The sequence below is a fragment of the Kitasatospora sp. NPDC004614 genome, assembly GCF_042873675.1.
Taxonomy (GTDB): Bacteria; Actinomycetota; Actinomycetes; order Streptomycetales; family Streptomycetaceae; genus Kitasatospora.
Genome location: NZ_JBIALR010000001.1, coordinates 1,065,248 through 1,122,573 on the forward strand (window position 1 = coordinate 1,065,248; position 57,326 = coordinate 1,122,573).

A 57,326-nucleotide genomic window follows, 5' to 3' on the forward strand; every position below is an offset into this window, starting at 1 on the left:
ACACGTCCTGACGGCCGATCAGAAGGGGCTGGACATGACAGGCCGCTGAACAGGAATACTTTTACCGGGACCCTGCAAACCGTTGACCGGACGGGCCGTCGCGCGTTCGGACGGGCCATCACGCGTTCGAACCTGCCGCCTGCCGCCTGCCGCCTGCCGTCTGCCGCTGGCGGGCCGACGTGGCCGCCGCCTGCTGCCCGTGGGTCACCGGCCGTCGGCCGCGGCCTCCAGCGCGGGGAGGTCGAGCTTGGTCATGGCGAGCATCGCGGTCATCGCCCGGTTCGCCCGCTCCGGATCGGGGTCCTCCAGCAGCTCGATCATCCGGCGCGGCACGATCTGCCAGGACAGGCCGAAGCGGTCCTTCAGCCACCCGCACTGGCCGGGCTGCCCGCCGTCCGCCGTCAGCAGCTCCCAGTAGCGGTCCACCTCGGCCTGGTCCTCGCAGTCCACCTGGAGCGAGATTGCCTCGTTGAAGGTGAACATCGGCCCGCCGTTCAGCGCCCGGTACTCCCGGCCGAACAGTTCGAACGACACCAGCATCACGCTGCCCGCCGGGCCCGGACCGGCCTCCGAGTACCGCTTCACGCCGGTCACCCGGGCATCCCGGAACACCGACACGTAGAACTCGGCCGCCTGCTCGGCCTGGTTGTCGAACCACAGGAACGTGCTGATCTTCTCCGCCATCGGGGGCGCACCTTTCGTCGCCGGCGCTTGTCGCCGGCTTTCGTCGCTGGTCAGGGCCTTGTTCACCCGACGCTAGCCCCGCAGGCGCGGCGAACCCGGGCGGCGCGCCACGGCGGGCATCGCGGGGCGGAGGCGGCACGCCGCAGCGGCGACGCGGGGCGCGAAAGCGGGACGAGCGGGCGGGCGCCGTGCCAGAGTCGGGGCCATGACGTCCTCGGATCCCGTCGCCGCCCTGCCCACCGCCGCCGAACAGGCCGTCAACGATCCGGCCCAACGCGCCCTCGCCGCACCGCTGTTGGCCGAGTTCACCGCCCGCCTGCACGCCGCGACCCCCGTCACCGCGTTGTGGGTGCACGGCTCGCTGGCGCTCGGCGACTACCGGCACGGCCGCAGCGACCTCGACCTGATCGCCGTCCTGCCGACCGCGCCGGACACCCGGCTGCGCACCGAACTGTCCTTGCTGCACGAGGAGTTGATCGCCGAGCGGCCGGGCGCGGAGAAGCTGCACTGCACCTACCTGCCGCAGGACGCGCTCGCCGACCCGGCCGCCGACCACTTCACCTTCGCCCAGGGCGAGCCGATGGACCGGCCGGTCACCGTCATCACCCGGCGTGAACTCCTGGACGGCGGGCTGCGGTTGGCCGGCGCCGCCCCGGACGTGCTGCTGCCGCCGGTCGGCGACCCGGAGCTGCACGCGCACCTCCGCGCCGACCTGCGCACCTACTGGTACCCGGTCACCGACCGCCCCGGGCCGTGGCAGCACGACATCTGGGTGGACTTCGGGCCGATCACTGCCGCCCGCGCCACCATCGCGCTGCGCGAGAGTCGCCTGGTGACCAAGCGCGAGGCGATCGCCCAACTGCCGCCCCTGGGCGCCCCGTCGGAGCTGGTCGCGGACATCGTCGCCCGGCGCTACGGCACGCCGCTGCCGATCACCGCCGACGAACGTGACCAACGCGCCGAGCAGGCCCGGCAGTTCACCCGGACGGCGATCGAACGGGCGCTGGAGTGACGGGAGTTCAGCCGAGGTCGGCGAGTGCGTGGAGCAGCGGGCGGTAGCCGTCGTCCGGGTCGGTGCGGTCGCGCAGGCAGCTCTGGACGGCGGCGGTCAGCTCCAGTCGCGGGCCGATCCGGCGGTCGATCCGGGCCACCGCCAACTGGCGGACGGTGACGGGGTCGACGTCCAGGTTCGCGCGCAGCGGGAGCCAGCGGGCGCCCCGGGCGCGGCAGCCGGTCTCGCCGAGGTACCAGAGGGCGCAGTCGAAGACCGGGTCGTCGAACAGGCGGTGCGAGTAGGGGAGCACGGTCAGTCCGTGCCGCAGCGACGCCTCCAGGACGTCCAGCCTGTCGGCCAGGCCGAGGGCGCGGATGCGCTGCCGCAGGACCTCCTCGAGTATCTCCAACGAGTGCTCGGAGAAGTCGAGTTCAGCCTCCCGGCCGGTGGCCCGCGCCCAGAGCGGGAACGCCTCCTCGCGCACCGCCAGCCAGTGGGCGAGGTCCTGGCCGGGCCGCCCGGGGTCGAGCACCCCGGGCGCGTCGGGCCGGGGCCGGCTGCCCGGATTCTGCGGGCGGTGGATGCGGGCCAGCTCCAGGGCCCGTTCGACCGCCGGTTCCCAGAACGCGTAGCCCTCCAGCGTCTCCGTCAGCGGGTAGGTCGAAGCCGGGTCGGCCACCGCGACCACCAGGTCGATCGGGGCGCAGAGCGGGAAGTCGTCCTCGCACAACTCCTCGGCCTCGGCCAGCTCTTCCGCCTCCTCCTCGTCCAGCGCCTCCCGCGGCAGTTGAACGAGCGGATGGATCTCCCTGCCCAGGAAGGGGCGCGATTCGGGCGAACACTGCCACAGCGCACCGTAGTTGCGGACGTGCACCTCGCCGAGGTACCACGCCGCCGCGGTCAGGAAGGAACCGTTCCAGTCCGCGTCCGCCTGCTCCCGGTCCGGGTACCGCTCGCGGATCACCCGCTCCAGCCGGGCCAGCGAGTCCGTGCCGAAGTCCCAGCCCCCGCCGGTGAGTTCGGCCCAGGCGGGGAACGCCTCCCGTCCGGCGGCCAGCCAGTCGTTCAACCGGGGGTTGTCGCGCCACGCGGGGTCTTCGATGGTGGTCATGGGGGTCGAGAGTAGGCGGGCCGACTGACAGTCCGTCAGGAAGCGAAAAGTGCGGTGAGTTTCGGCAGGCGGGCCGCGGTCTGCTCGGCCGTCCAGAGTTCGCCCTCCGGTTCGGCGTTCAGCGGGCTCTCGTGGCCCTGGGCGAGCAGCGACTCCTCCAGGCCGTCCTCCTCGCCCGTCAGTTCCTCCCAGGCCTGCGCGGCGCAGTAGTCGAGCGCCTCCCAGTCGGGCACGAAGCGCTCGGCCCGGGCGGCCAGGGCGCGGAACTCGGGAAGGCCGGCGAGGGCGTCCGGGTCGTGCACGGCGAGCCGGTGGGCGTCGCGGCCGAGGCCGATCAGCCAGGCGTGGAAGTACCAGAGGGTGTCGTCACTCAGGAAGCCAGGCCCGACCAGCTTCGCCAGCGCGACCGTGGCCATGGTGTCCAGCGGGGCCCGCACCTCGTCCAGGCGCAGCTGGAACTCCCGCACCTCGTCCGTCGGGAGCTGCGCCAGCCGCTCGGTCAGCTGTTCGGCGCGGTCGCACGGGGAGGTGGCCCGAGTCGACTCCACCAGTTCCCAGAAAGCGTTCACGTTCATGCCCGGCATGCTCGCACGCTGCTAGGACACTTCCGCGGGCGGCCCTTGACCTCAAGAGCGCTTGAACTTGCAGGATGGGCCCCGGCGGCCGGGACGTCCGGCCGAACGAGGAGGGGAGAGGCGATGCGGGCGGTGTGGCTGCGGGAGTTCGGCGGGCCGGAGGTCCTGGTACCGGGCGAGGCGCCCGACCCGGTGGCGGGGGAGGGGCAGGTCCTGATCGACGTCGCGCACGCCAACCTGACCTTCGTCGAGACCCAGTTCCGCGCCACCGGGTTCGGGCCGTTCACCGGCGCACTGCCGATGATCCCCGGCAACGGCGTCGGCGGCACCGTCGCCGCCGTCGGCCCCGGCGTCGACACCGCGCTGCTCGGACGCCGCGTCATCTCCACCACCGGCGGCAGCGGCGGCTACGCGGAACGCGCCGCCGTCCCCGCTGCCGGCCTGCACCTCGTCCCCGACGCGCTCAACCTGGACGACGCCACCGCGCTCCTCGCCGACGGCCGCACCGCCCGCATGCTGCTGGACACCGCCGCACCCGCCGCCCGCGCCCGCGTCCTGATACTGGCCGCCGCCGGCGGCGTCGGCACCCTGCTCGTCCAACTCGCCACCAACGCCGGCCTGCACGTCGTCGCCGCGGCCGGCGGCCCCGCCAAACTCGTCCTGGCCTCCGAACTCGGCGCCGCCGAAACCCTCGACTACCTGCGCCCCGGCTGGACCGCCGGCACCGCCCCCGTCGACCTCGTCCTCGACGGCGTCGGCGGCACCCTCGGCCGCACCGCCACCACCCTGCTCCGCCCCGGCGGCCACCTCCTCAGCTACGGTCTGTCCGGCGGCAGTTGGACCGACCTCCCGCCCGCCGAGACCGAGGCCCGCCGCCTCACCGTCCTCACCCTGCGCCCCACCCCCGACACCATCCGCGCCGCCACCACCGCCGTCCTCGCCGACGCCGCCGCGCACCGGCTGCGCCCGGTCATCGGCCGCCGCTTCCCGCTCGCCGCGGCGGCGGACGCCCACCGCGCGATCGAGTCGCGGGCCACGCTCGGCAAGACCCTGCTGGACGTGTAGGCGGGGCGCGCCCGTCCGCCCCGACTGGGATACTGGCCGCCTCATGAAGGGGTGGACGTGACCGAGCCGATTGCCGGGTGGATCCTGGCCCACAACCTGCGCGCCTTCCTGGAGTTGGTCTCCCACTATGCCGGGTACGCCTTCGACGCGACGGACTGGGAGACCGTCGAGCTCGGCGTCCGGGACACCGACGACGAGGATCCCGACGCCTGGTACTCGTATCCGCTCGTCGGCTCGGCCGCCACCCTGGACGCCGAACTCGCCCACTCCGTCGGCACCGAGGTGCTGATGGTGACCGTCTCCGGAGCCGGGGACCGCGAACTGCGGCTGCGGATCGACACCTTGCTGACCGCCGCGAGCGTCTGATCCCGGCCGGTGCCGCGTGGGTATCGTGGCGGCGTGGAGCTACGGACCTTGCGCTACTTCGTGGCGGTCGCCGAGGAACTCCACTTCGGCCGGGCCGCGACCCGACTGCACATGAGCCAGCCGCCGCTGAGCCGGGCGATCAAGCAACTGGAGGCCGAGGTCGGGGCGTTGCTGTTCACCCGCTCGCCCGCGGGGGTCGCGCTCACCCCGGTGGGCTCGGTGCTGCTCGAGGAGGCGCGGGCCCTGCTCGACCACGCCGACCGGGTCCGGGGGCGGGTGAGCGCGGCGGCCGGCGGCGCGACGCTCACCATCGGGATCCTGGGCGACGGCGCCGACCCGGGCGTGGCCAGGCTGGCCGCCGCCTACCGCCGGCGTCACCCCGGCACCGAGATCCGGGTCCGCGACACCGATCTGACCGACCCGACCTGCGGATTGCGGGCCGGGCTGGTGGACGTCGCGCTGACCCGGACGCCGTTCGACGAGACCGCGCTGACGGTGCGTGCGCTGCGGGCCGACCCGGTCGGCGTGGTCCTGCGCGCCGACGATCCCCTGGCCCGCCGCGAGGGGCTGCGGCTGGCCGAGCTGGCCGACCGCCGCTGGTTCCAGTTCCCGCCGGGCACCGACCCCCGCTGGCAGTCGTACTGGAACGGCGGCGAGCCACGCGAGGGCCCGATGGTGCGGGCCGTCCAGGAGTGCCAGCAGGCCGTGCTGTGGAACGGCACCGTCGGCCTGGCGCCGCTCGGACACGAGCTGCCCGCGGAGCTGGCCGTGGTGCCGCTGACAGACATGCCGCCGAGCCGGGTGGTGGCCGTGTGGAACGAAGGCGACACCAACCCGTTGATCCGTTCCTTCGTCGAGATCGCGACGGCCGCGTACCGTCGCTGAACTTCAGCCGGGAGGTGGGCAGTTGGGTCGAGCTTCATCGGGTGGCGTCCTCGCGGGCCGGGCGGAAATGCGGTCGTGGCGGGCCCGAGGGCTTCGCTAGCATCGCGACATGTCAGATCAGCCGATGTATGCCCCCAAGCCCCGGCCCGGTGACCGGGTCGCCGTGCTCTCGCCTTCGTTCGCCGGGCCGGGCATGTTCCCACTGCCCTACGAGCTCGGACTGCGCCGCCTGCGCGAGCAGTTCGGGCTGGAGCCGGTCGAATACCCGACCACCCGCAAGCTCGGGGCGAGCCCGCAGGAGCGGGCCGCCGATGTGCACGCGGCGTTCACCGATCCGAGTGTGACGGCGATCCTGGCCAGCATCGGCGGCGAGGACCAGATCAGCGTGATCCCGCACCTGGACGGGGAGTTGATCCGGGCGCACGCCAAGCCGTTCTTCGGGTTCAGCGACAACACCAACCTGCTGGACTTCCTGTGGCGGCACGGCGTGGTCTCCTATCACGGCGGCGCCGTGATGACCGAGTTCGGCCGGCCCGGCGCACTGGACCCGCTCACCGAGGCCTCGCTGCGCGCCGCGCTGTTCGAGCGCGGCGAGTTCGAGCTGCGCGAGGCCGAGGACGTCAGCACCGAACTCGGCCGCTGGGAGGACCCGGCCACCTTCGAACGGATGCCCGCGAGCGAGCCCGCCACCGGCACCCACTGGACCCGCTCGGACCGAGTGGTCGAAGGCGTCAGCTGGGGCGGCAACCTGGAGATCCTGCACTGGATGGCCGCCGCCGACCGCCTGCTGCCCGTCGAGGCGTACGCGGGCTGCGTGCTGGTCCTGGAGACGTCCGAGGAGATGCCCTCCGGCACCGAGGTGTTCCGGATGCTCCGCAACCTCGGTGAACGCGGCCTGCTGCGCCAGTTCCCGGCGGTGCTGTTCGGCCGCGCCATGGCCTGGTCGTTCGAGCAGCCCAACAACGCCGAGCAGCGCGCCCAGTACCGCGCCGAGCAGCGCGAAGGCGCCCTGCGCGCCCTCGACACGTACGCGCCGGACACCATGGCCGTGTTCGACGTGGATCTCGGCCACACCTCGCCGCAGCAGGTGATCCCGTACGGCGGCCTGATCCGGGTCGACGGACCGGCCCGCCGCATCACCGTCACCTACTGAAACCGCCCGCGGCCCGCGCCCGGCAAGATCGCCCGAGACCCTTGCCGACCAGCGCGGGTCGCGGCGGGTCCGACACCCTTGCCGACCAGCGCGGGTCGCGGCGGGTCCGACACCCTTGCCGACCAGCGCGGGTCGCGGCGGGTCCGGCCACCCGCCCTGGCCCGGCCACCCGCCGAGCACGTATCGTGTCCGGGATCGGAAATGTGGTGCCGGGCACCATGGCGAACGGGCACGACGTCGCGCAGGCGGCGGACGGGGGCGGTGACCTGACGGTGGCTGATGTGGCATCGACGACGGGAGACGGGCCGGCGGCAGCCGACCTGGAGGACACCTTCAAGCTGCCGACCCAGCCTGCGGGCCCGAAACAGGGCACCGAACCACCGCCCGCCAACGACCCGTTCGCCACCTCGGTCAACCTACGGGTCAACACGGCGCCCCCGGACCTCACCCCCGGCGGCAACCGGAACGGCGCGCCCACCGCGACCCCGGCCGGCGGCACGCCCGTGCCGCCGCCGCCCGCGATGCCGCCCGCGCCGGTCAGCACCGGCTGGACGAGCATGATCCCGGTGATCACCGCCGACATGCCGCCGCCCGCCGCGCCCGCCCCCGTCCAGGCGCCGGGTACCGCGTCAACTCCCGCACCCGTCACCGGCATCGGCCGCGGCCTGCGCGGCCGCATCCTGGTGATCGAGGGCGGCTACGGCGGCGGCCGCCGCTGGGGCCGCGGCGGCGCCGCGCACGCCTCCGTACTGTCCGCCGCACTGGCCGGCGTCGCCCCGCAGATCATGCTCTCCGCCGACCAGGTCGACGCCGTCCACCTGCCCGGCGCCAACGACCCGCAGACCGTCCTCGCCCACCTGCGCGCAGCCGCCCGCCACCCCGGGCCGCTGCTGATCCACCTCGGCGGCCATCTGGTCACCGACCGGCGCGGCGACCAGATGTACCTGTCGCTGCGCGAGAACAAGGCGTCCGAGAGCCTGCCGTGGAGTGCTCTCGCCACCGAACTGCGGCACCGCGTCAACGAGTTCGACACCCTGGTGATCGGCGACCTGAGCGCCGACCCGGTGCTGTGGCCGCAACTCGTCTCCGCTGCCGGCCAACAGCTCAGCGAGGGCGTGCCGTTGTGGGCCGTGGTCAACCACGACCCCGACCAGCTCGGCACCTTCACCCGCGCGCTGATCGAGACCCTGCACCGCGGCCGCCCCGGCGCCGAGCAGCTGCTCACCCCTGAGCTCGTGCGCCAGCAGGTCCACTCGGTGCTGCGCTCCGACACCGTGGTGATCACCGCGCACCCCGGCGACCGGCCGTGGTTCCGCAACACTTCCCGGCAGATCGGCCCCGCCGACCCCGCCACCACCCGGCCCACCGCGCCGCCGGCCCCGACCGCCCCGCCCGCCTCCTCCGCCGCGCGCCCTGCCGAACCGGCCCGGCCCCGGATGGCCCCCGGCTGGACGCCGCGTGTCCTGGTCTCGCTGCGCAAGGCCGGCGTCCCCGCGACGCCCGCCCGGCGTCGGATGATCGTCTCGCTGGTGCGCGGTGTGCCGATGGTTCCGGCGGACGCGCCGATGGTTCCGGCGGATACGCCGCTGGTTTCGGCGGACACGCCGCTGGTCGACCTCGGCAAGTCGGCCGGCCTGCCCGCCGCGCCCGAGCCCGTCGTCCGCCTCGGCAAGGACCTCCCCGCCGACACCGCCACCACGCCGCTGGTCAGGCTCGCCAAGTCCGAGCCCGCACCGGCCGATTCGTACGCCGTGCAGTTCGCCAAGGCCGCGCCTGCGCCTGTGCCCGCGCCCGAGCCCTCACCGGCGTCCGCGCCCGCGCCGGGGTCTGTGCCCGCGCCCGTGCTCATGCCAGTGCCGGATCTGGTGCCCGAACCGGCCGAGGACCGGCCGTGGTTCGACCCGCTGGCGTCGACCGTTCCGCTGCCCGGCGGGAGCGCGCTGGCCACCACCCTGCCGCTGCCCGACCTCGAGGCGACGGCCCCGATGGTGCCGCTGGAGAAGGCCCAACCGCCCGTCCAGCACGACCCGTTGGCGGCCACCGTGCCCCTGGAGAAGCGTCAACCGCCGCTCCAGCACGACCCGTTGGCGGCGACGGTTCCACTGGAGAAGACGGCTCCCGCCCCCGCCCCTGCCTCCGCGGTCGTGCCGGTTGCCGCAACTGCGCCCGCTGCCCGGGCCGTTGCGGTCGAGCAGGCCCCGCCGACCGACTACATGGAGGCGATCGGCCAGATCGTCCGGGCCGCCGAGGCCGGCGACCACGCCACCGCGGCGGCGCTCGCGCTCGCCCTGGAGAACAAGGCGGTCGCCGTGCACGGCAGCCTCGCCCCGGCGGTGCTCCAGGTCCGGCAGGTCCGCGCGCATGTCTCCCGGGTGGCCGGACTGCCGGTGCTGGCAGCCGAGTTGTACCGCCAGGTCGCCACCGCGATGCTCCAGACCGAGGGCCCCGAGCACCCCGAGACCCAGCGCGCCGCCACCAACGCCGAGGCGTGCTGGCGCGCCGTCAAGGACCCGGCCGAGGCGATCCGCATCGCCCCCGAGATCATCGAACTCCGCGCCCACCTGCCCGGCCCCGACGGCCGCAAGCTGCGCGCCGCCGAACGCTACCTGCAGAAGCTCGCCGATGCGAAAGCCGGTGCTGCGGCAGGCAGTTGACGGCCCATCAGCCGTCGATGGACCACGGCACGTCCGGCGGCGGAGTGCCGGTGTCCAGCAGGTGCCGGACGAGGTGCAGCGCCCGGCAGAGCGGGACGGTGTCCTCGTCCGGGTACTCGTCCTGCTGGCCGTTGGCGAGCAGGTAGCCGTCGCTCCAGCCGTCCGCGCCCGGATCGACGGCGTGCTCGCCCGGATCGCCCGGCGCGGCCAGCAGCATGACCATCGCCCGCACGCCGTTGGAGACCACCGCCAACTGCCGCCCGCGCGAACTGCGCAGCCAGTTCTCCGCCCGGCCCCCGGCGATCCGCCGCCGCAGCTCCGCGACGGCGTCCTGCCCGCAGCCCACGGCGGGCCAGTGGTCGGTGAACTCCCAGTGCTCGGTGGCCGGTTCGGTCATAGGGCGGTCTCCCTGCGGATGCGGCTGTGCTGATCGGCCCGCCCACGCTACCCGCGCCCGCCGGCGTCACTCCTCGCGGACGGGCAGCAGGCCGCGCTCGGCGAAGACCCGCTTCGCGGCGAGGGTGGCGTTGATCGCCCGGGGGAACCCGCAGTACGCGGCGGCGTGCAGCAGGGCCTCGACGATCTGCTGGGGCGTCAGGCCGACGTTCAGCGCGGCGTTCACGTGGACCTCGAGCTCGGGCTCGCAGCCGCCGAGCGCGGTGAGCATGCCGAGGGTGACGAGTTGCCGGTCGCGCGGTGCCAGGGCCGGACGGGAGTAGATCTCGGCGAACCCCCAGGCGGCGATCTGGTGCACCAGTTCGGGGGAGACGTCCGCCAGCGCCGCCACCACCCGCTCGCCCGCCTCGCCGTCGATGCGCGCGAGGACCTCCATGCCCCGCTCGAAGCGTTCGCGACGGTCATCCGTGGTCATGTTCCGCTCCCCGGGGGTTGTCCGACGGCCAGGAGGCCACGGTAGCCAGCGCAGCGCAACCGGCGGGGCCCGGAAGCCGCCCGGCACCGCCGCCGCACACCCGACCGGCCCAACGGGAAGCGGCTACCGCGAAGTTGCCCCACGGAAAAAATGGTGCGACGTCCGGCGTGAGGAAGCGCTACACTCGCCGCGACACCGTAGGTACGCGATTTCGCGTGGGACGAAGGACAGAAACGTGGCGGGTGACGACGACATCTCCGGGTGAGATCCGGATCTGACGGCCACCGGGCCGGCGCACAGGAGCGCTGCCGGAGTGGTCCGTTTCGTCGACCCCTTTTTTCGCCCGTTTCCCCAGGGCAGTGGCCCGTTCGCAGTGGTTGTTCGCAGTGGCCGTTCCCTGCCCTCTTGCACCTTCGAGGTCTCTTCACCATGTCCGACGCCGCCGTCGTCTGCTCCAGCATGTCCTTCTCCTGGCCGGACGACACCCAGGTCTTCCACGACCTGTCGTTCACCGTCCCGACCGGCCGCACCGGCCTGGTCGCCCCGAACGGGTCCGGCAAGTCCACCCTGCTCCGGCTGATCGCCGGTGAACTCAAGCCCACCGCAGGCTCGGTGACCGTCTCCGGCACGCTCGGGTACCTCCCGCAGACCCTCCCGCTGACCGGGAAGCTCACGGTCGCCGACGTGCTCGGCATCGCCGAGGTGATCCGCGCCCTGGACGCCGTCGAGTCCGGCGACGTCGCCGAGGAGCACTTCGCCACCATCGGCGACGACTGGGACATCGAGGAACGCACCCGCGCCCAGCTCGACCGCCTCGGCCTCGGCCACCTCGAAATGACCCGCAGCCTGAGCACGCTCAGCGGCGGCCAGGTGATCTCCCTCGGCCTGGCCGCTCAACTGCTGCGCCGCCCCGACGTGCTGCTGCTCGACGAGCCCACCAACAACCTGGACGTGGAGGCCCGCCACCGGCTGTACGAGGTGCTGTCCGAATTCAACGGGTGCCTGCTGCTGGTCAGCCACGACCGCGCGCTGCTCGACCGAATGGAGCGGATCGCCGAACTCGGCGGCGGCGAACTGCGCCTTTACGGCGGCGACTTCACCGCCTACGAGGAGGCCGTCCGGGGCGAGCGGGAGGTCGCCGAACGCAACGTCCGCAACGCCGAGCAGAACCTGAAGCGGGAGAAGCGCGAGGCCCAGCAGGCCAGGGAGCGCGCCGACAAGCGGGCCAGCAACGCCGCGAAGAACCTGAAGAACGCCGGCCTGCCGAAGATCTTCGCCGGAAACATGAAGCGCGGCGCGCAGGAGGCCGCAGGCCGCTCCGGGCAGGTGCACGCCGCCCGGGTCGACGAGGCCAAGGCCCGCCTCGACGAGGCCGGGCGGGCGGTGCGCGAGGAGCAGCGCCTCAGCCTGGAACTGCCCGACACCCAGGTGCCGGCCGGCCGCACCCTGTTCCACGGCACCGGCCTCCAGGTCCGGCTCGGCGACCGCGAGGTGTTCGCCCCCGCCGGTATCGACCTGGTCGTCCGCGGCCCCGAGCGGATCGCGCTGACCGGCCCCAACGGCGCCGGCAAGACCACCCTGATGCGGCTGATCACCGGCGCGCTCACCCCCGACGGCGGCGAGCTGCGGCGCGGCGAGGGCCGGATCGCCTACCTCTCGCAGCGCCTGGACCTGCTGGACGAGAGCCACACCGTCGCGGAGAACTTCGCCAAGTTCGCGCCCGAGCGCCCGGAGGCGGAGCGGATGAACCTGCTCGCCCGGTTCCTGTTCCGCGGCCCGCGCGCACACCTCCCCGTCGGGGTGCTGTCCGGCGGCGAGCGGCTGCGCGCCACCCTGGCCTGCGTGCTGTGCGCCGAGCCCGCCCCGCAGCTGCTGCTGCTCGACGAGCCCACCAACAACCTCGACCTGGTCGGCGTCGGCCAGTTGGAGAGCGCACTGAACGCCTACAAGGGCGCGTTCCTGGTGATCAGCCACGACGAGCGGTTCCTCGCCGAGATCGGCATCGACCGCCGCCTGCAACTGACCGGCGGCGCCCTCCGGGAGGTCGCGGCCCCGACGGCGTGACGTGCCGTCGGCTCCCGGCCCGCCTGTGGCGCCATGCCCGGGCGGGCCGGGAGGCCGAGCACGGCCGAGTTCTTCGGCCCCAACCTGCCGCGCGCGCACGTGACTTGGTTCGCGTGCTCGGCGTCCCGTCTGCCTGAGGGTAGGTGCGCCGGCCACGGCCCATCGCTCGAGGCCGGTCGCGCATTCCCCCCAACCTGCCGTGCCAGGCCGCTGACTTGGCCTGGGTGCCCGTCGGCCGTGGGATTCCGCCGCAGGTGTGCGCACCGGTGCCGCCTTCAACCTTCGCTGCTCGTCCGTGACTTGCTCTGCGCGCCCGTCCGCCCGTCGGCCGGAGACTCGCATCCGGACGGGCCGCCACAGACCGAACCGGAGTTCCCCCATGCCCCAACCTGCCCTGATCGCACACGACTTGGTCCGCATCCTCGGCGGCCGCCGGATCCTCGACGGACTGTCCCTGACCGCCGCCCCCGGCCGCCGCTTCGGCCTGATCGGGGAGAACGGCTGCGGCAAGTCCACCCTGCTGAGGGTGCTGGCCGGCGCGGACGAACCCGACGCCGGGAGCGTCACCCGCCCCGCCGACCTCGGATTCCTGCACCAGGAAATGCCGTTCGACGCCGCCACCACCGTCGCCGCCGTCCTGGACGACGCGCTGCGCGAGGCCCGCACCGACCTCGCCGAACTCGACCGTCTCGGCAGCGAACTCGCCGAACTCCCCGACGGCGACCCGCGCCAGCCCGCCCTGCTGGCCGCCTACGGCACCCGGCTGGAACAGACTCAGCATCGCGAGGCCTGGGACGCCGACCGCCGCGCCGCCCTGCTGCTCGACGGCCTCGGCCTCGCCGCCGTCGCACACCGGCGCACCCTCGGCTCGCTCTCCGGCGGGCAGCGCGGCCGCCTCGCCCTGGCCGCCCTGCTGGTCCGCCGCCCGTCGGCCGTCCTGCTCGACGAGCCCACCAACCACCTCGACGACGACGCCGCCGCCTTCCTGGAGGACCAACTCCGTGCTCTGCCCGGCACGGTGGTCGTCGCCAGCCACGACCGGGCGTTCCTCGACGCCGTCTGCACCGACCTGATCGATCTCGACCCGGCCACCGACGGCCCGGTCCGCTTCGGCGGCGGCTACCGCGCCTATCTGGGCTCCAAGCGAGCCGGCCGGCATCGCTGGGAGCGCCAGTACGCCGCCGAGCAACGGGAGTTGGCGGAACTGCGACGCTCCGCGGGAGTCACCTCGCACCGCCTCGCCCCGGACCGCGGCCCCACCGACAACGAGAAAATGGGCTACGGCCACCGCGCGGGCCGGGTGCAGCAACAGATCTCCCGCCGGGTTCGCGACGCCGCCGGCCGACTCGCCGACCTGGAACGCCGCCAGGTCGCCGAACCGCCCGCCCCCCTGCGCTTCGCCCCGCAGAACCTCACCACCGGCCCGGAGGAGGAGAACCCCGATCCGCTGGTGACGCTGCACCGGATCCACATCCCGGGAAGGCTCACCCTGGACGAACTGGAGATCGCCACGGACGAACGCCTGCTGATCACCGGCCCCAACGGTACGGGCAAGTCCACCCTGCTCGCCGTCCTGGCCGGCCGCCTCGACGCCACCGGCGAGGTGCACCGGCGCCCCGGGCTGACCGTGGGCCTGCTCACCCAGGACACCACCTTCGCCCGCCCCGAGCGCACCGCCGCCGACACCTACGAGCTGACCGTCGGCCCCGACCACGCCGAACGCGTCCCGCTCTCCTCGCTCGGCCTGCTGGCCGCCGCCGACCTCGACCGCCCCGTCGGCGCCCTGTCCGTCGGCCAGCGCCGCCGCCTCGCCCTCGCCCTCCTGGTGGCCCGCCCGCCGTACCTGCTGCTGCTCGACGAACCCACCAACCACCTCTCACCACTCCTCTGCGACGAACTGGAGGAGGCCATGGGCGGCAAGGGCCCGGGCGCGATCGTGGTGGCCGGCCACGACCGCTGGCTGCGCCGCCGCTGGCAGGGCCGCGAACTCGCTCTCGGCATGAACCGCTGACGGCCGGGTGTCGGTCGCCGCGACGACCGGCCCCCGGGCCGACGATGGACGCCGAACGGCGCCACCCCCGCGCCGCCGGCACCCGGGAGACCGGAGAGACGGAGCAGGACCGTGCAGGAGTTCCTGGTCGAGATCACCACCGCCGTACCCCCGGACGTCCCCGCCGAGGAGGTCGACCGGCGCCGCGCCGCCGAACACGAGCGCGCCGGTGAACTCGCCGCCACCGGGCGGCTGTTCAGGTTGTGGCGGCCGGTCGGCGAGAAGCGCAGCGTCGGCATCTGGCGCGCCGAGGACGAGGCCCGGCTGCGCACGGACGTACTCGGCACGCTGCCGATGTGGCCGTGGATGACGGCCGTCGTCACCCCGCTGGAGCCGCACCCCAACGACCCGGATACCGGAAGTCGTTAGCGAGAGACGGGGCCACTGCCGGAAGCAGCGGCCCCGCCCCGGCCGTACTACCGCGCGCCGCCGTTGACGTACAGCGTCTGCCCGCTCACGTACGACGCGTCCTCGCTCGCCAGGAACGCCACCACCGAAGCGACCTCCTCCGGCAGACCCACCCGCCGCAGCGGGGTGCGCTGCGCGACCTCCGCCTGGTGCTCCTCCGGCGTCGCCCCGACCCGCTCCGCCGTCGCCGCCGTCATCGACGTCGCGATGTACCCGGGCGCCACCGCGTTCACATTCACGTTGAACGGGCCCAACTCGATCGCCAGCGTCGCCGTCAGCCCCTGGATGCCGGCCTTCGCCGCCGCGTAGTTCGCCTGACCGCGGTTGCCGAGCGCCGAACGCGAACTCAGCGACACGATCTTGCCGTACTTCTGCTTCACGAAGTACCGCTGCGCGACGTGCGAACAGTTGTAGGCGCTGGTCAGGTTGACCGTCAGCACCGCGTCCCAGTCGCTCTTCGGCATCTTGAAGAACAGGTTGTCGCGGGTGATCCCGGCGTTGTTCACCAGGATGTGAACCGCTCCCAACTCCTCGACCACGGCGGCGAACACCGCCTCCACCGCCTCGTAGTCGGCCACGTCGCAGCCGAACCCGCGCGCCGTGCCACCCGCCGCGAGGATCTCCTTCACGGTGGCTTCGGCGCGCTCCGCCGTCAGGTCGACCACGGCCACCGCCGCGCCCTCCTCGGCCAGCTTCCGCGCCGTCGCCGCCCCGATGCCCTGCGCGGCGCCGGTCACCACCGCCACCTTGCCGTCGAACTTGCCCACAGCCACACCTTTCCGATGCATCGCCAGATAAAGAGAGTCAGTCCCGCTCGACCAGCACCGCGGAGCCCTGGCCGACGCCCACGCACATCGTCGCCAGGCCGCGCCGGGCGCCGGTGCGGCGCATCCGGTGCAGCAGGGTGGTGAGGATCCGGGCACCCGAACAGCCCAGCGGGTGGCCGAGCGCGATCGCCCCGCCGGACGGGTTCACCAGCTCCGGGTCGATGCCCAACTCGCCGACGGACGCCAGCGCTTGGGCCGCGAACGCCTCGTTGAACTCGGCGGTCTCCACGTCCTGCAGCTTCCAGCCGCCGCGCTCCAGCACCCGCCGGGTCGCCGGAACCGGCCCGATGCCCATCACGTCCGGGTGCACGCCCATCGACGCGCCCGCCACGTACCGGCCCAGCGGCTCCAACTCCAGCTCCGCCAGCGCTCGTTCGCTCACCAGCAGCAGGGCCGCCGCGCCGTCGTTCATCGGCGAGGCGTTGCCCGCGGTGACGCTGCCGCCGGCCCGGAACACCGGCTTCAGCGCGGCCAGCTTCTCCGCCGTCGTGTCGGGCCGGATCGACTCGTCGCGCTCCACCCGCACCCCGTCCGGGCGTTCGACGGCCAGCAGCTCGGCGTCGAAGTGGCCCGACTCCCGTGCCCGCGCGGCCAGTTGGTGGCTGCGCAGGGCGAACGCGTCCTGCGCCTCGCGGCTGATGCCGTAACGCCCCGCGACCTCCTCGGCGGTCTCGCCCATCGACAGCACGCCGTGCAGCTCACGCATCCGGGGGTTGGTGAGCCGCCAGCCGAGCCGGGTGTCGAAGGTCTCCATCCGGTGCGGCAGCGCCTCGTCCGGGCGGGGCAGTACGAACGGGGCGCGGCTCATCGACTCGCAGCCGCCCGCCACCACCACGTCCGCCTCGCCGGAGCCGATCGCCCGGGCCGCCATGGTGACGGCCTCCATCCCGGACGCGCACAGCCGGTTGACGGTCGCGCCCGGCACCGAATCGGGCAGCCCCGCCAGCAGCACCGCCATCCGGGCCAGGTTGCGGTTGTCCTCGCCGGCCTGGTTGGCGGCGCCCCAGTACACGTCGTCGATCCGCGCCGGGTCGAGCCCCGGCACCTGGGCGAGCAGCCCGCGCAGCACGGCCGCCGACAGGTCGTCGGGCCGGACGCTGGACAGCGCGCCGCGCAGCCGACCGATCGGGGTGCGGCGGGCGGCGGCGATGAAGACCGGAAGCACTTCGTCGAGCTCCTGTTCCACGTGGTTACCGATGGGCCGGTCCCGCCCGGTGGGCGGCCGGCGTCAGAAGGCGCTGACCCCGGTGGGAGTCAGAAGGCGCTGACCCCGGTGGGAGTCAGAAGGCGCTGACCCCGGTGGGAGTCAGAAGGCGTTGACCCCGGTCAGGGAACGCCCGATGAGCAGCTTGTGGATCTGGCTGGTGCCCTCGTACAGCGTCATCACGCGGGCGTCGCGCAGATACTTGCCGACCGGGTACTCGTCTGTGAAGCCGTACCCGCCGAACACCTGCAGCGCGTTGTTCGCGCAGCGCACCGCCGCCTCGCTGGCGAACAGCTTGGCGACCGAGGACTCCGTGGCGAAGGGAAGCCGGCGGTCGATCAGGTCGGCGACCCGCCAGGTCAGCATCCGGGCCGCGGCCACGTCCACCGCGATGTCGGCCAGCAGCTCCTGCACCAACTGGTGGTGCGCGATGGACTTTCCGAACTGCTCGCGCTCGCCGGCGTAGCGCACCGCCGCGTCCAGCGACGCCTGCGCGATGCCGACGCAGCCCGCCGCCACCGACATCCGGCCCTTGGCGAGCGCCGCCATCGCCACCGTGAAGCCCTTGCCCTCCTCGCCCAGCCGTGCGCTGTCGGGCACCCGGACGGCATCGAGGTGCAACTCGGCGGTGGCCTGGCCGCGCAGCCCCAGCTTGCCGTGGATCAGCGTGCGGGTGAACCCGGGGGAGTCCGTCGGCACCAGGAAAGCGCTCACCCCCCGGTGGCCGGGCTCACCCGTACGGGCGAACACCAGGGCCACCTCGGCCCACGTCCCGTTGGTGATGAACATCTTCGCGCCGGAGATCAGCCAATCTCCCCCACTTTTCGCTGCGCTCAAGCGGGTGGTGCCCCCAGCGTCCCGCACCGCCCGCGTCGTCAGGTTCGCCGCGTCCGAACCGGTACCGGGCTCCGTCAGCGCGAAACACGCCAGCGCCTCGCCCGAACACAGCCGGGGCAGCCACTGCCGCTTCTGCTCCTCGGTGCCGAACGCGTTGATCGACTTGCCGACCAGCCCCAGCGAGACCGACACCACCCCGCGCACCGAGGAGTCGCCGCGCCCCAGCTCCTCCAGCACCAGGCAGTACGCCAGATGATCACCGCCGCTGCCGCCGTACTCCTCGGGCACGGTGAGACCCAGGAACCCCAGCTCACCGAGCTTCTTGACGATCCCCGGATCGATCGACTCCGCCCGGTCCCACCCGGCGGCGAACGGCACGATCTCCCGGTCGGTGAACCCCGCCGCCAACTCCCGGACGGCGGCCTGCTCCTCGGTCAGCTCCAGGTCCACGCGGCGACCCCTCGACTCGACATTCCGACGGCGACACTCCGGCGCCCCGAATAAACTAGCGGTGCAAGTTTTACGGTGACTGTAGCCCGCCCCCGCCCCGCACGGAAGGGGGCGCCTGCGACAATGGGGCGGTTCCGGAGCCGGACAGGCCCCGACGGCCCGCGACCCGAGGAGGCCACGATCGCCCGCCCGCGCACCCCCCTGCTCAGCCGGGACCGGATCGTCGCCGCCGCACTCACCCTGGTCGACACCGAGGGACTGCCCGCCCTCTCCACCCGCCGCCTGGCCGCCGAACTCTCCGTCAGCGGACCGTCCCTCTACAACCACTTCGCCACCAAGGACGAACTCCTCGACGCCGTGGTCGACAGTGTCATCGGCGAGGTCGACCTCACCATGTTCGACGCGCCGCCCGACTGGCGCACCGCCCTGCGCGACTGGGCCCGCTCCTACCGCGCCGCCCTGGCCGCCCACCCCCACCTCGTCCCCGTCCTCGCCCAGGGCCCCGGCCGCCGCCCCAACGCGCTGCGCCTCGCCGACGCCGTCTTCGGCTGCCTGGTCGACGCCGGCTGGCCCCGCGGCCAGGCCACCCGGATCGGCGCCCTGATGCGCTACTTCATCACCGGCTCGGCCCTCGGCTCGTTCGCCGCCGGCTTCCCCGAGGACGCCGCCCTCTACACCGCCGAGTACCCCCACCTCGCCGACGCCCACCGCCTCGCCGAACACCGGCGCACCATCGACGAAGGCGCCTTCGAAACCGGCCTCGAAGCACTGCTCGACGGGCTCGAACTTCGCTACCGGCAGATCGTCTGACGGTCCGCCGGAAATCGGTATCAGCAGGTGTGTTGACGTCGGCAGGGGAGGGGCGCACCGTACCTTCGGGCGGGAACGGCCGCGACCGATGGGGGATCGGGATGACGGGCTACGGACCGACTGTCGCCGGCTTGGTGATCTCGCTGGTCATCGTGGCCGCGGGAGTCGTGATCGGCGTCATCTGCGCCCGCGACGCCGAGCGCGTCAAGCACACCCTGGCCTTCGGCGTGCCCGCCGAGGCGTTCGTGCTGGTGATCTACAAGGAGCGCCGCTCCGTCGGCACCAGCACCAGTGTCACCCGCCACAGCATTCTCGCGTTCCGCACCCCCGACGGCCGCGAGTACCGGATCGACGAGCAGAACGGTCTCCGACGTGCCGTCGGCGACCGGGTCGGGGTCCGTTACCTTCCCGAGCGCCCGGACCGGGCCGTGACCGTCGACCACGGCACCCTCGAGGACACCATCTGCGTGGCGGTCGGCGCCCTTCTGATCCTCGGCGGGCTCGTCGGAGTGATCATCACCCTCGGCCACCTGCCGCCCCGCCCGCCCATCGTCATCCCGCAGTGGCGGCACTGACCCGCCCGGCACCGGCCCTGCACCCGTGGAACGTGCCGCGCATGCCGTCCGGGGGCGGCCCGGGCCGACGGTTTGACGTCCCGACAGCTGCTGACCGCCTGTCCTGTCCGCGTCTGTCCGTTTTACTTCCGTTTTGCATTGAGCTCTCCGTTTCCGTACGGTTTCATCCGTTCGGAGCAATTCGGCAGGCGGACGCGCCGTGAAAACGGCGCTGCGCCGTCCGGCCGACATGCGCTCGCCCGAACGGTCGACCAGCGTCGGCCGGACGTGGGCGGCCCCAATCCGCCTGCCCTGACGGTCAGGAGGACCAGGCGCATGGGTGGAACGGACAGGCGGGCGGTGATCGGCGAGTTCCTCGGGACGCTGCTGCTGGTTCTGCTGGCGGTGGGCGCGGCGGTGCTCGCGGGGGACGCGATCGGAACGGTCGGCATCGCGCTCGCCTTCGGCTTCGTGCTGCTCGCCCTGGCGTACGCGCTCGGACCGATATCCGGCTGCCACGTGAACCCGGCGGTGACGCTCGGCTTCCTGCTGGCCCGCCGGATCGACGGGCGCACCGCGGTGTCGTACTGGATCGCGCAGGTGCTCGGCGGCATCGCCGGCGCGGCGCTCGTCCTGCTGCTGGCCAAGCAGGTGCCGGGGCTGGAGACGCACGGCAAGCTCGGCACCAACGGCTGGGGCGAGCGCTCCCAGGTGCACATCAACGCCGGCGGCGCGTTCCTCACCGAGATCGTCCTCACCTTCCTGCTGGTGTACGTCGTGCTGTCGGTCACCCACCGACTGGCCGCCGTCGGCTTCGACGGCCTGCCGATCGGCATCGCCCTGGCGGTCGTCCACCTGGTCGGCATCCCGCTCACCGGCACCTCGGTCAACCCGGCGCGCAGCCTCGGCCCGGCGCTGTTCGCGGGCGGCGACGCGCTCTCCCAGTTGTGGCTGTTCCTGCTCGCCCCGCTGGTCGGTGGCGCACTGGCGGCGGGCGTCCACCTGCTGACCCACCCGCAGCCGAACCTCCCGGTGGCGGAAGCCCTGGCCACCGACGCGCGGGTGTAGTTCCCGCACAACGGCCGAGCGGCGGCCGGGACCGACACCACGGTCCCGGCCGCCGCTCTGTCGATCGGGCGTCACAAACCGTTATCGGCAGGTGAGTTGACGCTTGTCGGGACGGGGAGCACCGTTCCTTCACGCGGACCGCCGCGACCGATGGGGGGAATCGGAATGACGGACTACGGGCCGACTGTCGCGGGAATCGTGTTCTCCCTCTTCGTCGTGGCGACGGGGGTCGCGGCGGGCATCGGCACCGCCTGGCAGGCCGATCGCGCGCGGCGCACCCTGGCCGAGGGCCTGCTCGCCGAAGCGGTCGTCCTGGTGGTCTTCACCTCCGAAAGCGCCGGCGGCGTGGGCGAAAACCGCAGCACCACCACCACGCGCCACACCATCCTCGGGTTCCGCACGCCGGACGGCAGCGAGGTCCGGGTGGACGAGAGGGACGGCCATCGGCGCGCCGTCGGCGACCGGGTCGCGGTCCGCTACCTGCCGGAGCGCCCGGACCGGGCCGTGGCCGTCGACCGCAGCGCCGTGCAGGACACCTTCGGCATCGTGATGAGCATCCTGCTGACCGTGGGCGGCATCATCGGACTGGTCATCACCCTCGCCCACATGCCGTCCGACCCGCCCACCCCCGGCGTCTGGTCGCCCTGACCTGCCCGGCCCTTCCCCGCGCGCGTCCCACCTGCCATGATCAACTCGTGTGCGGGAGCCGCACCGAGGGGGGACGTCACCATGGGTCGCAGCAAGAAGATCGGCGTCCTGGTCGGCCCGCTCCTCCTCCTTGTCGGAGTCTTCCTCGGCTGGTCGAACATTCAGGCCCGCTGCGACTTCGCCGGCGCACCGCGGGTCCAAGCGACGGTCCTGAGTGCCCACTACAAGCCGGGCGGCACCAATGCCTTCGAGATCATCCTCGGCATACCGGAGCCCGTTCCGGTCGACGACATCCGCACCGCCCCCGACCACCTGATGCCCGGTGACACCGTCACCGCTCTGGTCCGCCCGGGCCACGCGCTGCTTCCCGAACAACTCTCCTGGTCCACGCTCGTTCTCCCGGTCCTCTTCGCCGGGGTCGGCCTCCTCGTCACCGTGGTCGGCGTCCGCGCGATCCGCGCCGACCCGCCGACCGGGCCCACCGACCCGGAAGCCTGGCTCTGACCTGGCCCGATCTCCCGGTCCCGGGACCGGGAGAACACCTCTTGCCGGGTGCGCCGGCCGACCCCTATTGTTCGGCGCACTTGCACCACTGCCGGGGGGACCAATGAACGATGCAGTAGACACTTTCACCACGGTCTTCGGACTGATCACGGGCCTGATGGCCCTGGTCGGCCTGCTGATCTCGGGCCTCGGCGCCAGCGGCGTCGTCTTCGCCCTGCGGCGCTTCCGCCGCCGTGACCGCGTCCGCACCGAGGGACTCGTCGCCGAGGCCGAGGTGCTGGACGCCTACCTGACGCAGGACCGCGTCGCGGACTCGGTCACCATCCGCACCAGCCGCTACGTCATCCTCGGCTTCCGCACCGCCGACGGCCGGGACATCCGCCTCAGGGACACCACCGGCATCCCCCGGATCGTCGGTGACCGCGTCACCGTCCGGTACCTCCCCGCTCACCCCCAGGAGGCCATCCCCGCCGACGCCCCCGGCTCCGGCCGCCACCCCGGACACGTCGTCGTTCTCGCGATCGGCTCGTTCTTCGCCGTGGCCGGCCTGGTATTCGCCGTCGCCGCGATCGGCATGTCCGTCTTCGCCTCGCAGATGCCGACCGACCTGCCCACCCCCACCCCGGGCAGCAACTGGCCGTAGCGATCCGCCCGCGCCCGCCGCGCCGGGCCGTACGGGCTCCCGCCGCGCCGGGCCGTACGGCTCCCGGCGCGGCGGGGACGCGGCTACCGCAGGGCGCGGCGCAGCGAGGCCACCGGGTCGCCGGTGTGGTACGGGCGCTCGCTGGGCTCGATGCCGTCCAGGAACTCCTGGTAGCGCACCGCGAAGTGGAGGTGCATCAGCGGGGCGGCCGGCTTCAGGGCGCGCAGCGGGTCGCTGTCCGGGACGAGGGACTGCCAGGCGGCGGCCCAGCGGTCGCGGACGGTGGCGCCGCGTTCGGGGGAGAGGAACGGGGCCGGGCGCAGGCCGTCGAGGGCCGGGTGGCTCCACACCGCGTCGGAGAAGTCGAGCACCACTGCGCGCCGGCCGTCCCAGCGCCAGTTGCCCGGGTGGCAGTCGCCGTGCACCAGCGTCAACGGGAGCCCGCAGTCCGCGAGTTCGTCGACCAGAGCGGGCAGCCGGTCGCCCAGCGCGAGCGCCCGGTCGTACTCCTCGGCGGTGAGTTCGGGGCGCAGCCGCTCCAGCAGGGCGGGGAACAGCGCGGCCAGCGCCGCAGGTGAACGGTCCGTCAAGCCGCCCGGCCCGTCCTCCGCGACGGCCGCCTGCACGGACGCCCACCGGTCGACCACGCTCAGCATGCCGTCCTCCGGCAGCCCCCAGCAGTCCACGCCCGGCACGTCGTCCATCAGCATCCGGCGGCCGTCCGCCGCCAGCACCCGCGGCACCAGCTCCGGATCCGCCTTCGCGACCCGGGCGATCACCTCGGCCTCGGCCACCGCGAACGGCGGGGTGCTCTTCAGCCAGGCCGCGCCCGTGCCGGTCGGGAAGCGCGACAGCGCCGACAGGTTCCAGCTGCGCAGCTGCTCCACGGGGCCGGTCCGAGGCCGGCCGAGGGCCGCCAACTCGCCGTCCGCCCAGGCCCATTCGGCGGCCAGGCCGTCCGCCGACGCCCACGGCAGCCGCAGCGGCTGCTCGTCGAGGTCTTCGGCGGGGGCGGCCGCCAGCGGCCGGGACGGACGCTCCAGGGCCTGTGCCAGGTACACCACGTCGCCGCTGCTGCCGGTCTCGCCGCCGTTCACGGAGAGCATCCGCAGCAGCGCCACCGGGACCCCGGCCGCCTCCGACGCCGCCTGCACCACCTCGCCGATCTGCGCCCAGTAGGGCGAGGAAGCCGTGAAAGGCCCCACCGCGCCGAGGAGTTCACCCTGCCATGCGATCAGGACGGTCGCCGTCCGCTGTTCAGTGTTCTGCACCCGGGCATTGTCCGGGCGTGATGGCCCGCCCGCCAGCGAATTACCGCCGGCGGGCGGGCCCGGTGGCCGCGGCAGGCCCCTACGCGTCCGTCATCGGCCGTGACAGCGACAGCCCGAAGCGCTCCTCGGAGTCCGTCCACCAGTCGCTCAACCGCAGTCCGGCGGCGAACAGTTCACGCTCCACCCGCTCGCGCCGGAACTTCGCCGACACCTCGGTGTGCAGCTCCTCGCCCTCCTCGAAGTGCACCGCGAGACCCAGTTCCGTGATCTTCACGCTCTGCGACCGCAGCGAGCGCAGCCGCATCTCGATCCACTCCTGCTCGGCGTCCCAGAGCGCGACGTGCGCGAACTGCGCCGGGTCGAAGTCCGCGTCCAGCTCGCGGTTCAGCACCGTCAGCAGGTTCCGGTTGAACTCGGCCGTCACGCCCGCCGCGTCGTCGTACGCGGCGACCAGCACCGCCGGGTCCTTCACCAGGTCCGTTCCCAGCAACAGGGCGTCGCCCGGCAGCAGTTGGGCCCGCAGGCCGGACAGGAACCCGGCCCGCTCGGCCGGCACCAGGTTGCCCAGCGTGCCGCCGAGGAACACCACCAGCCGGGGGCCGCCGCCCTCCTCCGGCAGGCCGAGGCCGGTGGTGAAGTCCGAGAGCACCGCCGAGACTTCGAGCCCCGGGTAATCGGCGATCAGCGACTTCGCCGCCGACTCCAGCGCACTCTCGCTGACGTCGACCGGCACGTACCGCTCCAGCGTGCCGTGCGCGCGCAGCGCGTCCAGCAGCAGCCGGGTCTTCTCCGAGGAGCCCGAGCCGAGCTCGACCAGGGTGCGGGCCCCGGTCGCGGCCGCGATCTCCCCGGCCCGCGCCGTCAGGATCTCCCGCTCCGCCCGGGTCGGGTAGTACTCGGGCAGCCGGGTGATCTCCTCGAACAGCTCGGAGCCACGGGCGTCGTAGAACCACTTCGGCGGCAGCCGTTTCGGTTTCCCGGCCAGGCCGGCGCGGACGTCCGCGCGCAGCGCGTGGTGCAGGTGGTCGGCGGGCAGCAGCCGGGTCAGCCGGTATCCGGTCACAGCGTTGCGTCCTCTCGGCTTCGCGGCCCGGTCGGGGCCGGCGGGGTGAGCGCGCTGCCGGCCGGGTGGGCCACCAGCGGGATGAGCGCGCTGCCGGCCGCGTCGGCCACCAGCAGGGAACGGTCGGGGACTTCGGACCAGCCCGGCCCGTCGTCGAACGGCTCGGAGGCCACCAGCAGCGAGCCGTCCGCGTCCCGGCGCTGGAACAGCGTGTCGCCCCAGGCGGTCGCGGCCAGCGAACTGCCGTCGGTGGCCAGCAGGTTGATCCTGGCATCGGCCAACTCGGACGCGGCCAGGCACACTTCGGCGAGCGCCTTGCCCAACTCGACGCCCGCGCGCAGCCGGTTCAGCACCACCGCCCACAGCAGCGCCGAATCGGTGCGCGCCTCCAGATCCAACAGCTCGGCGGTGGGCAGCAGTTCGGCCAGCGGCTCGAACGCGCCCGGCCAGCCCGGCAGTGCACCGTTGTGGCTGAACAGCCAGCGCCCGGCGGCGAACGGGGCCGCCGCCTGCGGGCCCGGCGCGCAGCCCGGGGTCGCCGAGCGGACGGCGCCGAGTATCGCGTGCGAGCGCACCACCCGGGCCAGGTCCGCGAGATCGCCGTCCGCCCAGATCGGCCCCTCCCGCCGGTAGCGGGCCGGCCGCTCGTCGCCCTCGGCGTACCAGCCCACCCCGTAGCCGTCCACGTTGACGTTGCCGAAGCGCTGCAACCGGGGCGACCAGGACTGCCGCAGCAGGCCGAACGGCGGATCCAGCAGCACCGTGCGCAGCGCCACCGGCCGTCCCAGGTAAGTGAAGTGACGGCACATCAGGCCTCACCCCGGCCCTCGGCGTCGCGGGCGGTGCGGAAGCCGGAGAAGATCTGCCGCCGGATCGGGTAGTCCCAGTTGCGGAAGGTGCCCCGGCAGGCGACCGGCGCGACCGCGAACGAGCCGCCGCGCAGCACCTTGTACTCGGGCCCGAAGAACACCTCCGAGTACTCCCGGTACGGCCACGCCCGGAAGCCCGGGTAGGCGGTGAAATCGCTGGCCGTCCACTCCCACACGTCACCGATCAACTGCCGTGCCCCGTACGGCGATTCGCCCTGCGGGTAGGCGCCGGCCGGGGCCGGGCGCAGGTGGCGCTGGCCGAGGTTGGCGTGCTCCGGGCCGGGCGGGTCGTCGCCCCACGGGAAGCGCCGGGAGCGGCCGGTCACCGGGTCGTGCCGGGCCGCCTTCTCCCACTCCGCCTCGGTCGGCAGCCGCCGCCCCGCCCACCGGGCGTACGCGTCGGCCTCGTACCAACTGACGTGCAGCACCGGCTCGTTCGGCGGAACCGGCTCGACGTGCCCGAAGCGGCGGCGCAGCCACTGCCCGTCCCGCTGGGTCCAGAACAGCGGAGCCGTCAGGTCGGCGGCCATCCGGTGCTCCCAGCCGGCCGGCGTCCACCAGCGCGGGTCGCGGTAGCCGCCGTCGGCGATGAACGCCTGGTAGGCGGCGTTGGTGACCGGCGCGGTGTCCAGCCAGAACGCCGGCAGGTCCACCAGGTGCGCCGGGCGTTCGTTGTCGAGCGCCCACGGCTCGGTGTCGGTGCCCATGGTGAACGGGCCTGCCGGGACGAGCACTTCGGGCGCCAGGGTGTCCTCGGCGGCGGGCGGCGGCGGGGCGTCCAGCACCGCCGGGCCCTTGCGCAGCTGGTGGGTGATCAGCATCGTCTCGTCGTGCTGCTGCTCGTGCTGCGCGATCATCCCGAACGCGAACCCGGCGTCCAGCAGCGGCGCACCCTCCAGCGGCGAGGCGGCCAGCAGGTCCAGCACCCGGCCGCGCACCTCGTACGCGTACGCGCGGGCCTGGTCGGGCGGCAGCAGGGGCAGGCTGGGGCGCTCGGCGCGCGGGTGCTCGAACGCGTCGTACAGCGGGTCGATCTCCGGGTGCATCGGATCGCGGCCGCCGACGTTGCGCAGCAGCCACAGCTCCTCCTGGTTGCCGATGTGCGCCAGGTCCCACACCAGCGGCGACATCAACGGCGAGTGCTGGGCTACGAGTTCGGCGTCCTCGACGGCGCCGGTGAGCAGCCCGGTGCGTTCCCGGGCGGCCAGCAGTTCGGTGGCGATCAGCTCGCGCAGCACGGCGGGGTCGGTGCGGTCGGCGTTCAGCACGGGGTGTCCTCCTGCAGCGCGGGCGCGGCGCCGGTGCGCAGCGCGGCCAACTGGTCGTCGGCGGGGCAGCGGCCCCGGGCCGGATAGCGTTCGGCGAACTCCAGCAGTGCGGGCCGGAGTTGGCCGTCGCGGCGGGCGAGCGCCCGCTCGGCGGCGGAGAAGCAGGCCAGGGCGGCCCGGCGCAGTTCGGCGTCGGCCATGCCGAGCGCGGCGGCGCGCCGCCACAGGCCCGAACGGGGCGCGCGTGAGCCCGCGTGGCCGAGACGTTCCAGCGCGGACCGGGCCTCGTCGGCGGCCTGCGGGTCGTCCATCAGCGCGGACACCAGTGCCAGCGGCACCCGCCAGCCCTCGCCGGGCTGGGCGTCGATCATCCGCAGTTCCAGGTGGCCGCGCGGGCGGACCGGCGGGAACAGGGTGGTGCGGTGGTAGTCCAGGTCGGCCAGCACGGCGCCGCGTTCGCCGCCGCCGCGCAGCCAGTCGCGGAACGTCAGCCCCGCCGGCGCGTCCCACGGCAGGCCCTCCGGGCGTCGCACGCACAGCACCGCGGCGTCCAGCACGTAACGGGTCCACGCCTCGCGCGGGTCGGCCAGCGGGGGCGGGGCCAGCGTGCGGGAGGGGTCCATTCGCGACCAGACCAGCTGCCGGGTCGACTTCCAGCCCGTCGGGCGGCCTTCCAGCAGCGGGGAGTTGGCGAACGCGCCGACCAGCACGGGCCCCAGTTGATGCGCCAGGCGCCAGCGGTCGAGGTGCGTCGCCTCGGTGCCCGCGTCCACGCAGACCTGCACGGAGGCGGTGCCCGTCATCATGATCCGGCCCCACGGGCCGCCGCGGGCGAAGTGGCGTTCCATCGCCCGGTATCGCGGGTGGGTGGCCAGCATCCGGCGCTCGCGGTCCAGCGGATCGGTGCCGGTGCCCGTCAGCCGCAGGCCCTCGGCGGCGAGTGCCGCCCGCAGTACCGTCTGGTCGGTGCTCAGACCCGCCGCGCAGGCGGCCGGGTCGGCGGCGGGCGGGGAGCTGAGCTCGACCTGCCCGCCGGGTTCGTACGTCAGCCGGGAGCCGGCCGGGAACACCGGGCCGTCGGCCGAACCGGGCAGCACCGCCAGCGCGGCCGCCACCCGGGCGGGATCCACCGGGGCGGTCGGACATCGGCCGTCATGGACGAACCACTCCGCCTCCACCCCGACCAGCGCCGGCGGCCCGATCTTGAAGCAGATGGCGCCCAGGTGTCGTTCGGCCGACGCCTCGGTCAACTCCGTCGGCGGGGTCACGCTCTGTGTCGAATCGGCCGGTAGATCGGCCTGTGGTGGGCGTACAACTGTCACCGGACTCACCATCCCTCGGTACGTGACTAGGGCCCGGTTGTTCCTGCTCAGTCTGCCCCGGGGCAAACCTCGACGCCCGTCAGCTCGTAGTCGCGCAGGTCAAGCGGGTGAGAGCGGTGCGGAGCCGGTCCGGCGGCAGGGCGAAATTCAGCCGCAGGCAGCCTGAACCGGCCGGACCGAAGTCAAACCCGCTCGCCAGTTCGACATGACGCTGTGTGAGCAGCTCTTCCCTGGTTCCGAGGCCCGATCCGTCCAGCCAGAGCAGGAACGACGCCTGTGGACGGGCCAGTACCGCGCCGCCCAGCGCCGCCGTCGCCGACTCCCGGGCCGTCACCAACCGTGTCAGCAGCCCCGCCAGCCACTCCTCACCCTCCGCGAGGGCCGCCCGCTGTACCAGCGCGCCCAGCAGGCCGCCCTCCCACAGGCCGAACCCCGCCATCACCTCCGCCAGCCGCGCCCGGAGCGCCGGATCCGGCACCAGCGCGAGACAGCTCGGCACCCCCGACGTGTTGAAGGTCTTGCCGACCGAGTTCAGCGTCACCACGTTCGGCGCGCCGTCCGTCACCGCCACCGCCACCGGGTGCGGCACACCCGCGTCCGGATGTCGTAGATCCCCGTGCACCTCGTCCGACACCAGCAGCCCCGGCGCCGCCGTCCGGGCCAGCGCCAGGATGTCGCCGGCCGGCCAGAGCAGGCCCGTCGGATTGTTCGGACTGCTCAGCAGCACCATGCCGGGGCGGGCGGCGGCGATCCCCCCGAGTGGCAACCGGAAAGCGTTTTCCCGTTGGTCCGGGGCATGGACCAGCGGCACCTCCCGCGCCGGCACCCCCGCCGCCCGGCACGCCCGCGCCAACCCGTTCCACTCCGGCGTCACACACACCGCCGGACCGGACAGCGGACGCGCCGCCTCCAGCAGCAACCGCACCGCCGTACCCGGCCCGAACGGCAGCAGCATCACCCACTCCGGCGGCACCTCCACCCCGTGCCGCCTCCGGTACCAGCGCGCCACCAGGACCCGGTCCGCCTCCTCCGCCACCGGATACCCGAACGCCGGATGCCCCGCCCGCACCCGCAACGCCGCCCCCACCGCCGGCGGCCCCGGCAGATCCATGTCCGCGACCCCCATCGCGATCCGCCCCGCGCCCGCCCGCGCCCACTTCGCACTCCCCGTTCCGTCCCGCGAAAACGCACCGCCCACGACCACTCCCCGCAGCTAGAGAATGAGCATGCAATCACCGAACATGTCGAACTCGTACCCGCCCTTCTCGAGGATCTCCGCATAGGACCGCATCACGAGATCCTTTCCGCCGAACGCCGCCGTGAGCACAATGTGACTGGAACGCGGCCGGTGCAGATTGGTCACCAGCGCATTCACGATCCGGAACTGGAACCCCGGATAGATGTAGAGATCCGTCCACCCCTTCTGCGGCTCGACTCCGGCCCCGTCCCCGGTCTTCAGCGATTCGAGCGTTCGCATCACCGTCGTGCCGACCGCGACAATCCGCCGCCCCTCGGCCATCGCCCGACCGATCTGCTCGGCCGCCTTCTTCCCGACCTCGAAATACTCGGACCGCACCTTGTGGTCCTCGACCTCGTCCGCACTGATATGCCGCACCGCGAGGATCTCGGTCGCGCCCACATGCAGCGTGATGTAGGCGATCTCGACCCCCTTGTCGGAAATGCGCTCCAGCAGCTCCCGCGAGAAATGCAGGCCCGCCGACGGGATCTCCAGCGAACCCGGCGTCCTGGCGTAGACCGAGCGGTACGCCCCGCGCGCCGACTGCCAGTTCGCCGGATCGAGCGGGACGGTCTCGTCGCTGCGCCGCCCGTGCCGATCGAGCGCGGGCACCAGTCGCCCGGCGGGTTCGAATGTCACTTTCCAGAGCCGGTCGGGCTGCGGCCCGACCAGAATACATTTCAGTTCGGGGTCGTCCACGGATGTCAGAGTGAGGCCGGGTTCGAGTTTCTTCCGGGCGTCGATCCTCACGATGTTCGCGCCGTCCGGCTCGTGGCCGTACACGATGACGTCCACTGCCTTGCCGTCGTGCCGGAATGCCAGCGTGTTCGACAGCATGTAGCTGTCGTTCAGCACCAGCAGATCGCCGACCTGGAGGTGATCGAGAATGGAGGGGAATTCGGTGTGCTCGATCGTTCCTCCGGACCGGTCGAGCACCACCATCTTTCCGTTCTCGCGGCTCCGGCCGCGCAGTTCGACGGGGTCGGTCGGCATGTCCTTCGCGTTGTGGTCGAATTCGAATTCCTCGGTCCGCATCGTCCGCCATCCTCTCGGTTCGCATGGCCGGCGACCGGTGGTTCGCCGATATCGACGAGTGGACCCGAGCGGTGTGGCAGCCGCACCTCGTGCCTGCCGTTCGGACCACCCGCATGCTCAGCGGGACGAGTCCGGCACCTTCCGGCGGCGCGCCTCCGCGGCCTCCTGTCGGCGTCCCATCACGTCGAGCGCCTTCGCTCGCACGCCCAGCACGGCGTTGAGCTCCGGGATCAGCGAGGGCCGGGCGGCGACGAGAGAGCGGTAGAGCGCCTCGGCCTCCTGGCGGGCGGGCGCGTCGGCAGCGAGCCGACGGAGGAAATCCACCGCTTCCCGTGCGGCGGCCAGCGCCTCGTCGTGGCGTTGAACGTCCGCCAGCCGCAGGGAGAGGTTGTTCAGCGAGCCCGTGAGGACCACACGCCTCAGGAGGTGAGGCGGCGCTCCAGCGGGGTGCGGAAACGCGGCGTGACCCGGGCGTCGCCGAGCACCGCGCGCAGTTCGGTGGCCCGCGCCGCGATGGCGGCGCCCGCCTCCCGGCCGGCATCCTCCAGGAGCTCGAACACCACCTCGCCGTCCGGCCGTTGGGCCCAGCCGCCGACCACCCGGCCGTTCCACCACACCGTCGGGCCGATGTTGCCCGAGCGGTCGACCAGCTGCGGACGGTGGCCGGAAAGCAGGTACCAGTCGCGGTGCTTCCCGTTCATCGCGGTCGGATCCAGGGCCGGCAGCAACGCCGCCCACGGGCCCGGCTCCGCGACCGGGTCGAGATCGCCGGGAAGCACGAACCCGGTCGCGCCGCCCGCGAGTTCCACCTCGACGGCCGCGCAGCCGGCCAGCGCCGCCCGCACCTCGCGGACACCCCAGCCCGTCCACCACACCAGATCGTCCTCCGTCGCCGGGCCGTACCGCTCCAGCCAGCGCCGCGCCAACTCGCGCTGCGCCTCCGCCCGTTCGGCCGCCGACGGCGCGGCCGGGGCCGGCGGGCCCGGCGCCCAGCGGTGCTGGCTGCTGGTCCAACTGCCCACCGGGCGGCGACGAACCATGCTGCCCTCCATGCCGAGCAGCCGCAGCAGGCGCATCCCGACCGACTGCTCGGCGTGGTACGAGGTGCCCGCACCGTACTCGATCTTCTCCCGCAACTGCGGCACCAGCTCGCCGATTTGACTACCCGTCAGGTCGGTTTCGGCGAGGGTGGAGTGGACGGCGGCCTCCACGCCGGCCGTCCAGTCGGCGTCGCGGCCGGAGGCGGCGAAGTCCTTGAGCAGGCGGGCGCGTTCGCGGGCCACCAGCTTCGCGGTGGTGGAGGTGTACACGGTCGGGGCGAGCGCGGCGGGGATCGCGAACAGCGTGCTGCGCATGCCGTGTTGGCGCAGCACGGTGCCGTCCCGGTAGAGGGCCCGTTCGGTGTCGGCGATGCCGGGCGTGGCGAGCCGGGCCGCGACGGCGAGGAACACCGTGGCGGGATCGGTGGCGTGCACGGCGACCAGGTCGTCCACCACCTGCTCGGCCCGGTCCGCCCGGGCGTCCGGGGCGAGGTGGTGCCGCCGGGCCAGCCGGGCGCGGCGCTGGTCGTCGTCGAACTGCGGTCGGGCGGGCACGCGTTCCTCCTCGGACTCCGGGTCGTCCTCAGCCTGCCACGGTGCGCGGCGACCTCACCTCCGCAACGCGTGCCGTGAAAGTTTCGTGCGGGGTGGACCGGCCTGCTCCCGGGGTGGGGCCGGTGGGGCGGCGAGGTGGTGAAGTGCGCGTCCCTTCACGGGGGTCCGGCCATCGCTGCGGGAGCGCTCCCATGGTTTCTGTGCAACTCCTTGACGACACCAGGAGGCCATGGCTTCATATCGGTTGTTCCCGGGCCGAGTTCGATCCCGTCCGGGCCAAGTATGGGAGCGCTCCCACTAATTGGGGGTGTCTCACGCCGAGTCCGTCCCCCACCCGAAAGGACTCCCGTGACTGTGTCGGCCAACCTGACGTGCCGTCTTCGGACGGCGGCAGCGGCCGCGGTGCTCAGCGCCGCGACCGCACTGCCGATCGCCGCCGCGACCCCCGCCGCCCACGCCGCGGCGACCGCCCGCGTGGACAACCCGTTCGTCGGCGCCGGGGTGTATCTGAACCCCGAGTGGTCCGCCCACGCCGCCGCCGAACCGGGCGGCTCCGCCATCTCCACCCAGCCCACCGCCGTCTGGATGGACCGCATCGCGGCCATCACCGGCGGCAACGGTGTGATGGGCCTGCGCGACCACCTGAACGCCGCCGTGCAGCAGGCCGCGGGCAAGCCGTACGTGTTCCAGGTCGTCATCTACGACCTGCCGGGCCGCGACTGCTCCGCCCTGGCCTCGAACGGCGAACTCGGCCCCACCGAACTGCCGCGCTACAAGAGCGAGTTCATCGACCCGATCGCCGCCATCCTGGCCGACCCGGCCTACGCGAACCTGCGGATCGTCACCACCGTCGAGATCGACTCGCTCCCCAACCTGGTCACCAACGCCGGCGGCACCGCCACCGCCACCCCCGCCTGCGACACCATGAAGGCCAACGGCAACTACGTGAACGGCGTCGGCTACGCGCTCGCCAAGCTCGGCGCCATCCCGAACGTCTACAACTACGTGGACGCCGGCCACCACGGCTGGCTCGGCTGGGACTCCAACCTGCAACCCGCCATCGACGTCATCAAGCAGGCCGCCACCGCGTCCGGCTCGACCGTCAACAACGTCCAGGGCTTCATCACCAACACCGCCAACTACTCGGCGCTGCACGAACCCCACTTCACCGTCGGCGACTCGGTGAACGGCACCTCGGTGCGCCAGTCGAAGTGGGTGGACTGGAACAACTACGTCGACGAGGCGACCTACGCCAAGGCGTTCCGGACCAAGGCGGTCGCGTCCGGCTTCAACGCGAACGTCGGCATGCTGATCGACACCTCGCGCAACGGCTGGGGCGGCAGCAGCCGACCGGCCGGACCGGGCCCGACGACCAGCGTCGACGCGTACGTCGACGGCGGCCGCATCGACCGCCGCTTCCAGACCGGCAACTGGTGCAACCAGTCCGGCGCGGGCCTCGGCGAACGCCCCAAGGCCGCCCCCGAGGACGGCATCGCCGCGTACGTGTGGGTCAAGCCGCCCGGCGAGTCGGACGGCGCGAGCTCGGCGATCCCGAACAACGAGGGCAAGGGCTTCGACCGGATGTGCGACCCCACGTACACCGGCAACCCGCGCAACAACAACAACATGTCGGGCGCGCTGCCGGGCGCCCCGCTGGCCGGCCACTGGTTCTCCGCGCAGTTCCAGGAACTGCTGAAGAACGCCTACCCCGCGCTCGGCCCGTCCACCGGCGACACCACCCCGCCGACCGCCCCCACCGGCCTGGCCGCCACCACCACCGCCGGCAGCGTCTCGCTGACCTGGAACGCCGCCACCGACAACGTCGGCGTCACCGGCTACGACGTTTATCGCGGTGGTGTTCTGATCGGGTCCACCGCCGGCACCTCCTACACCGAAACCGGCCTGACCGCCTCGACCGCGTACTCGTACACCGTCAAGGCGCGCGACGCCGCAGGCAACGTCTCCGCGGCCTCCGCGGCACTCGTCGCCACCACCCAGGCCTCCGGCGGCGGCACCGGCGCCGGCTGCACGGCCAGCTACAAGGTCACCAACGACTGGGGCGCCGGCTTCAACGCCGACGTCACCGTCACCGCCGGCAACGCGGCGATCAAGACCTGGAAGGTCACCTGGAACTTCGGCGGCAACCAGCAGATCACCAACCTGTGGAACGGCCAGCTCGCCCAGTCCGGCCCGGCCGTCACCGTGACCAACCTCGCCTACAACGGCACCGTCGCAGCCGGTGCCAGCACCGCGTTCGGCTTCGGCGCCAACTACTCCGGCAGCAACGCCACACCCACCCTCACCTGCACCGCCACCAGCTGACACCGCCCCGCACCACCCCGCCGCCACCCACCCGCGAACCCTGCGGGCGGGCGGCGGTTCCGGTGCACGGTGGGCTGGGCCGCCGTCGATGCCCTGCGGCCAGCGGTGATCGTGTGCCGGGCCTGCGGCGTGTCGTATACCTGGTCGGACGACGCCGCTTTCCCGCGCCCCGTGCAACTCCGGCGCCGTTCACCCGCAGGTCCTGCCGGCAGGCGGCGGTCTCGTGGCCGGATCGGTCGCCGTCGATGGCCTGCGGTCAGCGGTGATCGCTACGCCTGGTCGGACGATGCCGCTCTCTCGCGCTCCGCGCAGCCCTGGCGTCGTTCACCCGCAGGTCCCGTCGGCAGGCGGCGGTCTCGTGGCCGGATCGGTCGCCGTCGATGGCCTGCGGTCGGCGGTGATCGCTACGCCTGGTCGGGCGCCGCCGCTCTCTCGCGTCCCGCGCAGCCCCGGCGCCGTTCACCCGCAGACCCGTCGGGAGGCGGCGGTCTCGTGGCCGGATCGGTCGCCGTCGATGGCCTGCGGTCAGCGGTGATCGCTACGCCCGGTCGGACGACGCCGCTCTCTCGCGCCCCGCGCAACCCCGGCGCCGTTCACCCGCAGGTCCCGTCGGCAGGCGGCGGTCTCGTGGCCGGGACCGGTCGCCGTCGATGCCCTGCGGCCGCGGTGATCGCTACGCCCGGTCGGACGACGCCGCTCTCTCGCGCCCCGCGCAACCTCGGCGCCGTCCACCCGCAGATCCCGCCGGCAGGCGGCGGTCTCGTGGCCGGATCGGTCGCCGTCGATGGCCTGCGGTCAGCGGTGATCGCTACGCCTGGTCGGACGACGCCGCTTTCCCGCGCTCCGCGCAGCCCTGGCGTCGTTCACCCGCAGGTCCCGCCGGCAGGCGGCGGTCTCGTGGCCGGATCGGTCGCCGTCGATGGCCTGCGGTCAGCGGTGATCGCTACGCCCGGTCGGACGGCGCCGCTCTCTCGCGTCCCGCGCAACCTCGGCGTCGTCCACCCGCAGATCCCGCCGGCAGGCGGCGGCCTCGTGGCCGGATCGGCCGCCGTCGATGGCCTGCGGCCAGCGGTGATCGCTACGCCCGGTCGGACGACGCCGCTTGCCGAGGGGATCCGAAGTGTAGGAAGATCTTTATGTCCTGTTGCCATTTTTCGACCGATTGCCCGCCGGAAGGGGTGCCGTCATGGCGCGTCCGAACTGGGTGCCTGCGGGGACCGACCTCGACAAGCCCAATGCCGCCCGGGTCTACGACTACTACCTCGGCGGTTCGCACAACTTCGAGGTCGACCGGCGGATGGCGCGCAAGGCCATGGAACTCTGGCCGGACCTGCCCAAGATCATGCGGGCCAACCGCGCCTTCCTGCACCGCGCCACCCAGTACGTCGCCGGCGAAGGCATCAGCCGCTTCCTCGACATCGGCTCCGGCATCCCCACCTTCGGCGCCGTCCACGAAGTCGCCCGCGAGTACCAGCCCGACGCCCGCGTCGTCTACATCGACATGGACCCGGTCGCCGTCGCCCACAGCCGCCTGATCCTCGCCGACGACCCCCTGTGCCAGGTCGTCGACGCCGACCTGCGCAACACCGAGGACCTGCTCTCCCGCCCCGAGGTCGAAGAGCTGCTCGCCCCCGGCGAACCCGTCGCCGTCATCCTCAACGCCGTGATGCACTTCGTCACCGACGACGACGAGCCCGAGAAGATCCTCGCCAAACTCCGCGAAGCCCTCCCCAGCGGTAGCGCGCTGATCCTCTCGCACGCCTCCCTCGACGGCCGCCCCGACAAGGCCGAATCCCACCAGGACCTGTACCGCGCCACCCCCACCCCGCTCACCATGCGCAGCCGCGAACGGATCACCTCCTTCTTCGACGGCTTCGACCTGGTCGAACCAGGGGTGGTCTACCTGTCCCAGTGGCGCCCCGACGACGCCGACGCCGTCGACCCGCACCCCGAGCGGATCACCGGGATGGCCGGCGTCGGACGCCTGTCATGAACGAGGCGGCCGCTCCCGACCACGGGTTCCGCACCGCCTGGGCCGCCATGCTGCGCACCGGACACGGCGCGGCGGTGCGCCCCGGCGTCCTCAACCCGCTGATCGCGCGGACCGCCGACCTGCTGCGCCGCGCCGCCCTGGAACAGCCGTTCCGCCCGGAGCTCGCCGGGCAGGTCGGCGCCCTGCTGATCGACAACCACTTCACCGATCCCCAACTGCTGTCCGACGCCGTCCAGTTGATCCAGACCCAGCCCGTCCCCGACGGCCGCGGCCCCGCCCTGTCGGGCGCGTTCGCGGCCGGCTGGGCGGCCGCTCTGCGCGAACGCACCCTGAACGAGCAGGAGGCGATCCGGCTGGCCGCCGACACCGCCCGGCAGGAGGTCGAGAGGGCGCTGCGGGTCTCCGAGGCGCGCTTCCGCGCCCTGTTCGAATCCGCGGCGATCGGCATCGGCCTCGGCGACACCGACGGCAACATCCTCGCCGTCAACCGGGCCCTCGGCGAGATCTTCGGCGGCGGCCCCGAGGACATGCAGGGCGTCCGCGTCAACGACCTGATGCACCCCGAGGACACCCCAGGCGTGTGGGAGGCCTACGAGGAACTGATCAGCGGCAAGCGCGAGTACTTCCAGTTCGACAAGCCGTACTACCGGCGCGACGGCGAAGTGGTCTGGACGCACCTCACGGTCTCGCTGATCCGCGACGACGACGGCTCGCCGCTGTACCAGGTCGCGATGCTGGAGGACGTCACCGACCGCTACCGGCTCCAGGAACGCCTGCGCCACCAGGCCACCCACGACCCGCTGACCGGCCTGCCCAACCGCGCCGCGTTCTTCGAACGGCTGGAGCGGCTCTTCGAATCGCCCGAGCCGGACGAACGTTTCGGCCTGTGCTACGTCGACCTGGACGGTTTCAAGGTCGTCAACGACAGCCTCGGCCACGACATGGGCGACCAGCTGCTCACCGTGGTCGCCGGCCGCCTGGAGTCCGCGCTCAGCCCGCTCGGACACATGGTGGCCCGGCTTGGCGGCGACGAGTTCGTCGTCCTGCTGGAGAACTGCCGCGGCGAACAGGAAGCCGTCGCCGCCGCCAAGACCGTCCTTGCCGCGCTCACCAAGCCCGTGGTGATCGGCGACCACCGGCTCGCCGTCGGCGCCAGCGTCGGCGTCCTCGAACGCCGGATCTCCAGCACCACCCCCGGCGCCGCCGTCCGCGCCGCGGACCTGACGCTGTACCGCGCCAAGGAAGCCGGACGCGGCCGCTGGACGCTGTTCGACCCGAAGGAGAACGCGCGCGCCGTCAGCCGATACGCCGTATCGGTGCGCATGCCCGCCGCGCTCGACCGCGGCGAGTTCTTCATCGACTACCAGCCGATGATCGACCTCTCCACCGGCGCGATGACCGGCGTCGAGGCACTGGTGCGCTGGCGTGACCCGGAACACGGCGTGATCGGCCCCGAGACGTTCGTCGGCGTCGCCGAGGAGACCGGGCTGATCATGCCGCTCGGCCGCTGGGTGCTGGAACAGGCCTGCGAACAGGCCGCCGACTGGGTCGCCAGATTCGGCGACCGGGCACCCAAGCTGAGCGTCAACCTGGCCGTCCGGCAGGCCCGCAACGCCGGCCTCGTCGCCGACATCGACCGGATCCTGCGCAACACCGGGCTCGACCCGTCCATGCTGCAACTCGAGATCACCGAATCCACCGTGGTCGGCCCCGAGGACGAAGCCCTCAAGGCCCTGCACGCCCTCGTCGACATGGGCGTCTCGCTGGCCGTCGACGACTTCGGCACCGGCTGGTCCAACCTCGCCTACCTGCGCGACCTGCCGGTGTCCAACCTGAAGATCGCCGGGTCGTTCGTCGGCGACCTGCACGACCCCGCCAAGGACACCCATCTCGGCTGGCGCATCGTCAGCGGCCTGGTCTCGCTCGCCCACACCCTCGGCCTGTCCGTCACCGCCGAAGGCGTGGAGAGCCGCGCCGACGCCGAACGGCTGCGGCTGATGGGCTGCGACCTCGCCCAGGGCTGGCACTTCGGCCGCCCCGTACGGCCCGCCGAGATCGCCCGCCGGATCGCCGAGGGCGACCCGGAACGCGCGGCCGAGATCGCCCTCGAGGCCGGGACCGGCCCGGACGGCGTCGACCGCAGGCACGCACCCGACGGCGCGCCCCGGCCTTTCGTCCTCGGGCGGGAGTACGCCGCCGGGACCGAACCCGCACCCGGCTCCGACAGCGACACCTGAGTTCCCGCCGGGGGTTCCGCGCTCCCGTTCGGCCCACCCGCCCCTTGCTACCGGCCGGTACCCCGGCAAGCTGAGGGGCGTCGGGGCGGAACCGGAGAGCAGGAAGAGGCGGGACGAGATGGTGAAGGCATTCGGGTTCGTCGCGTACGGCGGGCCGGAGCAGCAGACGTTCCTGGACCGGCCGCTGCCCGAACCCGGCCCCGGCGGGGTGCGGATCGAGGTCAGAGCGGCCGGCGTCAACCCGGCCGACTGGAAGAAACGCGAAGGCTGGTTCGGGACGGCCGCCGAACCGCCGCTGGTGATGGGCAGCGAAGCCGCGGGCGTGGTGACCGCCGTGGGGGAGGAGGTCAACGGGATCGCCGTCGGCGACGAGGTCTTCGGCATCGCGCCCGCCGGGGCGTTCGCCGAACAGGTGCTGCTGTCCGCCCGCGCCACCGCCCGCAAACCCGCCGCCGTCGGCTTCGACCAGGCCGCCGCACTGCCCGTCGCCGCCGCCACCGCGTACGACGCGCTCCAGCAACTCGACCTGGTGCCCGGCGAGACCCTGCTCATCGTCGGCATCGCCGGCGGCGTGGGCAGCGCCGCCACCCAGATCGCCCGCGCCCGCGGCATCACCGTCCTCGGCACCGCCGGCGCCGCCAGCGCCGACCACGTCCGCACCCTCGGCGGAACACCCGTCCGCTACGGCGACGGCGTCGCCGAACGGCTCCGCGAAGCCGCCCCCCACGGTGTGGACGCGGTCCTCGACCTGGTCGGCGGAGCCGCCGTCCGCGACGTCGCCGGGGCACTGCGCCGGCCCGGACGGCTGGTGTCCACCGCCGACCGCGCCACCGCCGAAGAGCTCGGCGGCGCGTACGTACGACGCGACGGCACCGCGACCGTGCTCACCGTCCTCGCCGAAATGGTCGCCGACGGGGCACTCGACGCGCAGATCAGCGCCAGGTACCCGCTGGAGCGCGCCGCCGAAGCCATCGCAGAGGTCGAGTCCGGGCACGCCCGCGGCAAGCTGATCCTGGAGATGAACCGCCCGTGAAAATCACCGAGTTGACACCCGGAGCGCCCTGCTGGGTCGAACTGTCCACCAAGGACCCCATCGCGGCCCGGACCTTCTACCACGAACTGTTCGGCTGGCGCACCGAACCCATCCCCGTCGAGAAGGCGATGGGCTACACCCGGCTCTACGCCGGCGAGCAACTCGTCGCCGGACTGGTCGGGTTGGCGAAGCCCGAACAGCCCACCGCGTGGAACATCAGCTTCTACAGCCCCGACGTCGACGCCACCGCCGAGAAGATCACCGCCGGCGGCGGCAGCCTGATCGTCCCGCCGAGGGACGCCTTCGACTGGGGCCGGTTCACCGTCGCCCGCGACCCCGGCGGCGCGGTCTTCTGCGGCTGGCAGCCCCTGACCCTGCGCGGCTGCGACGTGATGAACGAACCTGGCGCGCTCGGCTGGGTGGAACTCGCCACCCGCGACCCGAAAGGCGCCACCGAGTTCTACCCCCAGGTGTTCGGCTGGAGCGTCACCATCGGCGAGATGTACGCCCAATTCGGCCTGGGCGGACGCGACTTCGGCGGCATGATGGACATGGCCGACCAGTTCCCGGCCGAAGTCCCGCCGTACTGGATGCCGTACTTCGCGGTCGCCGACGTCGACCTCAGCGCGGAACGCGCCGCGCTGCTCGGCGCCACCGTCACGCTGCCACCCACCGACGTCCCCGACGGCCCGCGCCTCGCCGTGCTGCGCGACCCGCAGGGCGCGGTGTTCGGCATCCACGTGGCCTATCCGGAGAGTTGAGGCCGGGGCGGGTCGACCTGCCTGCGGGGCGCGGGAGTTGTGGCCGGTTCGCCGGTTCGCCGGTGAGGGGCGGGAGTTGTGGCCGGTTCGCCGGTGAGGGGCGGGAGTGGTGGTCGATTCGCCGGTGAGGCACGGGAGTTGTCGCCGATTCGCCGGTGAGGGACGGGAGTGGTGGTCGATTCGCCGGTGAGAGACGGGAGTTCACGCAACGGTCCCGACTGCGTTGCGCGGCAAGGGAGTTCAGACCCTGGCCGACGGCAGGTCCGGCGACGGCGCGGTCGGCTCGCCCCGGCGACGGCGCTCGCGCAGCCGGGGCAGCGCGCCCGCCGCCCCGGCCGCCGCCGTCACCACCAGCGCCGACAGCGGCACCCAGTCGCCGAGGCGGACGTACCACGTCCGGGCCGCCGGATCGGCCGGTGACACCCGCACCGTCACCACCCCCGACTCGGCCGTGGTCAGGAGCGCCAGCCGCCGGCCCTGCGCGTCGTACGCCACCGACTCGCCCGTCAACGCCGCCTGCACCACCGGCCGGCCGGTCTCCGCCGCCCGGATCGCGCCCAGTGAGGCGTGCTGCGCCGGGGCCCAGGTGGACTGGAAGGTCGAGGTCGCCGACTGGTAGACGATCAGCCCGGCGCCCTCCCGGGACACGCTGCGCGACATGTCCGGGAACGCCGACTCGAAGCAGATCAGCGCGCCGACCGGCAGCGGACGGCCGTCCCGGCCCACCACCGGCAGCAGGTGCAGCGAGTGGCCCGGCGCCCGGTTCTCGCCCGCCGCCGAGCTCACCCCCGCGATCCAACCCAGCAGCGGGCGCAGCGGAATGTACTCGCCGAACGGCACCAGCCGGATCTTCCGGTAGCGGGCCACGATGCCCGAAGGGTCGATCAGTACCGCGTCCTTGGAGATCCGGCCGTCCGCCTTCCGGGCGTCCTCGCCGACCATCAGCTGCGCGCCCGTCGAAGCGGACAGCGCCGTCAGCCGGTTCAGCGTCGCGCTGCCCCGGTCCAGGTCGGCGGTGGTCGAACTCTCGCCCCACACCACCAGGTCCACGGGCCGGCCCGCCAGCGACCGGGTGATCCGGATGTTCGCCTCCAACCGGGCCTGCTCGTCCGGAGTCTGGCCCGCCTGCACCAGCGCCACCGACGCCGAACCGCGCGAGGCCGGCACGGCCTGCGCGGCGAACGCCAACGGACCCGCCAGCACCGACACCAGCGCCGTCGCGCCCGCCAGCAGCCGTGGCCACACGCTGCGGGCCAGCACCACAATCGTCAATGCGGTGTTGACGGTGACCAGCGCCCAGCTCACCAGCCACACCCCGCCGATCGAGGCCAGGCCGAGCACCGCCGGATGCTCCCACTGCGACGCGCCCAGCAACGCCCACGGCCCGCCCAGCGAATGCCAGGACCGGGCGAACTCGGCACTCACCCACACCGCGGGGACCACCACCAGCGCCGCCGCCGACCGGCCCAGCGTCAACTCGCCGTGCAGCAACCACCACACGGCCAGACCCACCGGCGCCTGCAGCACCCCGAACACCACCGCCAGCAGCGGCAGCGCCGGGCCGATCGACGGGATCAGCCAATACATCGCCGTCAGGATGAACCCCGCGCCGAACCACCAGCCGCGCACCGCCGCCTCGCGCGCCCCGCCCGCCGCCCGCATCAGCAACAGCCCCGGCACCAGCGCCACCCAGGCCAGCACGGCCAGGCCGGCGCCCGGGAACGTCAGGACGGGCAGCGCGCCCGCGGCCAGCGCGCCGTAGCGCGCCGGGCGGGTGAGGGCGATTCGCAGGCTCATGTGGAAATTGTCCGCCCGGGCGGGGTGGAAGGCACCCCTATTCGATCACCGACATGTCGGTGTCGTCCGAGGTGCCGTCCGGCGTTCACCACGCGGGCCCGGTGTTCACTGCCCTGGCCCGGTGTTCACCACGCGGGCCCGGTGTTCACTGCCCTGGCCCGGGTCATTCGCCTTCCAGGTCGCCCTCGGTCTCCAGGAAGACCTGCCGCAGCTCCGCCAGCAGCGCCTGGTCCGGCTCCGCCCACAGGCCGCGTTCGGCGGCCTCCAGCAGACGCTCCGAAATGCCGTGCAGGGCCCACGGGTTGGCCTCGGCGAAGAACTCGCGGTTGACCGGGTCGAGGACGTACTCCTCGGTGAGCTTCTCGTACATCCAGTCAGCGACCACGCCGGTGGTGGCGTCGTAGCCGAACAGGTAGTCCACCGTCGCGGCCATCTCGAACGCGCCCTTGTAGCCGTGCCGGCGCATCGCCTCCAGCCAGCGCGGGTTCACCACCCGCGCCCGGAACACCCGGGCCGCCTCCTCGGTGAGGGTGCGGGTGCGCACCGTCTCCGGGCGGGTCGAGTCGCCGATGTACGCCGCTGGGCTGCTGCCCGTCAGCGCGCGCACGGTGGCCACCATGCCGCCGTGGTACTGGAAGTAGTCGTCGGAGTCGGCGATGTCGTGCTCGCGGGTGTCGGTGTTCTTCGCCGCCACCGTGATCCGGCGGTAAGCGCTTTCCATCTCCTCCCGGGCCGGGCGCCCGTCCAGCCCCCGCCCGTACGCGTAACCGCCCCACACTGTGTACACCTCGGCCAGGTCAGCGTCCGTGCGCCAGTCCCGGCTGTCGATCAGCTGCAGCAGACCCGCGCCGTAGGTGCCCGGACGCGAGCCGAACACCCGGACGGTGGCCCGGCGTTCGTCACCGTGCTCGGCCAGGTCCGCCTGCACGTGCGCCCGGACGAAGTTCTGCTCGGCGGGCTCCTCCTGGCCGGCCGCCAGCCGCACCGCGTCGTCCAACAGCGCCACCACGTGCGGGAACGCGTCGCGGAAGAACCCCGAAATGCGCAGCGTCACATCGATCCGGGGACGGCCCAACTCGGCGAGCGGAATCGCCTCCAGACCCGTCACCCGGCGCGAGGCGTCGTCCCACACCGGGCGGACGCCGAGCAGCGCCAGCGCCTCGGCGATGTCGTCACCGGCCGTACGCATCGCCGAGGTGCCCCACAGCGACAGGCCCACCGACGGCGGGAACTGCCCGTCGTTGTCGGCCCGGTAGCGTTCGATCAGGGAGGCGGAAAGCGCTTGCCCGGTCTCCCAGGCGAGCCGGCTCGGCACCGCCTTCGGGTCCACCGAGTAGAAGTTCCGCCCCGTCGGCAGCACATTGACCAGCCCGCGCAACGGCGACCCCGACGGCCCCGCCGGAACGAACCCGCCCTGCAGTGCGTGCAGCACCGCGTCCAACTCGTCCGTGGTCGCGGCGAGTCGGGGCACCAGCTGCGCCGCCGCGAACGCCAGCACCTCGGAGACGGCCGGCGGCAGGCCTGCCGCGACCTTCGCGACCGCCGCCGGGTTCCAGTCCTCCGCCTCCATCGCCTCCACCAGCGCCCGCGCCTGCGCCTCGGCCGCGTCCGTCGCCCCCAGCGTCAGTGCTGCCTCGTCCAGACCGAGCGCCTCCCGCAGACCCGGCAGCGCACGCACGCCGCCCCAGATCTGCCGCGCCCGCAGGATCGCCAGCACGATGTTGACCCGGTCAGTACCGCGCGGAGCCTGGCCGAGCACGTGCAGACCGTCACGGATCTGCGCGTCCTTCACCTCGCACAGCCAACCGTCCACGTGCAGCAGGAAGTCGTCGAACCCGTCGTCCTCCGGCCGCTCCGCCAACCCCAGGTCGTGGTCCAGCTTCGCGGCCTGGATCAACGTCCAGATCTGCGCCCGGATCGCCGGCAGCTTCGCCGGGTCCATCGCCGCGATGTTCGAATGCTCGTCCAGCAGTTGCTCAAGACGCGCGATGTCACCGTACGAATCGGCCCGCGCCATCGGCGGCACCAGGTGATCGACCAGCGTCGCGTGCGCCCGGCGCTTCGCCTGCGTACCCTCACCCGGATCGTTCACCAGGAACGGGTACACGAGCGGCAGATCGCCGAGGGCGGCGTCCGGACCGCACTCCGCCGACAGTGCCGCCGTCTTGCCCGGCAACCACTCCAGATTGCCGTGCTTGCCCAGGTGCACCACCGCGTGCGCACCGAACCCGCCGTCCTGCTGCGCCGCCGCGATCCAGCGGTACGCCGCCAAGTAGTGGTGGCTCGGCGGCAGATCCGGGTCGTGGTAGATCGCCACCGGGTTCTCGCCGAACCCGCGCGGCGGCTGGATCAGCACCAGCAGATTGCCCGACCGGAGACCCGCCAGCACGATGTCGCCGTCCGGGTTCTGCGACCGGTCGACATACAGCTCGCCCGGCGCCGGACCCCAGTGCTCCTCCACCTGCTCGCGCAGCGCCGCCGGGAGCGTGGCGTACCAGCGCCGGTAGTCGGCGGCCGGGATGCGCACCGGGTTGCGGGACAGCTGGTCCTCCGTCAGCCACGCCTGGTCGTAGCCGCCCGCCTCGATCAGCGCGTGGATCAGCGCGTCGCCGTCGTGGCCGTGCCCGGTCCCGGTGTCCAGACCCGGCAGGCTGTCGCCCAGGTCCATGCCCTCCGCGCGCAGCCGCTCCAGCAGCCGGATCGCCGAGGCCGGGGTGTCCAGGCCGACCGCGTTGCCGACCCGCGCATGCTTGGTCGGATAAGCGGACAGAACGAGGGCGAGGCGCCGCTCGGACGCCGGAGTGTGCCGCAGCCGCGCATGCCGCACCGCGATCCCGGCGACCCGCGACGCACGCTCCGGGTCCGCTGCGTACACCGTAAGCCCGTCCTCGTCGACCTCCTTGAACGAGAACGGAACAGTGATCAGCCGACCGTCGAACTCCGGCACCGCCACCTGCGTCGCCGTGTCCAACGGAGACAGCCCGTCGTCACTGCCCGCCCACTGCGCCCGCGACCAGGTCAGGCACAGCGCCTGCAGGATCGGCCGGTCCAACGCCGCCAACTCCCCGGCGTCCCAAGCCTCTTCGTCCCCACCCGCCTGCGCGTCGGCCGGCCGGGTGCCGCCCGCCGCCAGCACCGTCGTCACGATCACGTCGGCCGCGCCCAGCTCCGCCAGGAGCTCCGGCTCCGCGCCGCGCAGCGACGCGCAGAAGTACGCGCGGGCCTGCGCACCCTCGTCCTCGATCGCCCGGCAGAGCGTCTCCACGAACGCCGTGTTGCCGCTCATGTGGTGCGCCCGGTAGTACAGCACCGCGACGGAAGGGCCCTCCGAGGTGCGGGCGGTGCGCTCCAGCGGACCCCAGGACGGGGCCGAGGCCGGCGGCGCGAACCCGTGACCTGTCAGCAGCACCGTGTCCGACAGGAACGCACCCAGCTCCGCCAGGTTCTCCGGACCACCGTGCGCCAAGTACGCGTGCGCCTCCGCCGCGATGCCCGCCGGCACCGTCGACAACTCCATCAACTGCGCGTCCGGCGCCTGCTCACCCGTCAGCACCACCACCGGACGCGGCCCCGCGAGCAGCACGTCCAGCCCCTCCTGCCAGGCCCGACGCCCACCCAGCAGCCGCACCACCACCAGCTCCACACCCTCCAGCAGGGCAGGCAGCTCGGCGGGATCCAGGCGTGCCGGATTGCCCCAACGGAACCGCACCGGCCCGCTCGACGCCCGGGCACTCAGCAGGTCCGTGTCCGACGTGGACAGCAGCAGGATCATGCGAAAGCCCTCCCGGGCATCTCGAACAGCGCGGACAACCCGGGCAACCCGGTCAACCCGGTGGTGGGAGCACAGGTGTGATCGAGGACGTGGGACGGCCCGACGGGCGGTGCGATGGACAGCCCGGTGGACGTCGCGACGGACGGCCCGGGGGATGTCGCAACGGACGACGGCCCGGTGGATGCCCCGGTGGGGACAGAGCCCACGGGCACCCGCCGGGATGCGGGCATGCGGCAGCGCATGGCACGGACCTTCCTCGGGGTCCTCGCCCCGGGCAGTGGAGGACGGCCGGAGTTCCTGGCTCCCACGGCTCACTGAGCCGCGGTCACAGTGGCGGGACCGCACCGGATTCTCACCGGACTTCCTCCGCTGTGCCGTCGCTGGCAGCGGACACCCCGAGAGGTGCCCGCCCAGCATCGTACGGGTTGATGGCCCGTCGGCGGGAGTGTGACCTGCGACGCCCCACCGGTTCCGCCCCCGGGAACCCGTGCTGACCTGGGGATTTGACTCTGGCGCGGGACCTTCGGGCGAGCTCCGGGCGACGATTGGGGCTGCCACTCGGGTGGTGGCCGGGCTGCTGGTCGGGGCGGTGGTCGGGGCGGTGGCGCGAATCGCGGCCATGGGTATGCTCGCCGCCATGCCACCCACACCCGACGCCCTTGCGGCACCCTTCGTCGGGCCCGACCGAGGCCGCGCCGACGCCTGCCCCGGCGCGCTCCGCCTGCACCCCGCCGAGGACGGCCAACTCGCACGACTCCGCCTCCCCGGCGGTTACTTGACGTACCATCAGCTACTCGCCCTGGCCGACGCGGCCGACGCGCTGGGCGACGGCGAAGTCGAGATCACCTCCCGCGGCAACCTCCAGCTGCGCGGCCTGCGCGAACAGTGCGCCACCGACCTCGCCGAACGGCTCCGCTCCGTCGGCCTGTTGCCCTCCGACACCCACGAACGCGTCCGCAACATCGCCGCCTCCCCGCTCGCCGGCCTCGACGGCCGCGGCGCCCCGGGCGTCGATCTCCCGTACTGGGTGCGAGAGTTGGACGCCGCCCTGTGCGCCGCACCCTGGGCCGCCCGACTCTCCGGCAAGTTCCTGTTCGCCCTCGACGACGGCCGCGGCGACACCGCCGCCCTCGACGCCGATGTGACCTTGATCGCAATCGGCGACGGCCGCGCCCTGCTGCGCCTCGGCCGCGCCGACCACGCCTCCACCGTCGACCACCCCGTCCCCGCCGCCCTCGACGCCGCCCGCCACTTCCTCGACCTGGCCGCCGGCCGTGCCTGGCACCTGCGCGAAGTGCAGTCCGAACTGCCCGCCGGCGACGTGCCGCTGCCGCGATTCACGGGGGAGCGACCGGTGCTGGGTGCGATCCCCGGTGGTGGTGGTGGCGGTGATGGCGGCGGTGGTGGTGGCGGTCGCGGTGGCGGGGTGTCGGTCGGGCTGCGGTTCGGCCGTGCGACCAGTGCGCAGTGGCGACTGCTGGCGGACGCGCTGGCGTCGGCGGGGGAGGGGTGCGACGGCGCGAGCGGCGGCGGCGGCGCGAGCGTGCGGCTCACGCCGTGGCGGGGCGTCGTGGTGCCCGGAGCCGGTGCCGACTGGTTGCCACGCCTCGCCGACGCGGGCTTCCGGGTCGAGTCCGGAGGCCCCTGGGAGGGCGTCAGCGCCTGCACCGGTCTGCCCGGTTGCGGGAAAGCGCTTGCCGACGTTCGTGCGCAGGCCGTGCGCGCGATAGCCGCCGTTCCTGCTGTGGGGCTGCCCGTTCACTGGTCCGGGTGCGAACGGCGCTGCGGACACCCGGCCGGTCGCTGGGTCGACGTGCTGGCCACCGCAACCGGATACCGGGTCGCCGTGGACGGGCGGGCCCGCGAGGTCGGTCGGGGTGCGGGGGGTGGCGGCGCCGAGATTGTCCGTGCGGGTATCGGGTCCGGTGGGAGGGGGGTCGCGGGGGGTGGCGCCGAGGAGAACATCTACGCGGAGATAATCCGCGCAGGGATCAACTCGGCGGGCTGCAACACCGGCGACAAAAACAGCACCAAAAACGACATAACCGGGCAGAACGGCACCGGGCAGAACGGCACCGGGTGCAACGGCACCGGGCGCAACAGCGCCGAGAACCGCAGCGCCGAGAACCGCAGCGCCGAGAACCACAGCGCCGAGAACGACAGCACCGAGCGCAACAGCGCCGAGAACGACATCGCCGAGGCAGTCGCCGAGGCGCGCAATGCCGAATGGCGGAGGACCGAATGATCGACTACGAGAAGGACGGCGCATCCATCTACCGCCAGTCCTTCGCCACCATCCGCGCCGAGGCCGACCTCGCCGCGCTGCCTGCCGACGTGGCCCAGGTCGCGGTGCGGATGATTCATGCCTGCGGCATGACCGACCTGGTCGAGGACCTGCTGTGGTCGCCGAACGTGGTCGCCGACGCCCGGCGTGCCCTGCGTGCCGGGGCGCCGATCCTCTGCGACGTCAACATGGTTGCCAGTGGCGTGACCCGCAAGCGGCTGCCCGCCGACAACGAGGTGATCTGCACCCTCACCGACCCGTCGGTGCCCGAACTCGCCCGTGCCATGGGCACCACCCGCAGTGCCGCCGCGATGGAACTCTGGCTACCCCGGTTGGAGGGCGCCGTGGTTGCCGTCGGCAACGCGCCGACCTCGCTGTTCCGGCTGCTGGAGCTGATCGAGGCCGGCGCGCCCCGGCCCGCCGCCGTGATCGGCGTCCCGGTCGGCTTCATCGGCGCCGCCGAGTCCAAGCAGGCCCTGGCCGAACACCCGGCCGCACTGGAACACCTGGTGGTCCGGGGCCGCCGGGGCGGCAGCGCGATCGCCGCTGCCGCGATCAATGCGATTGCGAGCGAACAGGAATGACTGAGCGTCAGGAAATCGACGGGGCCGGGCAGTCGGCGGCCGGGGAGTCGGCGGCCGGGCGGCTGTACGGCGTCGGTGTCGGGCCGGGTGATCCGTCGCTGATCACGGTGCGCGCCGCCGAACTCATCGGCCGGGCCGACGTCATCGCCTACCACTGTGCGCGGCACGGGCGTTCGCACGCCCGGGCCATCGCGGAGCGCTATCTGGCGGGCGGCCAGATAGAAGAGCAGCTGATGTACCCCGTCACCGTGGAGACCACCGACCACCCGGGCGGATACCGGGGCGCGTTGGACGACTTCTACCAGGAGGCGTCCGACCGGCTCGCCGCGCACCTCGACGCCGGGCGGATGGTGGTCGTCCTCGCCGAGGGCGACCCGCTGTTCTACGGTTCCTACCAGCACATGCACAAGCGCCTCGCGCACCGCTACCCCACCGAGGTGGTGCCGGGCGTCACCTCCATCAGCGCTGCCGCCGCTCGCCTCGGCGCCCCGCTGGTGGAGGCCGAAGAGGTCCTGACGGTCATCCCGGGCACCCTGCCGGAGGAGGAGTTGACGGCGCGCCTCGCCGCCACCGACTCGGCCGTCATCATGAAACTCGGCCGCACCTTCCCCGCCGTGCGCCGCGCCCTGGAGCGGGCCGGGCGGCTGGACGAGGCGCGGTATGTCGAGCGCGCCACCATGGAAGGTGAGCGCACCGGCCGGCTCGCCGAGATCGAGGCCGACAGCGTGCCGTACTTCTCGGTCGCCGTCCTGCCCAGCCGGGTCGCCGCCCTCGACTCCGACGGCAAGCCCTTCGAGGCGCTGGCGGTAGAGGGAGGGGAACTCCCCGACGGCGAACCGGCGTTGGGTGAGGTCGTGGTGGTCGGGACCGGCCCGGCGGGGCCGCTGTGGCTGACGCCCGAGGCGCGTGGGGCGCTCGCCAACGCGACGGACCTGGTCGGCTACACCACGTACCTGGACCGGGTGCCGGTCCGGGCGGGGCAGGTGCGGCACGGGTCCGACAACAAGGTCGAGGGTGTGCGGGCCGAATTCGCCCTGGAGTTGGCGCGTCGCGGCCGCCGGGTCGCGGTCGTCTCGTCGGGCGACCCGGGCGTGTTCGCGATGGCCACCGCCGTGCTGGAGGCCGCCTGCCAGGACCCGTACCGGGACGTCGCCGTGCGCGTGCTGCCCGGGATGACGGCCGCGCACGCCGCCGCGTCCCGTGCCGGTGCGCCGCTCGGCCACGACTACGCGGTGATCTCGCTCTCCGACCGGCTCAAGCCCTGGGAGGTGATCGCCCACCGACTGCGTGCCGCGGCCGAGGCCGACCTGGTGCTCGCGCTGTACAACCCCGGGTCCAAGTCCCGTACCACGCAGGTGGGTTCGGCGCGTGATCTGCTGCTGGAGTACCGCGACCCGGCGACGCCTGTGGTGATGGCCCGGGACGTGGGTGGCCCCACCGAGCGGGTGCGCACCGTCGCGCTGGCCGAACTCGACCCCGCCGAGGTCGACATGCGCACCCTGCTGCTGATCGGCTCCACCCAGACGCAGTGGGTGCAGCGCGGCGGCGACCGTGAAGTGGTGTGGACGCCGCGCCGCTACCCGGAGGACTAATTCACCAGCTCGCGCAGCCAGTTGACCGCCCCGGCGACGTCCGGGGCGGTCCGCACGCCCTGTGGGGCGGCCGGGCGCTGGACGACGACCACCGGCAGGCCGCGTTCGCGGGCGGCGGTCAGCTTGGGGGCGGTGGCGGCGCTGCCGCTGTCCTTGGTGACCAGCACGTCGATGCGGTGCGTCCGCAGCAGCTCGCGTTCGCCGTCGAGGGTGAACGGCCCGCGTTCCAGCAGGACTTCGACGGACGCGGGCATCGGGGGCGCCGGCGGTTCGACCGAACGGGCCAGGAACCAGAGGGTGTTGAGGTGCGCGAACGCGGCGATGCCCTGCCGGCCGGTGGTCAGGAAGACCCGGGAGCCGAGTGCGGGCAGGGCGTCGGCCGCGGCGGCCAGGTTGGGCACGGGGTGCCAGTGGTCGCCGTCCTGCGGCAGCCAGCTGGGGCGGCGCAGCGCCAGCAGCGGGGTGCCGGTCTCGGCGGCGGCCAGGGCCGCGTTGCGGCTCATGGTCTCGGCGAACGGGTGGGTGGCGTCGATCAGCGCGGCCACCCGGTGGGTGCGCAGCCATGCGGCGAGGCCGGCCGGGCCGCCGAAGCCACCGATCCGCACCTCCCCGGCGGGCAGCCGCGGTTGGGCCACCCGTCCGGCCAGCGAGCTGGTCACCCGCAGGGCCGGGTCGGCGGCCAGCACGTCCGCCAGCCGGCGGGCCTCGCTGGTGCCGCCGAGGATCAGGACGTGCATGGCGGACTCCAGGGGCCGGCGCGATACGGACACAGCCAGCCTAGCCGGGGCCGCCCGCGCCGCCCGAGCGGGAACCCGTCGGAGCCCGGTGGGCGGGGCGGGGGCGGCGCGGGGGCGGCGCGGGGCGGTGTCAGTCGGTGACGACGGCCTGGGCGTCGATCTCCACCAGCATCGGCTCCTGCGGGAGTTCGACGAAGATGGTGGTGCGGCACGGCTTGACGCCGCCCGGCTTGATGTTCTCGTCGATGAACTCGGCGTAGACCTCGTTCATCAGCGGGAAGTCGGCGCGCTTGGTGAGGTAGACGCGGAACATCACGACGTCCTCGATGGTCGCGCCGCCGGCCTCGACGATGGCCTTGACGTTCTCCAGAGTGCGGCGGGTCTGCGCCTTCACGTCACCGTGGTGCAGGTACTCGCCGGTGGCCGGGTCCTGCGGACCCTGGCCGGAGACCTGGAGGATCGGGCCCTTGCGGACGCCCTGCGAGAACATCCAGGCCGGGGCGGGCGCGCCGTCGGTGCGGATCTCGGTCTTGTCGCTCATGTGCGGTGCTCCAAAGAGAAGTTGACGGTGCGTCAGGAGGGGTTCCCGCGGGCGGGAAGGCCCGCGTCGGCGGAGATCGCCCGGGTACAGGCGAGCAGTTGGGGGAGCAGGTCGAGGACCTGCTCGTAGGGGAGGACGACGTCCGGTACGGAGATGGACGCGGCGGCGACCACCCGGCCGGAGACGTCCCGGATCGGCGCGGCCACGCAGTTGATGAACGCCTCGTGCTCGGCGTGGTCCTGCGCCCAGCCCTGCGCGGCGACCTGCTCCAGTTCGGCGAGCAGGGCGGGCCGGCTGGTGATGGTGTTGGGCGTGTGGACGGTGAACTCGATGGTGTCCACCACCCGGCGGCGCTCGGCCGGCGGCAGGTCGGCCAGCAGCACCTTCGCCACCGCCGTGTTGTGCAGCGCGGCCCGCAGCCCGATCCGCGAGTACATCCGCACCGGGTGCCGCGAGTCGTACTTGTCGATGTAGACCACCTCGCCGCCCTCGTACGCGGCCAGGTGCACGGTCTGGCCGGTCGCCGCGTTCAGCTCCGCCAGGTGCGGTGCGGCGGTGCGCCGGATGCCCCGCTGCTCCAGCGCGAGGCTGGACAGCGCGAACAGGCCCGCGCCCAGGTGGTAGCGGTACTGGGCGTCGCGGTAGACGAACCGTTCCTCCTCCATGGTCTGCAGCAGCCGCAGCACGGTGGTCTTGTGCACACCGATCAGGTCGGCCAGCTGGTCCAGGGAGCGTTCGCCCTCGCCGAGTTCGGCGAGCAGGCGCAGGGCTCGGGTGACGGTCTGACTCATGGGTGTCCCGATGTTCCGAGGGTTTCGAGGGCTCCGGGGAGGTTACGGGCTCCGGGGTCCGTTGCCGCTGTCGGGTCCGCGGCGAGCGCGGGAGAGACGATGCCGGACGCGGAGACGCGGGTCGCCGCCCAGTCCCGTTCGTCGGCGGCGAGCAGCGCGGCCACCGTGCGGGCGTCCGGGAGGGTGCCGTGGTCGGTGGGCGCGGTCAGCGCACTGGCCGCCGCGAGGTGGCCGAGCCGCAGCCGGGAGCGCTGGTCGAGCCCGCGCAGGGTCCCGGCGAGGTAGCCGGCCGCGAACGCGTCGCCCGCGCCGGTGGGTTCGACCACCTCGACGGCGAGCGCGGGTTCGGTGACCGAGCCGCCGTTCCGGTCGAGCACGGCGACGAGGTGCCCGGCGTCCTTGACGACGAGCACGGAGGGAGAGGGAAAGCGCTTTCTCAGTGCGGCCGGATCGCCGGTGCCGAACGCGCCCTCGGCCTCGTCCGCGCCGAGCAGCAGCACATCGGCGGCGTCCAGCAAGGCGGGCAGCACCGACGGGTCGCGCCGGCGCCACAGCACGGGGCGCCAGTTGAGGTCGAAGGAGACCAGCCGGCCCGGACGGCGGCGGGCCAGCAGAGCGCGGACCAGTTCCAGGCAGTCGTCGGAGAGGGCGGGCGTGATGCCCGTCAGGTGCAGCAGCGGCGCCCGGTCCAGCAGCGCGGCGGCCGCCGGGTCGTCCAGCAGGGCGGGGGAGAGCGCGGACGCGGCCGAGCCCGAGCGGTAGTAGTGCAGGCGGGAGCGGCCCGCGCCGAGGTCGTGCGGGAGGGCGGAGCCGCCGGTCTCCTTCAGGTACACGCCGGTCGGGCGGTGCGGGTCCACGGCGACGGCGGAGACGTCCACGCCCGCCGCCGCCAGGTCGCCGGTGAGGCGGCGGCCGAAACCGTCCGCGCCGACCCGGCTGATCCAGGCGGTCGGCACACCCAGCCCCGCGAGCGCCGCGGCGACATTGGACTCGGCGCCGCCCACCGAGGGCCGGAACGCGCCGACGGCCTCGAACGGTCCCGGCCGGTCGGGCAGCAGCGCCGCCATCGACTCACCCAGGCACACCGCCCGGGCGACCGCCGCCCCGCCGTCCTGATCCGCCATCAATCCCGCTCCCTCACCCTCGGGCCCACGCCCCCGCTCCCGCCAACAGCGGCCCGCGTGACCGGTACTCGGCGGTGAGCCCCGGTACTGCGTGCCTGGTGGGAGGGTGGACGGGCCGCGTCGCGGTCCGTTGACCGCCGTCGGCGTGAATGCTAGAACCGTAACACCAACATGCGCAATAGAGGTTGCACATGTTGCAACATCCCAGCTCGTCGGCGGGCCGGGACCGGAACGGAGGCACAGCCATGAGCAACGCGGCGGCACACCAGCACACCGGACACCACTCCTTCGCGGACCCCGCCCACGGGCCCGGCATCGACACGGCTGCCGTCGCAGCCCTCGCCGACGAGACACTCGACTGGCGCTTCAAAGCCATCCCCGCCGACGCCGCGGGCCGCACCGTCCGCGACTGGCTCGCCACCGGCCCCACCCTCGACACCCTCGGCACCCCGCTGCTCACCCTCGACGCCGCCGCGCTCGACCACAACCTGCACACCATGGCCGCCTGGTGCCGCGACGCCGGCGTCCTGCTCGCCCCGCACGGCAAAACCACCATGGCCCCCGCCCTCTGGCAGGCCCAACTCGCCGCCGGCGCCCACGCCATCACCCTCGCCAACCTGCCCCAACTGCGCGTCGCCCGCGCCTTCGGCGTCCAGCGCCTGCTGCTCGCCAACACCCTGCTCGACCCCGCCGGCCTCGCCTGGCTCGCCGCCGAACTCGACCGCGACCCCGAGTTCGCCTTCACCTCCTGGGTCGACTCCGCCGACAGCGCCCGGCAGATGGACGCCGCCCTGCGCGCCGCCGGCGCGAAGCGCCCCGTCGAAGTCCTGGTCGAACTCGGCGGCCCCGGCGGCCGCACCGGCGCCTGCGGCATCCCCGCCGCCCTCGACGTCGCCGCCGCCGTGCACGCCGCCCCCACCCTCCGACTGGCCGGCGTCGGCGGCTACGAAGGCGCCCTCGCCCACGACGCCTCCGACCGCGCCCTCGCCACCGTCCGCGACTACCTGCGCGACCTCGCCGAACTGCACCGCCGCCTCGCCCCCGGCTACCGCACCCCCACCCCCATCGTCACCGCCGGCGGCAGCGCCTACTTCGACACCGTCGCCCAGGAGTTGACCCCGCTCGCCGCCGAAATCCCCGGCACCCGCGTCATCGTCCGGGCCGGCGCCTACCTCGCCCACGACGACGGCTTCTACCGCGGCATCTCCCCGCTCGCCCGCACCACCGGAGCCACCCCCCTGCACTCCGCCATGCACGGCTGGGCCCGCGTCGTCTCCCACCCCGAACCCCAACTCGCCCTGCTGGACGCCGGAAAGCGCGACCTGCCGTTCGACGAAGGACTGCCCGAACCGCAACTCGTCCGAGGCGGCGGCGAGTTGAAGGGAGCCGAAGTCACCGCCCTCAACGACCAGCACACCTTCCTGCGCGGCGCCGGCAACGCCGCCCCGATCGGCGCCGTCCTCCGACTCGGCCTCTCCCACCCCTGCACCGCCTTCGACAAGTGGACCCTGATCCCCGTCCTCGACCACGCCGACGCCGAACACCCGCGCGTCGTCGACCTGGTGAGGACGTACTTCTGATGCCCGAACTCCTGCTGCGCGGCGCCACCGTCATCGACGGCACCGGCGCCGACCGCTACCGCGCCGACGTCACCATCACCTCCGACGGCGACATCGACGAGATAGGCCACGGCCTCACCGCCCGCCGCACCATCGACGCCGACGGCCTCGTCCTCGCCCCCGGATTCATCGACCTGCACGCCCACTCCGACCTGAGCCTGCTCGTCGAACCCGACCACCCCTCCCGCATCACCCAGGGCGTCACCCTCGACGTCCTCGGCCAGGACGGACTGTCCTACGCCCCCGCCGACGACACCACACTCGCCGCGCTGCGCCGCCAACTCGCAGGCTGGAACGGCGATCCCGACGGATTCGACTGGAACTGGCGCACCGTCGGCCAGTACCTCGACCGCCTCGACCGGTCCATCGGCGTCAACGCCTGCTACCTCGCCCCGCACGGCACCATCCGGATGCTCGCCATGGGTTGGGACAACCGGGCCCCCAGCGACGCCGAACTCGACCGGATGCGTGCCCTGTTGGACCAGGCGCTGGCGGACGGCGCGGTCGGCATGTCCACCGGCCTCACCTACACCCCCGGCATGTACGCCGACACCGCCGAACTCGTCGAACTGTGCCGGATCGTCGCCGCCCGCGGCGGCTACCACGCACCGCACCAACGCTCCTACGGCGCAGGCGCGTTGGAAGGCTACGCGGAGATGGTGGAGATCTCCCGGCGCAGCGGCTGCCCGCTGCACCTCACCCACGCCACCATGAACTTCGGCGTCAACGAGGGCCGCGCCGAGGAGTTCCTCGCCCTGGTCGACACCGCCCTCGCCGACGGCATCGACGTCACTCTCGACAGCTACCCGTACCTGCCCGGATCCACCACCCTGGCTGCCCTGCTGCCCAGTTGGGCCACCGAAGGCGGCCCCGAAACCACCCTTTCCCGCCTCGCCGACCCTGCCGCGCGCGAACGCATCCGTGCCGACGTCGAGGAGCACGGCAGCGACGGCTGCCACGGCGTGGTCACCGACTGGGACACCATCCAGATCTCCGGCGTCCGGAACGCCGCGCTCGCGGGCGTCGTCGGCCGGAAGGTCTCCGAACTCGCCGCCGAACAGGGACTCACCGGCACCGAGGTGTTCTTCGGGCTGCTGCTCGCCGACCAGTTGGGCACCACGATCCTCCAGCACGTCGGCCACGAGGAGAACGTCCGCGCCATCATGCGCCACCCCGCGCACACCGTCGGCAGCGACGGCCTGCTCGTCGGCGCCCGCCCGCACCCCCGCGCCTGGGGCACCTTCCCGCGCTACCTCGCCCACTACAGCCGGGACTTGGGCGTCCTGACGCTGGAAGAAGCGATCGCCCGGATGACCGGCCGCCCCGCCCGCCGCCTGCGCCTCGACCGGCGCGGACTGATCCGCCCCGGCCACCACGCGGACCTGGTCCTCTTCGACCCGGGGACCGTCCGCGACACCGCCACCTTCGACCATCCCCGCCGGCCCGCCGACGGCATCGCGCACGTCCTGGTCGGCGGCATTCCCGCCCTCACCGACGGCAAGCCGACCGGCGACCTGGCCGGGCGGGCGCTGCGGCGTGACGCGGACGGCCTGGTACGGGCGGCGAATTGACGGTCCGTCAGGCCAGTCGGATGTATCTCAGGAAACAGGAGTTGGGGAGTATGGGAACCGAAGTGACCGACCTGCGCGCGGCGTTGGCCGCACAGCCCGTGATAGCCGTGGTGCGGGCGCCGGTGATCCCGGACGCGGTCGCGCTGTGCGAAGCGCTCGCCGAAGGCGGCATCGCCTGGACCGAACTCACCTTCACCACACCGGCCGTGGCCCGCCACGTCGCCACCGCCGCGAAGGCCGGCTGCCGGATCGGCGTCGGCACCGTGCTCACCGCCGAGCAGGCCCGCGAAGGCATCGACGCCGGCGCGGGCTTCCTGGTCACCCCCGGCCTGCGGCCCGCCGTCGCCGCCGTCGCCCGCGACGCCGAAATCCCCGTCGTGATGGGCGCGCTGACCCCCAGCGAGGTCGCCGACGCGCTCGACCTCGGCGCCGCCGCCGTGAAGATCTTTCCCGCGAAGACCTTCGGCCCCGGCTACCTCAAGG

General features: G+C 73.2%; 49 protein-coding genes and 1 riboswitch (1 of these 50 cut by a window edge). Of the genes, 26 read left to right on the forward strand and 23 right to left on the reverse strand.

What is annotated here, in order from left to right; translation table 11 throughout:
* Positions 1-204 precede the first annotated feature (204 nt).
* Entirely contained in the window at positions 205-684 is a 480-nt protein-coding gene (locus tag ACFYST_RS04660; RefSeq protein ID WP_387634336.1) for a VOC family protein, read from the reverse strand.
* 205 nt (positions 685-889) lie between these two features.
* Here ACFYST_RS04660 and ACFYST_RS04665 point away from each other — a divergent pair, with 205 nt between their 5' ends.
* Positions 890-1,696 carry a nucleotidyltransferase domain-containing protein gene (locus ACFYST_RS04665; protein ID WP_387859810.1) on the forward strand — a complete coding sequence of 269 codons (807 nt, stop codon included), beginning with the start codon at positions 890-892 and terminating at the stop codon, positions 1,694-1,696.
* Between the two features lie 7 nt (positions 1,697-1,703).
* Here the strand turns inward: ACFYST_RS04665 and ACFYST_RS04670 are convergent, their stop codons facing one another.
* Positions 1,704-2,789 (reverse strand): hypothetical protein, encoded by a 1,086-nt coding sequence (locus ACFYST_RS04670; RefSeq protein WP_387859811.1) that lies wholly within the window; start codon positions 2,787-2,789, stop codon positions 1,704-1,706.
* Between the two features lie 35 nt (positions 2,790-2,824).
* Complete coding sequence (locus tag ACFYST_RS04675; RefSeq protein ID WP_387859813.1) at positions 2,825-3,364, reverse strand: DUF4240 domain-containing protein; 540 nt, start codon at positions 3,362-3,364, stop codon at positions 2,825-2,827.
* Positions 3,365-3,487: 123 nt separating this feature from the next.
* Here ACFYST_RS04675 and ACFYST_RS04680 point away from each other — a divergent pair, with 123 nt between their 5' ends.
* From ACFYST_RS04680 to ACFYST_RS04700, 5 genes are all read left to right on the forward strand, one after another.
* Positions 3,488-4,429 (forward strand): zinc-binding dehydrogenase, encoded by a 942-nt coding sequence (locus ACFYST_RS04680; RefSeq protein ID WP_387859815.1) that lies wholly within the window; start codon positions 3,488-3,490, stop codon positions 4,427-4,429.
* 57 nt (positions 4,430-4,486) lie between these two features.
* The gene (locus tag ACFYST_RS04685) at positions 4,487-4,795 is read left to right on the forward strand and encodes a hypothetical protein (protein WP_387859816.1); all 309 of its coding nucleotides are present in this window, start codon (positions 4,487-4,489) and stop codon (positions 4,793-4,795) included.
* Between the two features lie 33 nt (positions 4,796-4,828).
* Positions 4,829-5,680 carry a LysR family transcriptional regulator gene (locus tag ACFYST_RS04690; protein ID WP_387859819.1) on the forward strand — a complete coding sequence of 284 codons (852 nt, stop codon included), beginning with the start codon at positions 4,829-4,831 and terminating at the stop codon, positions 5,678-5,680.
* 109 nt (positions 5,681-5,789) lie between these two features.
* On the forward strand, positions 5,790-6,833 hold the full coding sequence (locus ACFYST_RS04695; protein WP_387859820.1) for a S66 peptidase family protein: 1,044 nt from the start codon (positions 5,790-5,792) through the stop codon (positions 6,831-6,833).
* Positions 6,834-7,018: 185 nt separating this feature from the next.
* Positions 7,019-9,487 carry a hypothetical protein gene (locus tag ACFYST_RS04700; protein WP_387859823.1) on the forward strand — a complete coding sequence of 823 codons (2,469 nt, stop codon included), beginning with the start codon at positions 7,019-7,021 and terminating at the stop codon, positions 9,485-9,487.
* A 7-nt stretch (positions 9,488-9,494) separates the two neighbouring features.
* Here ACFYST_RS04700 and ACFYST_RS04705 read toward each other — a convergent pair whose 3' ends face one another.
* Positions 9,495-9,884: a hypothetical protein gene (locus tag ACFYST_RS04705; protein ID WP_387859825.1), complete on the reverse strand. Its 390-nt coding sequence runs from the start codon at positions 9,882-9,884 to the stop codon at positions 9,495-9,497.
* Positions 9,885-9,950: 66 nt separating this feature from the next.
* Positions 9,951-10,358 (reverse strand): carboxymuconolactone decarboxylase family protein, encoded by a 408-nt coding sequence (locus tag ACFYST_RS04710; protein ID WP_387859827.1) that lies wholly within the window; start codon positions 10,356-10,358, stop codon positions 9,951-9,953.
* A 429-nt stretch (positions 10,359-10,787) separates the two neighbouring features.
* Between ACFYST_RS04710 and ACFYST_RS04715 the strand changes: the two genes are divergently transcribed.
* The 3 genes from ACFYST_RS04715 (at position 10,788) to ACFYST_RS04725 (ending at position 14,841) form a co-directional block, all read left to right on the forward strand.
* A complete protein-coding gene (locus ACFYST_RS04715; protein ID WP_387634309.1) occupies positions 10,788-12,422 on the forward strand; it encodes an ABC-F family ATP-binding cassette domain-containing protein in 1,635 nt (544 codons plus the stop codon).
* 379 nt (positions 12,423-12,801) lie between these two features.
* Positions 12,802-14,433, forward strand: a complete 1,632-nt coding sequence (locus tag ACFYST_RS04720; RefSeq protein WP_387859829.1) for an ABC-F family ATP-binding cassette domain-containing protein — start codon at positions 12,802-12,804, stop codon at positions 14,431-14,433.
* Positions 14,434-14,544: 111 nt separating this feature from the next.
* Positions 14,545-14,841 (forward strand): muconolactone Delta-isomerase family protein, encoded by a 297-nt coding sequence (locus tag ACFYST_RS04725; protein ID WP_387859831.1) that lies wholly within the window; start codon positions 14,545-14,547, stop codon positions 14,839-14,841.
* Positions 14,842-14,888: 47 nt separating this feature from the next.
* On the opposite strand, the gene fabG is transcribed toward ACFYST_RS04725, so the two are convergent.
* From fabG to ACFYST_RS04740, 3 genes are all read right to left on the reverse strand, one after another.
* Positions 14,889-15,647, reverse strand: a complete 759-nt coding sequence (gene fabG / locus ACFYST_RS04730) for a 3-oxoacyl-ACP reductase FabG (protein WP_387859833.1) — start codon at positions 15,645-15,647, stop codon at positions 14,889-14,891.
* A gap of 37 nt (positions 15,648-15,684) precedes the next feature.
* Complete coding sequence (locus ACFYST_RS04735) at positions 15,685-16,872, reverse strand: thiolase family protein (protein WP_387860093.1); 1,188 nt, start codon at positions 16,870-16,872, stop codon at positions 15,685-15,687.
* 141 nt (positions 16,873-17,013) lie between these two features.
* Positions 17,014-18,198 carry an acyl-CoA dehydrogenase family protein gene (locus tag ACFYST_RS04740; RefSeq protein WP_387859836.1) on the reverse strand — a complete coding sequence of 395 codons (1,185 nt, stop codon included), beginning with the start codon at positions 18,196-18,198 and terminating at the stop codon, positions 17,014-17,016.
* A gap of 180 nt (positions 18,199-18,378) precedes the next feature.
* On the opposite strand from ACFYST_RS04740, the gene ACFYST_RS04745 reads away from it, so the two are divergent.
* From ACFYST_RS04745 to ACFYST_RS04770, 6 genes are all read left to right on the forward strand, one after another.
* Positions 18,379-19,008: a TetR/AcrR family transcriptional regulator gene (locus ACFYST_RS04745; RefSeq protein WP_387860095.1), complete on the forward strand. Its 630-nt coding sequence runs from the start codon at positions 18,379-18,381 to the stop codon at positions 19,006-19,008.
* 101 nt (positions 19,009-19,109) lie between these two features.
* Entirely contained in the window at positions 19,110-19,583 is a 474-nt protein-coding gene (locus ACFYST_RS04750; RefSeq protein WP_387859838.1) for a DUF3592 domain-containing protein, read from the forward strand.
* 315 nt (positions 19,584-19,898) lie between these two features.
* Positions 19,899-20,630: an MIP family channel protein gene (locus ACFYST_RS04755; protein WP_387859840.1), complete on the forward strand. Its 732-nt coding sequence runs from the start codon at positions 19,899-19,901 to the stop codon at positions 20,628-20,630.
* A 165-nt stretch (positions 20,631-20,795) separates the two neighbouring features.
* Positions 20,796-21,278: a DUF3592 domain-containing protein gene (locus ACFYST_RS04760; RefSeq protein ID WP_387634289.1), complete on the forward strand. Its 483-nt coding sequence runs from the start codon at positions 20,796-20,798 to the stop codon at positions 21,276-21,278.
* An 81-nt stretch (positions 21,279-21,359) separates the two neighbouring features.
* Positions 21,360-21,782 carry a hypothetical protein gene (locus tag ACFYST_RS04765; RefSeq protein WP_387859842.1) on the forward strand — a complete coding sequence of 141 codons (423 nt, stop codon included), beginning with the start codon at positions 21,360-21,362 and terminating at the stop codon, positions 21,780-21,782.
* Positions 21,783-21,885: 103 nt separating this feature from the next.
* Complete coding sequence (locus ACFYST_RS04770; protein ID WP_387859845.1) at positions 21,886-22,425, forward strand: DUF3592 domain-containing protein; 540 nt, start codon at positions 21,886-21,888, stop codon at positions 22,423-22,425.
* An 83-nt stretch (positions 22,426-22,508) separates the two neighbouring features.
* On the opposite strand, the gene ACFYST_RS04775 is transcribed toward ACFYST_RS04770, so the two are convergent.
* The 9 genes from ACFYST_RS04775 to ACFYST_RS04815 form a co-directional block, all read right to left on the reverse strand.
* Positions 22,509-23,696: an aminoglycoside phosphotransferase family protein gene (locus tag ACFYST_RS04775; RefSeq protein WP_387859848.1), complete on the reverse strand. Its 1,188-nt coding sequence runs from the start codon at positions 23,694-23,696 to the stop codon at positions 22,509-22,511.
* A gap of 79 nt (positions 23,697-23,775) precedes the next feature.
* Positions 23,776-24,759 carry an L-histidine N(alpha)-methyltransferase gene (gene egtD, locus ACFYST_RS04780; RefSeq protein WP_387634277.1) on the reverse strand — a complete coding sequence of 328 codons (984 nt, stop codon included), beginning with the start codon at positions 24,757-24,759 and terminating at the stop codon, positions 23,776-23,778.
* The gene (gene egtC, locus ACFYST_RS04785; RefSeq protein WP_387859851.1) at positions 24,756-25,568 is read right to left on the reverse strand and encodes an ergothioneine biosynthesis protein EgtC; all 813 of its coding nucleotides are present in this window, start codon (positions 25,566-25,568) and stop codon (positions 24,756-24,758) included. Before egtC ends, egtD begins: the two co-directional genes overlap by 4 nt.
* Positions 25,568-26,896: an ergothioneine biosynthesis protein EgtB gene (egtB, locus tag ACFYST_RS04790; RefSeq protein WP_387859854.1), complete on the reverse strand. Its 1,329-nt coding sequence runs from the start codon at positions 26,894-26,896 to the stop codon at positions 25,568-25,570. Before egtB ends, egtC begins: the two co-directional genes overlap by 1 nt.
* The gene (gene egtA / locus ACFYST_RS04795; protein WP_387634269.1) at positions 26,890-28,164 is read right to left on the reverse strand and encodes an ergothioneine biosynthesis glutamate--cysteine ligase EgtA; all 1,275 of its coding nucleotides are present in this window, start codon (positions 28,162-28,164) and stop codon (positions 26,890-26,892) included. Before egtA ends, egtB begins: the two co-directional genes overlap by 7 nt.
* Before the next feature lie 133 nt (positions 28,165-28,297).
* Positions 28,298-29,329, reverse strand: coding sequence for an aminotransferase class I/II-fold pyridoxal phosphate-dependent enzyme (locus tag ACFYST_RS04800; RefSeq protein ID WP_387859855.1), 1,032 nt, complete (start codon positions 29,327-29,329; stop codon positions 28,298-28,300).
* Between the two features lie 102 nt (positions 29,330-29,431).
* The gene (locus tag ACFYST_RS04805; RefSeq protein ID WP_387859857.1) at positions 29,432-30,490 is read right to left on the reverse strand and encodes an S-adenosylmethionine:tRNA ribosyltransferase-isomerase; all 1,059 of its coding nucleotides are present in this window, start codon (positions 30,488-30,490) and stop codon (positions 29,432-29,434) included.
* Between the two features lie 117 nt (positions 30,491-30,607).
* Entirely contained in the window at positions 30,608-30,904 is a 297-nt protein-coding gene (locus ACFYST_RS04810) for a hypothetical protein (RefSeq protein ID WP_387859860.1), read from the reverse strand.
* A 5-nt stretch (positions 30,905-30,909) separates the two neighbouring features.
* On the reverse strand, positions 30,910-32,085 hold the full coding sequence (locus tag ACFYST_RS04815; RefSeq protein ID WP_387859862.1) for a winged helix DNA-binding domain-containing protein: 1,176 nt from the start codon (positions 32,083-32,085) through the stop codon (positions 30,910-30,912).
* 282 nt (positions 32,086-32,367) lie between these two features.
* On the opposite strand from ACFYST_RS04815, the gene ACFYST_RS04820 reads away from it, so the two are divergent.
* From ACFYST_RS04820 to ACFYST_RS04840, 5 genes are all read left to right on the forward strand, one after another.
* Positions 32,368-34,407 (forward strand): glycoside hydrolase family 6 protein, encoded by a 2,040-nt coding sequence (locus ACFYST_RS04820; protein WP_387859864.1) that lies wholly within the window; start codon positions 32,368-32,370, stop codon positions 34,405-34,407.
* A 1,186-nt stretch (positions 34,408-35,593) separates the two neighbouring features.
* The gene (locus ACFYST_RS04825) at positions 35,594-36,400 is read left to right on the forward strand and encodes an SAM-dependent methyltransferase (protein ID WP_387634254.1); all 807 of its coding nucleotides are present in this window, start codon (positions 35,594-35,596) and stop codon (positions 36,398-36,400) included.
* On the forward strand, positions 36,397-38,637 hold the full coding sequence (locus ACFYST_RS04830) for a putative bifunctional diguanylate cyclase/phosphodiesterase (protein ID WP_387634250.1): 2,241 nt from the start codon (positions 36,397-36,399) through the stop codon (positions 38,635-38,637). Before ACFYST_RS04825 ends, ACFYST_RS04830 begins: the two co-directional genes overlap by 4 nt.
* Before the next feature lie 118 nt (positions 38,638-38,755).
* The gene (locus ACFYST_RS04835; protein ID WP_387634247.1) at positions 38,756-39,670 is read left to right on the forward strand and encodes an NADP-dependent oxidoreductase; all 915 of its coding nucleotides are present in this window, start codon (positions 38,756-38,758) and stop codon (positions 39,668-39,670) included.
* An 11-nt stretch (positions 39,671-39,681) separates the two neighbouring features.
* Positions 39,682-40,431 carry a VOC family protein gene (locus ACFYST_RS04840; protein ID WP_387634245.1) on the forward strand — a complete coding sequence of 250 codons (750 nt, stop codon included), beginning with the start codon at positions 39,682-39,684 and terminating at the stop codon, positions 40,429-40,431.
* 240 nt (positions 40,432-40,671) lie between these two features.
* On the opposite strand, the gene lnt is transcribed toward ACFYST_RS04840, so the two are convergent.
* Both lnt and cobN read right to left on the reverse strand, forming a co-directional pair.
* The gene (lnt, locus tag ACFYST_RS04845; RefSeq protein WP_387859867.1) at positions 40,672-42,228 is read right to left on the reverse strand and encodes an apolipoprotein N-acyltransferase; all 1,557 of its coding nucleotides are present in this window, start codon (positions 42,226-42,228) and stop codon (positions 40,672-40,674) included.
* 163 nt (positions 42,229-42,391) lie between these two features.
* Complete coding sequence (gene cobN / locus ACFYST_RS04850; RefSeq protein WP_387859869.1) at positions 42,392-46,000, reverse strand: cobaltochelatase subunit CobN; 3,609 nt, start codon at positions 45,998-46,000, stop codon at positions 42,392-42,394.
* Positions 46,001-46,274: 274 nt separating this feature from the next.
* Positions 46,275-46,413: riboswitch (cobalamin riboswitch) on the reverse strand.
* Between the two features lie 224 nt (positions 46,414-46,637).
* Here cobN and ACFYST_RS04855 point away from each other — a divergent pair.
* The 3 genes from ACFYST_RS04855 to ACFYST_RS04865 are packed head-to-tail and all read left to right on the forward strand — an operon-like array spanning position 46,638 to position 50,460.
* Positions 46,638-48,245 carry a hypothetical protein gene (locus tag ACFYST_RS04855; RefSeq protein WP_387859870.1) on the forward strand — a complete coding sequence of 536 codons (1,608 nt, stop codon included), beginning with the start codon at positions 46,638-46,640 and terminating at the stop codon, positions 48,243-48,245.
* Complete coding sequence (locus ACFYST_RS04860) at positions 48,242-48,868, forward strand: precorrin-8X methylmutase (RefSeq protein WP_387859873.1); 627 nt, start codon at positions 48,242-48,244, stop codon at positions 48,866-48,868. The genes ACFYST_RS04855 and ACFYST_RS04860 overlap by 4 nt, the downstream gene beginning before the upstream one ends.
* Positions 48,865-50,460, forward strand: coding sequence for a precorrin-2 C(20)-methyltransferase (locus ACFYST_RS04865; RefSeq protein ID WP_387859876.1), 1,596 nt, complete (start codon positions 48,865-48,867; stop codon positions 50,458-50,460). Before ACFYST_RS04860 ends, ACFYST_RS04865 begins: the two co-directional genes overlap by 4 nt.
* On the opposite strand, the gene ACFYST_RS04870 is transcribed toward ACFYST_RS04865, so the two are convergent.
* The 4 genes from ACFYST_RS04870 to ACFYST_RS04885 form a co-directional block, all read right to left on the reverse strand.
* A complete protein-coding gene (locus tag ACFYST_RS04870; protein WP_387859879.1) occupies positions 50,457-51,197 on the reverse strand; it encodes a cobalt-precorrin-6A reductase in 741 nt (246 codons plus the stop codon). The genes ACFYST_RS04865 and ACFYST_RS04870 overlap by 4 nt on opposite strands.
* A 130-nt stretch (positions 51,198-51,327) precedes the next feature.
* Positions 51,328-51,738: a RidA family protein gene (locus ACFYST_RS04875; RefSeq protein WP_387859882.1), complete on the reverse strand. Its 411-nt coding sequence runs from the start codon at positions 51,736-51,738 to the stop codon at positions 51,328-51,330.
* A 32-nt stretch (positions 51,739-51,770) separates the two neighbouring features.
* The gene (locus tag ACFYST_RS04880; RefSeq protein ID WP_387859885.1) at positions 51,771-52,529 is read right to left on the reverse strand and encodes an IclR family transcriptional regulator; all 759 of its coding nucleotides are present in this window, start codon (positions 52,527-52,529) and stop codon (positions 51,771-51,773) included.
* Complete coding sequence (locus tag ACFYST_RS04885; protein WP_387859887.1) at positions 52,526-53,653, reverse strand: sugar kinase; 1,128 nt, start codon at positions 53,651-53,653, stop codon at positions 52,526-52,528. Before ACFYST_RS04885 ends, ACFYST_RS04880 begins: the two co-directional genes overlap by 4 nt.
* A 245-nt stretch (positions 53,654-53,898) precedes the next feature.
* Here ACFYST_RS04885 and ACFYST_RS04890 point away from each other — a divergent pair, with 245 nt between their 5' ends.
* The 3 genes in view from ACFYST_RS04890 to ACFYST_RS04900 are tightly spaced (at most 50 nt apart) and all read left to right on the forward strand, a layout consistent with a single transcriptional unit that may run on beyond the window.
* Positions 53,899-55,233, forward strand: coding sequence for an amino acid deaminase (locus ACFYST_RS04890; protein ID WP_387859889.1), 1,335 nt, complete (start codon positions 53,899-53,901; stop codon positions 55,231-55,233).
* A complete protein-coding gene (locus ACFYST_RS04895) occupies positions 55,233-56,843 on the forward strand; it encodes an amidohydrolase family protein (RefSeq protein WP_387859891.1) in 1,611 nt (536 codons plus the stop codon). The genes ACFYST_RS04890 and ACFYST_RS04895 overlap by 1 nt, the downstream gene beginning before the upstream one ends.
* Positions 56,844-56,893: 50 nt before the next feature.
* Positions 56,894-57,326, forward strand: the 5' portion of a protein-coding gene (locus tag ACFYST_RS04900) for a bifunctional 4-hydroxy-2-oxoglutarate aldolase/2-dehydro-3-deoxy-phosphogluconate aldolase (RefSeq protein WP_387859893.1). Its footprint extends 197 nt past the window's final position; the window shows 433 of its 630 coding nt (coding positions 1-433); it begins with the start codon at positions 56,894-56,896; the stop codon falls past the right edge of the window.

Excerpts from the sequence above, each read along its gene's own strand:
- ACFYST_RS04660 (WP_387634336.1), bottom strand. The coding sequence starts at position 684 with ATGGCGGAGAAGATCAGCACGTTCCTGTGGTTCGACAACCAGGCCGAG.
- ACFYST_RS04665 (WP_387859810.1), top strand. The coding sequence starts at position 890 with ATGACGTCCTCGGATCCCGTCGCCGCCCTGCCCACCGCCGCCGAACAG.
- ACFYST_RS04670 (WP_387859811.1), bottom strand. The coding sequence starts at position 2,789 with ATGACCACCATCGAAGACCCCGCGTGGCGCGACAACCCCCGGTTGAAC.
- ACFYST_RS04675 (WP_387859813.1), bottom strand. The coding sequence starts at position 3,364 with ATGAACGTGAACGCTTTCTGGGAACTGGTGGAGTCGACTCGGGCCACC.
- ACFYST_RS04680 (WP_387859815.1), top strand. The coding sequence starts at position 3,488 with ATGCGGGCGGTGTGGCTGCGGGAGTTCGGCGGGCCGGAGGTCCTGGTA.
- ACFYST_RS04695 (WP_387859820.1), top strand. The coding sequence starts at position 5,790 with ATGTCAGATCAGCCGATGTATGCCCCCAAGCCCCGGCCCGGTGACCGG.
- ACFYST_RS04705 (WP_387859825.1), bottom strand. The coding sequence starts at position 9,884 with ATGACCGAACCGGCCACCGAGCACTGGGAGTTCACCGACCACTGGCCC.
- ACFYST_RS04710 (WP_387859827.1), bottom strand. The coding sequence starts at position 10,358 with ATGACCACGGATGACCGTCGCGAACGCTTCGAGCGGGGCATGGAGGTC.
- ACFYST_RS04715 (WP_387634309.1), top strand. The coding sequence starts at position 10,788 with ATGTCCGACGCCGCCGTCGTCTGCTCCAGCATGTCCTTCTCCTGGCCG.
- ACFYST_RS04720 (WP_387859829.1), top strand. The coding sequence starts at position 12,802 with ATGCCCCAACCTGCCCTGATCGCACACGACTTGGTCCGCATCCTCGGC.
- ACFYST_RS04750 (WP_387859838.1), top strand. The coding sequence starts at position 19,110 with ATGACGGGCTACGGACCGACTGTCGCCGGCTTGGTGATCTCGCTGGTC.
- ACFYST_RS04755 (WP_387859840.1), top strand. The coding sequence starts at position 19,899 with ATGGGTGGAACGGACAGGCGGGCGGTGATCGGCGAGTTCCTCGGGACG.
- ACFYST_RS04760 (WP_387634289.1), top strand. The coding sequence starts at position 20,796 with ATGACGGACTACGGGCCGACTGTCGCGGGAATCGTGTTCTCCCTCTTC.
- ACFYST_RS04765 (WP_387859842.1), top strand. The coding sequence starts at position 21,360 with ATGGGTCGCAGCAAGAAGATCGGCGTCCTGGTCGGCCCGCTCCTCCTC.
- ACFYST_RS04770 (WP_387859845.1), top strand. The coding sequence starts at position 21,886 with ATGAACGATGCAGTAGACACTTTCACCACGGTCTTCGGACTGATCACG.
- egtC (WP_387859851.1), bottom strand. The coding sequence starts at position 25,568 with ATGTGCCGTCACTTCACTTACCTGGGACGGCCGGTGGCGCTGCGCACG.
- ACFYST_RS04800 (WP_387859855.1), bottom strand. The coding sequence starts at position 29,329 with ATGGATCTGCCGGGGCCGCCGGCGGTGGGGGCGGCGTTGCGGGTGCGG.
- ACFYST_RS04805 (WP_387859857.1), bottom strand. The coding sequence starts at position 30,490 with ATGCGGACCGAGGAATTCGAATTCGACCACAACGCGAAGGACATGCCG.
- ACFYST_RS04820 (WP_387859864.1), top strand. The coding sequence starts at position 32,368 with ATGGGAGCGCTCCCACTAATTGGGGGTGTCTCACGCCGAGTCCGTCCC.
- ACFYST_RS04825 (WP_387634254.1), top strand. The coding sequence starts at position 35,594 with ATGGCGCGTCCGAACTGGGTGCCTGCGGGGACCGACCTCGACAAGCCC.
- ACFYST_RS04830 (WP_387634250.1), top strand. The coding sequence starts at position 36,397 with ATGAACGAGGCGGCCGCTCCCGACCACGGGTTCCGCACCGCCTGGGCC.
- ACFYST_RS04835 (WP_387634247.1), top strand. The coding sequence starts at position 38,756 with ATGGTGAAGGCATTCGGGTTCGTCGCGTACGGCGGGCCGGAGCAGCAG.
- lnt (WP_387859867.1), bottom strand. The coding sequence starts at position 42,228 with ATGAGCCTGCGAATCGCCCTCACCCGCCCGGCGCGCTACGGCGCGCTG.
- cobN (WP_387859869.1), bottom strand. The coding sequence starts at position 46,000 with ATGATCCTGCTGCTGTCCACGTCGGACACGGACCTGCTGAGTGCCCGG.
- ACFYST_RS04855 (WP_387859870.1), top strand. The coding sequence starts at position 46,638 with ATGCCACCCACACCCGACGCCCTTGCGGCACCCTTCGTCGGGCCCGAC.
- ACFYST_RS04860 (WP_387859873.1), top strand. The coding sequence starts at position 48,242 with ATGATCGACTACGAGAAGGACGGCGCATCCATCTACCGCCAGTCCTTC.
- ACFYST_RS04865 (WP_387859876.1), top strand. The coding sequence starts at position 48,865 with ATGACTGAGCGTCAGGAAATCGACGGGGCCGGGCAGTCGGCGGCCGGG.
- ACFYST_RS04870 (WP_387859879.1), bottom strand. The coding sequence starts at position 51,197 with ATGCACGTCCTGATCCTCGGCGGCACCAGCGAGGCCCGCCGGCTGGCG.
- ACFYST_RS04875 (WP_387859882.1), bottom strand. The coding sequence starts at position 51,738 with ATGAGCGACAAGACCGAGATCCGCACCGACGGCGCGCCCGCCCCGGCC.
- ACFYST_RS04880 (WP_387859885.1), bottom strand. The coding sequence starts at position 52,529 with ATGAGTCAGACCGTCACCCGAGCCCTGCGCCTGCTCGCCGAACTCGGC.
- ACFYST_RS04885 (WP_387859887.1), bottom strand. The coding sequence starts at position 53,653 with ATGGCGGATCAGGACGGCGGGGCGGCGGTCGCCCGGGCGGTGTGCCTG.
- ACFYST_RS04890 (WP_387859889.1), top strand. The coding sequence starts at position 53,899 with ATGAGCAACGCGGCGGCACACCAGCACACCGGACACCACTCCTTCGCG.
- ACFYST_RS04895 (WP_387859891.1), top strand. The coding sequence starts at position 55,233 with ATGCCCGAACTCCTGCTGCGCGGCGCCACCGTCATCGACGGCACCGGC.